The sequence below is a fragment of the Curtobacterium sp. GC_Cur_3 genome, from assembly GCF_026544205.1.
Lineage (GTDB): Bacteria > Actinomycetota > Actinomycetes > Actinomycetales > Microbacteriaceae > Curtobacterium.
The window spans coordinates 115,344-173,014 of the sequence record NZ_JALNUI010000001.1; the positions used below are offsets into that span (position 1 = coordinate 115,344).

Below are 57,671 nucleotides of genomic sequence, written 5' to 3' on the forward strand. Positions count from 1 at the left end.
GCGATGCCCGTGCGCTTGAGGTTCGGCGTCGGGGCACGACGGCCGTCGCGCACGCCGCCACCGCGGCGCTCGAGGAGCTCCTTGGTGTCCTCGTTCTCCCGGTTGAGCTGCTCGGTGATGTCGCCGATCTTCTTCCGGAGCGGCTGCGGGTCGATGCCGTGCTCGAGGTTGTAGGCCACCTGCTTCTCGCGGCGTCGGTCGGTCTCCTCGATCGCCTGGGTCATCGAGGCGGTCATCTTGTCGGCGTACATGAGCACCTGACCGGAGACGTTGCGCGCCGCACGGCCGATGGTCTGGATGAGCGACGTGGCCGAGCGCAGGAAGCCCTCCTTGTCGGCGTCGAGGATCGCCACGAGGGAGACCTCGGGCAGGTCGAGGCCTTCACGGAGCAGGTTGATGCCGACGAGCACGTCGTAGACGCCCTGCCGGAGCTCGGTCAGGAGCTCGACGCGCTTCAGCGTGTCGACGTCGGAGTGCAGGTACCGGACACGGACCCCGGCGTTGCCGAGGAAGTCGGTCAGCTCCTCGGCCATGCGCTTGGTCAGCGTCGTGACGAGGACGCGCTCGTCCTTGTCGACGCGCTGCTGGATCTCCTCGAGCAGGTCGTCGATCTGGCCGTCGGAGGGCTTCACGACGATCTCGGGGTCGATCAGGCCCGTCGGGCGGATGATCTGCTCGACGACGCTGTCGGTGATCCCGAGCTCGTACTTGCCGGGGGTCGCCGACAGGAAGACCTTCTGCCCGGCGCGCTCGAGGAACTCCTCCCACTTCAGCGGGCGGTTGTCCATCGCACTGGGGAGCCGGAAGCCGTGCTCGACCAGGGTGCGCTTGCGGGAGGCGTCACCCTCGTACATCGCGCCGATCTGCGGCACGGTGACGTGGGACTCGTCAATCACGATGAGGAAGTCGTCGGCGAAGTAGTCGAGGAGGCAGTGGGGGGCCTCTCCTGGCATCCGACCGTCGACGTGTCGGGAGTAGTTCTCGATGCCCGAGCAGAACCCGATCTGCTCCATCATCTCGATGTCGAACGTGGTGCGCATGCGGAGCCGCTGGGCCTCGAGCAGCTTCCCCTGGCCCTCGAGCTCGGCGAGGCGCTCGGCCAGCTCTTCCTTGATGGTGCCGATCGCCCGGTGCATGACGTCGGTGTCCGCCACGTAGTGCGACGCGGGGAAGATCGAGACCGCGGGGAGGTCGTCGATGACGGTGCCGGTCAGGGGGTGCAGCGAGCTGAGGGCTTCGATCTCGTCGCCGAACATCTCGATGCGGATCGCGTGCTCTTCGTACATCGGGATGATCTCGATGGTGTCGCCGCGCACGCGGAAGGTGCCGCGGGCGAAGTCGACGTCGTTGCGCTGGTACTGCATGGCGACGAAGCGGCGGACGAGCTGGTCGCGGGAGATCTCCTGCCCGACCGACAGCGCCACCGAGGCGTTCATGTACTGCTCGGGCGTCCCGAGACCGTAGATGCAGGACACGGTCGACACCACGACGACGTCGCGCCGGCTGAGCAGCGAGTTCGTCGTGGAGTGTCGGAGGCGCTCGACCTCGGCGTTGACCGAGGAGTCCTTCTCGATGAAGGTGTCCGTCTGCGGGACGTAGGCCTCTGGTTGGTAGTAGTCGTAGTACGAGACGAAGTACTCGATCGCGTTCTCCGGCAGCAGGCTGCGGAACTCCGTCGCGAGCTGGGCCGCGAGGGTCTTGTTGTGCGCGAGCACGAGGGTCGGACGCTGCACCTGCTCGATGAGCCAGGCGGTCGTCGCCGACTTGCCCGTACCGGTCGCGCCGAGGAGCACGACGTCGGTCTCACCCGCGTTGATGCGCCCCGCGAGCTCGGCGATCGCGGCGGGCTGGTCACCGCTCGGCGAGTACTCGCTGATCACCTCGAACGGACGGACCGAGCGCACCGGTTTGACTGCAACTGCCATGCGTCAATGCTAAGCGCGCCCACCGACAGCGATCCGGCTTCTCGCCCAGGGCGTACCCCCGCGTGCACCGCGTGCACCGCACAGGCCCGATCCCCGTCGGTCCGTCCGGCGTATCGTCCGCGGAGAGCACCCTCCAAGGACGCTGATAGGGACCGCTCCTACCGTTCCGTCTGTTCAGCAACGACCCGACCGCACCCCCCGGCGAAGAGGCACCCACCCATGACCACGGCGACCCCCGCCGCACCAGCCAAGGGCACACCGTTCCGCGGACGCATCCGCGGCCGAGTGCTCCTGCTGCTCTGCTTCATGTACGCGATCTCGTACATCGACCGCACCAACATCTCGACCGCGCTCCCCCACATCACCGAGGAGTTCGGCTTCAACGAGACCACCGCCGGTGTGATCGTGGCCGCGTTCTCGCTGCCCTACGCCCTGCTCCAGGTGTTCGGCGGGACGATCAGCGAGAAGTTCGGCCCCCGCAAGGCCCTCTTCGTCATCACCGTGATCTGGGGTGTGGCGACGCTCTGGACCGGGTTCGCCGTGGGCTTCTGGACGCTGTTCGCCGCCCGCGCCCTGCTCGGGCTGAGCGAGGCGGCCGCGTTCCCCACCGCCACGCAGGCGATGAGCCGCTGGATCCCCCGCGACCGGAACGGCTTCGCCCAGGGCGTCGTGCACTCGGCGGCGCGGCTCGGCAACGCCCTCGCGCCCCTCGTCGTCGCGTACTTCATCGCGATCAGCGGCTGGCGGTTGGCCTTCTTCGCCACCGCGGTGCTCTCCTTCGCGTGGGCCATCGCCTGGTGGTTCCTGTTCCGGGACAAGCCCGAGTCGGCGAAGGGCATCACCCAGGTCGAGCTCGACGAGCTCCCGCCGGTGGCGACCCGCGCGACGCGTCCGCCCGTGCCGTGGGGGCAGCTGGCGAAGCAGATCCTGCCCGTCACCTTCGTGGACTTCGGCTACGGCTGGACGCTCTGGGTGTTCCTCACCTGGCTGCCGACGTTCCTCAGCTCGACCTACGGCCTGGCGATCGGCGACTTCGCCCTGTTCACCACGCTCATCCTGCTCGCGGGCGTCGTCGGGGACACCGTCGGCGGCATGCTCAGCGACCGGATCATCCACCGCGGCGGCGACACCAGGAACGCCCGGCGAGCGATCCTCGTCGTCGGGCTCGGCGGGTCGCTCCTCTGCCTGGTGCCGCTCGTGATCGGGCAGGGGCTGCTCGTGGCGACGATCTCGCTCGCCCTCTCGTTCTTCTTCCTCGAGCTCTGCAACGCCAACCTCTGGGCGATCCCGATGGACGTCGCGCCGCAGTGGTCCGGGACGGCGTCCGGCTTCATGAACACGGGCTTCGGCGTCGCCGGAGTGCTCTCGCCCATCGTCTTCGGGGTGCTCGTCGACGCGTCCGGGTGGCAGTTGCCGTTCGCGCTGTCCTGCGTGCTGCTCGGCGCCGCGGCCGTCGTGGCGTGGTTCATGAAGCCGCAGCGACTCACCTCCACCGACGGGGTGCTGGAGGTCGGCGTCCCGAAGGCCGAGCAGCGCTCAGCCTGACCACAGGACGGACGGGAGGCTCGGGGCGGCGCCGCTCCGATCCTCCAGTCCGTCAGCGGGTCACCGCGCGCTTCGCGGCTCGGGCCTGCCGGGCCGCCCGCGCGGAGAGGGACGGCCGTCCCGTCAGCGGCACGCTGAGCGGTGTCCAGCGGAAGGCCTCGGTGACGGCGACGGCGAGCACCACGACGAGCAGGTACGTCACGAGGGTGAGCCAGGGCTTCGGCACGAGGGCCTCGAGCGGGCTGGAGCCGTACAGCAGGAGCCAGATCACCAGCGGGTGGCTCAGGAAGATGCCGAACGAGCGGTCCGAGGCGTAGTCGACGACCCGTGCCAGCCGGCTGCCGGCGACGCGACGGTCAGCCCAGGCGGCGCCGGCGGCGAGGAACCCGAGGAAGACGAGGGTGCTCCAGACCACCTCGACGGGCTGCAGGGGGGTGCCGGCCTTGTAGGGCGAGTCCCCGAGCGCCATCTGCACGACGTACACGACGAGCGTCAGCACCGCACCGCCGAGGAACGCCCACCCGATCGCCCGCCGGTGGGTGCGTACGAACCCGAGGAACCCCTCGGCGTGGTCGGCCGCGATCGCCCCGGAGACGATGAAGAAGACGTACGAGAAGAAGAACTGCTTCTGGTAGCCGTGCATCCACGCGTCGGTCGAGGGGAAGTACTTGTAGCCGGCGAAGACGACGAGCTGCACGAGCAGACTGACGACGAGCACCGCGACGTGGTGGCGGCGCGTGGTCCGCACGAGCCACATGATCGCCGGCAGCAGCAGGTACACCTGCATCGTCACGAGCAGGAAGTACAGGTGGTACTTCGCGGTCCCCGTGACGATGCCGGTGGCGTACGTCTCGACGAGCGCCGGCACGTCGCCGCGTTGGCCCGAGTCGAGCAGCCATGCGGAGGCGACGTAGACGAACGACCACGCCAGGTACGGCACCCCGACGAGCAGGAACCGCTTCGGCCAGAACACCGACATCGGCTTCGGACGGATCGACCAGCTGTAGACGAGCACGAACGCGGTGAGGGTGAAGAACACCAGCCGGGTGAAGTGCAGGAGCGCGAGGAGCCCGGCGAGCCCGAGGTCGTCCGACGCCATCGTGTGGCTCGTCGTGTGCACGCCGATCACGCACGCGAACGTCAGGATGCGGAGGACGTCGATCTCGTAGAGGTGCCGCGGACGGCCCTCGGCGGTGCGGGTCGGGGTCCTGACCCCCGTGCCCGGCGCCGTGGTCGTGCTCACGGTGTCTCCGCCATGCCGCGGACCCGGGCGCGCTGGATCTTGCCGGTGGGGGCGCGGGGCAGGTCGGGCACGACGATGATCTCCACCGGGCGGCGGAAGCGGGTCAGGGACCGTTCGGCGCGGGCGGTGAGGTCGGCGACGAGGGCGGCGGCGTCGGCTGCGTCGCGGTCGGCGTCGTCGGCTGCGTCGCGGTCGGCGTCGCTGTGCCGTTCGTCGGCGTCGTCGTCTGGGTCCTCGTCCCGCGGCTGCGGGATGACGTACGCCACCGGCACGCTGCCGAGGACGTCGTCGGGTCGGGCCACGACCACGGCTTCGAGCACCCGCGGGTCGCCGAGCAGGACGTCCTCGACCTCGGCGGGCCAGACCTTCTCGCCCCCGCGGTTGATGACGTCGTCGGACCGACCGGCGAGCGACACCCAGCCGTCCTCGGCGACGGAGCCGACGTCCCCCGTGGCGAGCCAGCCGTCCGCGTCGAAGCGCTCGGCGGCGCGCCCGTGCAGGTAGGAGCGCACGATGCCCGGTCCGCGGACCCACAGCGCCCCGGTCGCGCCGGCCGGCAGCACGGTGCCGTCCTCGTCGCGGACCTGCACGGCGCAACCGACGGGCACCCCCACCGAGCCGGCACGGGCTGGCGCACCGAGCGGGGTGGCGGTGATCTGGCTCGCGCCCTCGGTCATGCCCCAGCTCACGACGAGCGGGACGTCACCCAGGGCGGACCGGACGGGGTCGGGCAGCGGTGCCGAGGCGCTCCGGACGAACCGCAGGCCGTCGGGGAAGTCGAGCGGCCCGGTCTTCGCGAGCACCGCGAGGATGGCCGGCACCGCGTTCAACCACGTCACACGGCGTTCGGCGAGCAGCTCCCAGAACCCGGTCCGCCGGAAGCGCCGGTCGAGCACGAGCGTGGCGCCGGCGACGAGGGTCGAGAGCAGCCCGACGACCTCGGCGTTGACGTGGAACAGCGGCAACGAGTTGAACCCGCGGTCCTCCGGGGTCAGCCCGTTGTGCTCCGCCACGGCCCGCGCGACGAACAGCAGCTGTGACTCGGGCAGTTCGACGCCCTTCGGCGTGCCGGTCGAGCCGGAGGTGAAGAGCACCACGGACCCCTCACCGGGTGCGTCCGGCGTCGCGGTGGGCACGTCGCCGTCACGGACGTCGGACGGGAGGCCCGTGGCCGGGTCCACGCGGGCGGCCGGCGTCCCCGGGATGGTGGCGTCCTCGAGCCGGTCCGACACCACGATCGAGGCGCCACCGAGCAGGTCCGCGAGCCGTGCCGGCTCCGTCGTCGGCTGCCCGGTGTCGACAGGGACGGCTCGGCGCCCGCTCGCGACGGCGGCGAGGTGCACGACGGCGAACGCGAGCGGGTCCCCCACGTCGACGAGCACGGCGCCGGAGTCGGGTACGCCGATCACGTCGAAGGTCGAGGACCAGGCGGCGACGGCGGTCTCCAGGTCGCCGTGGCGGAGGACCCGGTCGGAGCGGGCGTCCTCGAGGAACACCCGGTCGGGGTCATCGGTGGCACGCTGACGGATCAGGGCGCGGAGGCTGCCGGGGGTCGGCGAGTGGGGGTCGCGGTCGTGCTGCACCCTGCCACGCTAATCCCGGATCCTATGACCGTCCGTCAGGGACCGGCTGTCACGGACCGCGTGTCAGGGACTGGTCTGCGTGGGCAGGGGGAAGCGTCGCAGCAGCCACTGCCAGAGCGCGATCAGGCGGGGCTGCCCGTCGGCGTCGAGTGGCGTCGTGTCCTTGATGATGCGGGAGTGCGACTGCGCCGGCGTCCCGATGCGGATGTCGGTGAGGATCGCGTGCGGGTACCAGCCCTGCGGTGGGGCCGCGGTGTCGGTGCGCCACGGTTCGGCCGGTCCGCCGGGGGTCGCCGGGACGTCGAGACCGAGTGCCGTCCACGACCCGCGGATCCGCGGTCCGAACTCGTCGCGGACGTCGTCCACGGCGTACATCCGCGACGCCGGGGTCTGCCCGGGGCGGTCCATCCAGGCGGCGTGCACCGGCCCGAGCGACTCCACCGGGGACGAGAACATGAGCGCGCCGAGGACCGGGCGGACGTGCGCGATGTAGGCGGCCTCGCCCCCGCCCTGCGAGTGTCCGGCCACGACGATGTCGTCCCAGGCGATGTCCTCGTTCGCGGCGACGAAACGGCCCCACCCGCCCTTCGGGTCCACGTCGTCGAGGTGCGCGATCGCGTCGCGGAAGCGCGAGACGATCGACCCCGCCGGGGACACCGCGCTGTACTCCGACTGCCGGGTGCCGTCGAACCGGTTCCGCTGGACCGTGCCGTAGCAGTGCGGGTCGGCCTCGCACGTGCCGGAGAGGGTCTTGCCGAGGTTCCAGTAGTCGAGCCCGAGCACGTGGTAGCCGTCGCCGAGCGCGGTCGTCAGGAACCGCTGGTAGTCGGCGGGCCGGGCGCGCGTCGCCGGCAGGAACAGCAGCAGCGGCCCGTCGGACGCGGTCCTGGCGGCGAAGTCGTCCCGGTTCGGTTCGAGCCGCTCGCCGTCGATCGCTCCGAGTCGGAAGCGGTGGAACTCGTCCTGGGGCCCACGTGCGTCGCTCCGGGGGCGGGCGTGCGCGGGTTCACGGCCGTGGTCCGCCACGCGCTGCCCGGCGAGCACGTTCGCCGCGACGAGGGTGCCGAGCCCGATCGCGACGAGGACCACCGCGGCGACGACGAGCAGCAGCCGGTGCTTCATCTGGGCTCGGGTGCGACCACGGCCCAGACCTCGTCCGCCGAGCGGATCGTGTCCTCGAGCGTGCCGGTGGCGTCGACGACGTGGTCGGCCAGGGCGAGGCGGTCGGCGTCGCTCGCCTGCGCGCCGACGCGACGCTCCGCCTCCTGACGGCTCATCCCGCGGTGCTGCACGAGGCGCTCGATCCGCAACGCCGCCGGGGCGTCGACGACCACGACCGCGTCGAACCGCAGCGGGCGGGTCCCGCGGGCCTCGGCCAGGAGCGGGACGTCGTACACCACCACCGCGTCCGGGTCGGCCTGCTCGGCGGCGTCGAACGCGGCCTGGGCGAGTCGCCAGACCTCGGGGTGGGTGATGGCCTCGAGGTCCCTGCGCGCCGCGGGGTCGGAGAACACTATGGTGCCGAGGGCCGGGCGGTCGAGCGATCCGTCCGCCGCGAGCACCGAGGGACCGAAGCGCTCCGCGACCTGCTGGAGCCCCGGGCTGCCGGGTGCGACGGCGTCCCGAGCCAGGCGATCCGCGTCGACGACGACGGCGCCGTGCTCCGCCCAACGAGCCGAGACGGTCGACTTCCCCGCGGCGATGCCGCCCGTGAGTCCGATGATGCGCACGGCGACCAGCCTAGGCGTCGGTCCCCCACGAACGCCGGAAGCCCGGCACCCCCTGAGGGATGCCGGGCTTCCGGTGCGTTCAGTTGCTGCTGAGCTCGATCAGTTGGTCGAGCTGAGCTTCTCGCGGAGCGCCGCGAGCGAGGCGTCGTCGGCCAGGGTGCCCTGGCCGGCCTGCTCGGTGGTGAACGACGAGGACGCGCTGGCCGGGAGGTCGAAGGTACCGGTGGCCTCGTCCGTGAGGGACTTGGCGACCTGTGCCTTGTGGGCCTCCCAACGGCCCTGGGCGGCCGCGTACTGGCCTTCCCAGACCTCGCGCTGTGCGTCGTAGCCCTCGAGCCACTCGTTGGTCTCCGGGTCGAAGCCCTCGGGGTACTTGTAGTCACCCTTGTCGTCGTACTCGGTCGGCATGCCGTAGAGAGCCGGGTCGAACTCGGCGCTCTCCGGGTCGACGCCCTCGTTGGCCTGCTTGAGGCTGAGCGAGATGCGACGACGGTCGAGGTCGATGTCGATGATCTTCACGAAGACCTCGTCACCGACGGAGACGACCTGCTCGGCGAGCTCGACGTGCTTGTTCGAGAGCTCCGAGATGTGGACCAGGCCCTCGATGCCGTCCGCGACGCGGACGAAGGCACCGAACGGCACGAGCTTCGTGACCTTGCCCGGCGCGATCTGACCGATCGCGTGGGTGCGGGCGAAGACCTGCCAGGGGTCCTCCTGCGTGGCCTTGAGCGAGAGCGACACGCGCTCGCGGTCCAGGTCCACCTCGAGGATCTCGACGGTGACTTCCTGACCGACCTCGACGACCTCGCTGGCGTGCTCGATGTGCTTCCAGCTGAGCTCGGAGACGTGGACGAGACCGTCGACGCCGCCGAGGTCGACGAACGCACCGAAGTTGACGATCGACGAGACGACGCCCTTGCGGACCTGGCCCTTGTGGAGGTTGTTCAGGAACGTGGTGCGCGACTCGGACTGCGTCTGCTCGAGCAGTGCACGACGCGAGAGCACGACGTTGTTGCGGTTCTTGTCGAGCTCGAGGATCTTGGCCTCGATCTCCTGGCCGAGGTACGGCGTGAGGTCGCGGACGCGGCGGAGCTCGATGAGCGATGCCGGGAGGAAGCCACGGAGACCGATGTCCACGATGAGGCCACCCTTGACGACCTCGATGACGGTGCCGGTGACGACCCCGTCGGACTCCTTGATCTTCTCGACGTCGCCCCACGCACGCTCGTACTGCGCGCGCTTCTTCGACAGGATGAGGCGGCCTTCCTTGTCCTCCTTCTGGAGGACCAGGGCCTCGACCTCGTCACCGACGTTGACGACCTCGTTGGGGTCGACGTCGTGCTTGATCGAGAGCTCGCGCGAGGGGATGACACCCTCGGTCTTGTACCCGACGTCGAGGAGGACCTCGTCGCGGTCGATCTTCACGACGGTGCCGGAGATGAGATCGCCGTCGTTGAAGAACTTCAGGGTCTTCTCGACCTCGGCCAGGAAGTCATCAGCCGAACCGATGTCGTTGATGGCGACCTGCTTAGGAGCCTTGGTCGTAGTGGTTGTCATGTAGAGATTGCTCCGAACGGACATGAGTCGGGCCAGGGCGACGCGGGGACAGTGCCCGCATGCTGCCGCCGTGGCGGTGGATTGTGGTGACGCGGATTGCGCCGCACAAGTCTAACCGGTGCGCTCGACCCCTCACAAGCGGGGCAGGGTGCGTGTCGCGGCCGTCCGTGCGGGGTGCCCGGGGTCAGTCGAGCAGCGCCGACCGGAGGGTGTCGAGGCCGACCCCGCCGAGTGCCAGCGCGCGGTGGTGGAACGCCTTGAGGTCGAAGTCGGCACCCTCACGAGCGGCGACCTCGTCGCGGACGGACTCCCACACGCGCTGCCCGACCTTGTAGGACGGCGCCTGCCCGGGCCACCCGAAGTACCGGGCGACCTCGAACCGCACGAACGCCGGGTCCATGTTGACGTTCTGCCCCATGAAGTCGAGGGCGTACTCCCACGTCCAGCCGCCGCCGTCCGGGTTCGTCTTCTGCAGGTGCACACCGATGTCGAGCACCACGCGGGCAGCACGCATCCGCTGACCGTCGAGCATCCCGAGGCGGTCGCCGTCGTCGTCGAGGAACCCGAGCTGCTCCATCAGGCGCTCGGCGTACAGCGCCCAGCCCTCCACGTGTCCGGAGGGGCCCGCGAGCTGCCGGCGCCAGGTGTTGAGCTCGCCCCGGTTGAAGACGGCCTGGCTGATCTGCAGGTGGTGTCCGGGGACGCCCTCGTGGTAGACCGTGGTCTTCTCCCGCCAGGTGCCGAACTCGGTGACGCCCTCCGGCACGGACCACCACATGCGGCCGGCGCGCGAGAAGTCGTCGGACGGGCCCGTGTAGTAGATGCCGCCCTCCTGCGTGGGGGCGATGCGGCACTCCAGGCGCTTGATCGGGTCCGCGATGTCGAAGTAGCGGCCGTCCATCGCCCGGATCGACTCGTCGCTGGTCTCCTGCATCCACTGGCGCAGGGCGTCGGTGCCGTGCAGGACCCGGGCGGGGTCGGCGTCGAGGACCTCGATCGCGCGGGCCACGGACGCGCCGGACTCGATCCGGTCGGCGATGCGCTCCTGCTCCTCGCGCATCCGGGCGAGCTCCTCGATGCCCCACGCGTAGGTCTCGTCGAGGTCGACCACCGCGCCGAGGAAGCGGCGGGAGTGCAGCTCGTAGTCGTCACGGCCCACGGCGTCGGTCGGCGTGGCGAGGGGCATCAGCTCGTGCTCGAGGAACCGGCCGAACGAGCGGTAGGCGGCCGCAGCGACCTCGCCACCGCGGACCAGCTCGGCACGGAGCGCCTCGGGCACCGGTGCCCCGTCGTCGAGCGCCGCGGTGGTCGCGAGCTGCCGGAAGAAGCCGTCGTCGGCACCGCTCCTGGCCATCTGCTCGGCGACGAGCTCGACCTGCCGACGGGCCGGGACGACCTGGTCCCGGGTGCCCTCGAGCAGGGTCTCGCGGAAGCCCTCGAGCGCGTCGGGCAGTGCCCGCACCCGGCTCGCGACGTCCTCCCAGTCGGAGGTGGTCGCCGTCGGCATCAGGTCGATGACCTCGCGCAGGGACTGCGCCGGGCTGGCGATGACGTTGAGGTCGCGCAGGTGCAGCTTCCGCTCGTACGACTCGACGACCAGGTCGAGTTCGGCCCCGAGGTCGGTCTTCGTGACGCGGTCGACCGCGTCGACGGGCTCGGCCGCGTCGAGGGCCCGCCGAGCCGCACGGGCCGCGTCAGCAGACGCCGCGGCGCCGGCGGGCGAGGTGTCGCCGTACTCCCCCGTGCGCCCGGGGACGCCGATGTACGTGGCGATGGTCGGGTCGAGGTCGACGAGGGTGGTCACCCAGTCCTCGGCGACCCGGTCGACGGCGGAGGGCTGGCGGACGGGACGCTCTGTGGTCATGCCCCGACCATACCGAGCCAGCGTCCACAGCCGACGCAGCGTCCACACCGGACCCTGCGTCAGTGTGCGGCGACCTCCCAGTTGGCGCCGGTGCCCACCTGCACGTCGAGCGGCACGGTCAGGTCCGCCGCCGACCCCATGCGGGCCCGCAGGATCTCCTCGACGCGCTCCTGCTCGCCGGGGGCGACCTCGAGGATCAGTTCGTCGTGCACCTGCAGCAGCAGTCGCGTGCCGAGGTCGCCGTCACGGAGGTCAGAGGCGACACCGAGCATCGCGATCTTCATGATGTCGGCGGCGGACCCCTGGATCGGCGCGTTGAGGGCGGCCCGCTCGGCGTTCTCACGCAGCACCCGGTTCGGGCTCTTGAGGTCCGGGAAGGGGCGTCGGCGGCCGAAGATCGTCTCCGTGTAGCCGTCCTCCCGCGCCTGCTCGACGACGTTCCGGAGGTAGTCCCGCACCGCACCGAAGCGGGCGAAGTACTCGGTCATCAGGGTCCGGGCTTCGCTCTGCTCGATGCGCAGCTGCTTCGACAGCCCGAAGGCGCTGAGGCCGTAGGCGAGCCCGTACGACATCGCCTTGACCTTCGTGCGCATCTCGGGGCTGACGTCCGCCGGCTCGACCCCGAACACCCGGGCGCCGACGAACCGGTGGAGGTCCTCGCCCTCGTTGAACGCCTGGACGAGCCCGGGGTCGCCGGAGAGGTGCGCCATGATCCGCATCTCGATCTGCGAGTAGTCCGCCGTCAGGAGGGTCGTGTACGGCTCGGCCACGGCGAACGCGGAGCGGATGCGGCGGCCGACGGCGGTCTTCACGGGGATGTTCTGCAGGTTCGGGTCGGTCGAGGACACCCGCCCCGTGCTCGTGCCCGTCTGCTCGTACCGGGTGTGGATGCGGCCGTCGACGACCGCGGCGTCGAGGGTGTCGACGATCTGCCGGAGCTTCGTGGCGTCACGGTGCTGCAGCAGCAGTCCGAGGAACGGGTGCGGGTGCTGCTCCTGCAGGTCCGTCAGGCTGGCGGCGTCGGTCGAGAAGCCCGTCTTGGTCTTGCGGGTCTTCGGCATCGCGAGCTCCGTGAACAGGACCTCCTGCAGCTGCTTCGGCGACCCGAGGTTGACCTCGTGGCCGATCTCCGCGAAGGCCTGCTGGGCGAGGTCGGCTGCGCGCTCCCCGAGCTCCTTCGACAGCCCGGTCAGCACCGGACGATCGATGCCGACGCCGGTGGTCTCCATCTGCGCGAGCACCGACACCAGCGGCAGCTCGATGTCGTCGAGCACGCCGAGCGACCCGGTGTCGATGCGCGCACGCAGTGCCGTCGTCACGCGGAGGACGTACCAGGCGTGCACGCCGACGTTCACCGGGGCGGTCTCGGGGACCAGCTGGTTCGGGTCGGCCGTCGGCAGTTCCTCGCCGAGCTCCTGGTAGACCAGGTCGGTCAGCGGCTGGCCCTGCTTGCCCGGGTTGGCGAGCCACCCCATGATGCGGGCGTCCCCGGCGACGCCGTTCACGGCGATGCCCGCGGTGCCGAGGGCCTTGATGGCGGCCTTGGCGTCGTGGAAGTGCTTCGGGGCGTCGGAGGCGAACCACGCCGTCAGCTGCTCGTAGTCCTTCGCGCCGCTGCCGCCGGGCACCAGCACGGCGTCGTCGTGGGTGGCGATGCCGATCGCGCTGAGGCGGCCGTCGATGACCTCCACCGCGACGCCGTAGCCGTTCTCGGCGTCGGCCGCGTTCTTGCGCTCGAGCCAGTAGCCGAGTTCCTCGTCGATGAGGGTCTTCACCGGCGGCGGGGTGATGCCCGCGTCCTCGACGCCGCCCTCCACCGCGGTCTGGTCGCTCGGCTCGCCGTTCCCCGCGACCTTGAACACGCGGTCGAGCAGCGTCCGGAACTGCAGCTTGGCGAAGAGCTCACGGACGGCGGCTTCGTCCAGAGGACGGAGCGCGACGTCGGCCGGCCCGACGGGCAGTTCGACGTCGGTGACCAGCCGGTTGAGGCGGCGGTTCCGGATGGCCCGGTCCCGCTGCTCGCGCAGGTTGTTGCCGACGACGCCCTTGATCTCGTCCGCGTGCTCGAGAACGCCCTCGAGCGAGCCGTACTGCGTGACCCACTTGACCGCGGTCTTCTCGCCGACCTTGTCGACGCCGATCAGGTTGTCGCTGGTCTCGCCGACGAGGGCGGCGACGTCCGGGTACTGGTGGGGCTCGATGCCGTACCGCTCGTAGACCTTGTCGCGGTCGTACCGCGTGAGTTCGGAAACCCCGCGGACCGACGGGTAGAGCAGCGTGACGTCGTCGTTGACGAGCTGGATCGAGTCGCGGTCACCGGAGACCACGTAGACCTGGAAGCCCTGTTCCGCCCCCTGCGAGGAGAGCGTCGCGAGGATGTCGTCGGCCTCGTAGTCCTCCTTCGTGACGGTGGTGATGCCCATGGCCTCGAGGGCCTGCTGCAGCAGCGGGATCTGCCCCTTGAACTCCGCCGGGGTCTCCGAGCGGGTGCCCTTGTACTCCGCGTACTCGCGGGTGCGGAACGAGAACCGGGAGATGTCGAACGCCACGGCGAGGTGGGTGGGCTTCTCACGCTGCAGCAGCATCAACAGCATCGAGATGAAGCCGTGGATGGCGTTCGTGTGCTGCCCGTCACGGTTGACGAAGCTGTCCACGGGCAGTGCGTAGAAGGCCCGGAAGGCGAGCGAATGGCCGTCGATGACCATGAGGGTAGGCTTTGTGGAGTCCGACACCCGGACAGCCTACCGACGCCCCCCGACACGGAAGTCAAGCGCTGTGACCGACGAACCGACCACCACCGGCACCGTCGACGAGCGTCTCCTCGCGCGGGGCATGGGCGAACTCGCCGACAAGATGGGCATGGTCATCACGGAGATGACCGCCGAGCGCGCGGTCGGCACCATCCCGGTGGAGGGCAACCGCCAGCCGGTCGGGCTCCTGCACGGCGGGGCGTACGTGGTGCTCGCCGAGAGCCTCGGCTCGATGGCCGCGAACGTGCACGCCGGACCGGGTCGCTACGCGGTCGGCATCGAGCTGAACGCGTCCCACTCCCGCAGTGCGACGAGCGGCACCGTCACGGGGACCTGCACGGCGATCCACCTCGGGAACACGCTCACCACCCACGAGATCGTGCTCACGGACGACCAGGGCCGACGCTGCTCGACCGTGCGCATCACGAACATGATCCGCGAGCGGCGCTGACCGCCTCAGTCCTCCGCGGGACGCTGCAGCAGCAGCCGGGCGTCGCCGAAGCCGAGCCGCCGGTACAGCCGCTCACCGTCGACGCTCGAGTGCACCGACACCCGCTCCACACCGAGGTCGTCCGCGACGTCGAGCAGTGCCGTCACCAGACGACCGGCCACGCCGAGCCCACGCACGTCCGGGTGCACGTAGACCGTCTGCACGTCGCCGGTCAACCGACCGTCGGGCCGGTCCGGCGTCGGCGGCCGGCCCACCAGGCCGAGCCACGCCATCCCGAGGACACGGCCGTCGCGTTCCGCCACGACGCACCGGTGGGTCTCCGGGTGCGCCGCGGAGAACGCCGTCATCGCGGCCCGGTACGCCTCCAATGTGTGGACCGGCGTCTGGCCGCCCTCCTCGACGCTCCACCGCCACCGCAGGTCGGCCACCGCCGGCATGTCGGTCGGACGGGAGGCTCGGATCACGACGTCGTTCACGGCTCCACCTTCGCAGATGGGCACCGCACGAGGAAGCGCCGCCACCCGGACCGGGTGACGGCGCTTCCGCAGACGTTCAGTGCGCGACTACTTCTTGGCGCTGAGCTGCTCGATGATCGCCTTGGCGACGTCGTGCATGGTCAGCCGGCGGTCCATGGAGGCCTTCTGGATCCAGCGGAAGGCCTCGGGCTCGGTCAGGCCCATCTTCTCGTTGAGCAGGCCCTTGGCGCGGTCGACGAGCTTCCGGGTCTCGAAGCGCTCGACCAGGTCGGCGACCTCGGCCTCGAGCGTGATGATCTGCTGGTACCGCGAGAGGGCGATCTCGATCGCGGGGAGCAGGTCGTTCGGGGTGAAGGGCTTCACGACGTAGGCGAGCGCGCCGGCCTCGGTCGCACGCTCGACGAGCTCTTTCTGGCTGAACGCCGTCAGGAGGACGACCGGCGCGATGTGGTTCTTGGAGAGCTTCTCGGCAGCGGAGATGCCGTCGAGCTGCGGCATCTTGACGTCCATGATGACGAGGTCGGGGCGCAGGTCGGTGGCCAGCTGGACCGCGGTCTCACCGTCACCCGCCTCACCGACGACGTCGAAGCCGTTGTCGCGGAGGATCTCGACGATGTCCAGGCGGATGAGCGACTCGTCCTCGGCGACGACGACGCGACGGGGTGCTGTTGCAGTTGCTTCTGTGTCACTCACGACCGAGAGCCTACTAGACGCGACGCCCCGAGCACGCATGTCGCACTGCAGTGCACGTTGTTCGGTACGAGTGGCGGGACTTGAACCCGCACGCCGTGAGGCAGAGCATTTTGAGTGCCCCGTGTCTGCCGATTCCACCACACTCGCGAGGGCACCCAGGCTACCAGCAGCGCGCACCGTGGTCGGCCGGCGCCCACGGACGGACCCGGAGGACGCCGGGTACCGTCGAGGTCCGAAGCAGTCCAGTCAGGAGGAGTGCCTGTGGATTCCCGTGCCGTCCGCACGTTCCGGGTCTTCGTGGTCGTCTCGGCCGTGGTGGCTGTCGTCCTCGGCGTCGTCGCCGTCGTGCTCCCGCGCCCGTCCCTCGTCGTCGTCGCCCTGGTGTTCGGTGTGTACCTCGTCGTGTCCGGGGTCCTGCGCGTCGTCGCGGCGGTGCGCGGGCACGGCACGCCGCCGCTCTGGCGCTGGACGTCCGGCGTCGTCGGCACGCTCGTGGCGCTCGCGGGGCTCGTGACCCTGCTCGACCCGGCGATCCCGCTGGTGGTCTACGCCCTGCTGGCCGGGGTGGCGTTCCTCGTCGAGGGCGTCGCGGCGATCGTCGGCGGCGCGGTCGGCCACCCGGGCTCGTCCCGCGTGCCGTCGGTCGTCAGCGGGGTGGTGTCGGTCCTCGGCGGCGTGGCCGTGCTCCTCGCGCCCGGCCTGGCGCTGACGGTCTTCACGGTGCTCGCCGGCATCGCGCTCATCGCGGTGGGGGCCGGAGCACTGCTGCTGCTGCCCCCGCGCGCGGCCCTCCGGCGCTGACGAGACCCCAGGGCCCGCCGACGGGTCAGGCCGCGCCGGTGCCGAAGAGCAGGCCGAGCAGGTAGGTCACGACCGCGGCGCCGAAGCCGATCGCGAGCTGCCGCAGTGCCCGGCGGAGGGGCGACGCACCGCTCAGGACGCCGACCACGGCGCCGGTCCCGAGCAGGGCGATGCCGACGAGGGCTGCTGCGACCCCGATGGCCACCCAGCCCTCGAGCCCGAACAGGTAGGGCAGGATCGGGATGACCGCGCCCGAGGCGAAGAAGCAGAAGCTCGAGATCGCGGCGCTCATGCCGTTGCCGACGGCCTCGTGGTCGTCGGGGATGCGCGTCGGTCGGGTCTCCGGAGCGCTGCCGAGTCCGGCCAGCACGTCGGCGGCGTGCGCGGCGGCGTCCGCTTCTGGCATGCCCCTGGCCCGGTAGACCAGGGCGAGTTCGTTGGCGTCGACGTCGAGGTCGGCCACCGCGCTGCCGGCCTCGGGGTGGGGTGCCGAGGCCTCGAGGAGCTCCCGCTGCGACCGGACGGAGACGTACTCCCCCGCCCCCATCGACAGCGCACCGGCCAGGAGCCCCGCGATGCCGCTGAGCAGGACGAAGTGCCGGTCGGCGCCGGAGGCGCTGATGCCGATGATGAGCGCCAGGTTCGACACGAGCCCGTCGTTCGCCCCGAAGACCGCGGCGCGGAAGGTGCCGGACAGGCGCATCCGCCCGCGGTTCGCGAGTCCGCGCACGACCTCGCCGTGGATGCGTTCGTCGGCCGCCATCCGTGCGGTCGCGTCGGCGTCGTCGGCGTACGGCGAGCGGTCCTCGGCGCGCTGCATGAGCGCGAGCACGAACACCGAGCCGAAGCGCTTCGCCAGGGTCGCGAGGACCCGGGTCCGCAGGCTCCCGCGCAGCGGACGGCCGACGTCGGCACCGAGCAGGTCCACCCAGTGCTGTTCGTGGCGCCCCTCGGCCTCGGCCAGGGCGTCGAGGATGTCGCGCTCCTCGCCCGATCGGCGGGACGCCAGGTTCCGGTACACGGCGGCCTCGGCGCGTTCGTCCGCCAGGTAGCGCCGCCATCGGCGCACGTCGCCGGGGCGACGCGCCTCGGTGCCGGACGGGAGGCTCGGTTCACGCATCGTGGTCGTCTCCTGTCGACGTGATGGGGGCGGTGGACGGACGACGGCGCGGACCGGAGGCCGACAGCTGAACGCTGTGGGGGCTTCCCGTCCGCGCCGTCGCGCGGTGTCCCTGAGCCGGGATCAGTCCCGGACGTAGGCCGGCGCGGCCTCCGCGTGCGCGTCACCGACGCGGTGCACCCGGAGGTCGTTCGTCGAGCCCTCGAGTCCGGGGGGCGACCCGGCCGTCACGATGACGCGGTCGCCGGGGGCGGCCAGGCCGTTCCCGAGGAGGACGTCGTCCACCTGCGAGAAGAGTTCGTCGGTGTGGGTCTTGCGCTCGACGAGGAACGAGCGGACGCCCCAGGTCAGGGCCATGCGGCGGCGGGTGGCCTCGTTCGGGGTGAAGGCGATGATCGGCAGGCCGTGGCGCAGGCGCGACATGCGGCGTGCGGAGTCGCCGGACTCGGTGAACACGCAGAGGTACGAGGCCTCGGTGAACTCCGCGATCTCGACGGCGGCCAGCGTGATGGCGCCACCGAGGGTGCGGGGCTTCGTGCCGAGCGGCGCGATGCGCTCGAGGCCGTGGTCCTCGGTCGACTCGACGATGCGGGCCATCGTGCGGACGGTCTGCACCGGGTACTCACCGACGCTGGTCTCACCGGAGAGCATCACGGCGTCGGCGCCGTCGAGCACGGCGTTCGCGACGTCGGAGGTCTCGGCGCGGGTCGGGATCGGCGAGGAGATCATCGACTCGAGCATCTGCGTCGCGACGATGACCGGCTTGGCCATGCGGCGGGCCAGCTCGACCGCGCGCTTCTGCACGATCGGGACGGCCTCGAGCGGGAGCTCGACGCCGAGGTCACCGCGGGCGACCATGATCGAGTCGAAGGCGTCGATGATCTCCTCGAGGGCGTCGACGGCCTGCGGCTTCTCGATCTTCGCGATCACCGGGAGGCGCTTGCCCTCCTCGTCCATGATCTCGTGCGCGCGGTCGACGTCGGAGGCGTTGCGGACGAAGGACAGCGCGATGAGGTCGGCACCCTGCCGGATGCCCCAACGGAGGTCGGCCTCGTCCTTCTCGCTGAGCGCGGGGACGTTCACGGCGACGCCGGGCAGGTTGATGCCCTTGTTGTTCGACACGGTGCCGCCGACGACGACCTCCGTGCGGACGCGGACGCCGTCGGTGTCGAGCACGCGCAGGCGGACCCGGCCGTCGTCGATGAGCAGCGGGTCACCCGGCTTGACGTCCTGCGGGAGGCCCTTGAAGGTCGTGCCGCAGATCTCCTTCGACCCGGGGACGTCCTCGGTCGTGATGGTGAAGACGTCGCCCACGGCGAGCTCGTGCGGGCCGTCGGCGAACTTGGCGAGGCGGATCTTCGGACCCTGCAGGTCGACGAGGATCGCGACCGGCTTGCCGAGTTCCTCGGCAGCACGGCGGACGTTGACGTAGTTGGCCTCGTGGACGCTGTAGTCACCGTGACTCAGGTTGAGTCGGGCGACGTCGACACCGGCCTGGATGATCTCCTTGACGGTCTCGTAGTCCGAGGTGGCCGGTCCGAGGGTCGAAACGATCTTTGCGCGTCGCAATGGATTCCTTCGTGTGGTGGACGGTCTCTCTCGCGAGAGAACGGTGGGGCGTGCGGCATGTCGTGCTCGTGGGGCTTCGCATGACGAGGAGGCCACCAGCACCCTATCGAGTGCTGGTGGCCTCCCGCTCACCCTGTGGTGTGCATCAGACGGAGATCGCCCGGTCGGTCGCCTTCACCGGCGCCGGCAGCATCGTCGTGCCCTCGAGGTACTCGTCGACCTTCGCCGCGGCAGCACGGCCCTCGGCGATGGCCCAGACGATGAGGGACTGTCCACGACCGGCGTCACCGGCGACGAAGACGCCCGGCTCGTTCGTCGTGTAGTCGGCCTGACGGGCCACCGCTCCTGAGGCGTCCACGGGCAAGCCGAGCTGCGGCTCGATCGTGTGGGTCTCCGGGCCGGTGAAGCCCATGGCGATGAGGACGAGGTCCGCGGGGATCTCGCGCTCGGTGCCGGCCTTCGGGATGCGGCGGCCGTCGACGTACTCGGTCTCGGCGACGCGCAGACCGCGGACCTCGCCGGCGTCGTTGGCCAGGAACTCGACCGTGGAGGCGAGGAAGGTGCGCTCACCGCCCTCCTCGTGGGCGCTCGCGACCTCGTACAGCGTCGGGAACATCGGCCAGGGCTGGTCCTGCGGACGCTCGACGGGCGGCTGCTTGCCGATCGCCAGGTTCGTCACGCTGAGGGCGCCCTGTCGGTGGGCGGTGCCGATGCAGTCAGCACCGGTGTCGCCACCGCCGATGACGACGACGTGCTTGCCCTCGGCGGTGACCTGGTTGTCGACGACGGTGCCGGCACCCGCGCGGTTCTGCTGCACGAGGTACTCCATCGCGAAGTGCACGCCCTCGAGGTCGCGCCCCGGGATCGCCAGCTCGCGCGGGACGGTGGCACCGGTGGCGACGACGACCGCGTCGTAGCGGGACTTCAGGTCGTCCCAGGTGATGTCGCGGCCGATCTCGACGCCCGCACGGAAGCGGGTGCCCTCGGCCTGCATCTGGGCGAGCCGCGCGTCGATCTGGCGCTTCTCCATCTTGAAGTCCGGGATGCCGTAGCGGAGCAGACCACCGATGCGGTCGTCGCGCTCGTAGACGGCGACGGTGTGCCCGGCGCGGGTGAGCTGCTGCGCGGCGGCCAGGCCGGCGGGCCCGGAGCCGACGACGGCGACGGTCTTGCCGGTCAGGCGCTCGGGCGGGTGCGGGGTGACCCAGCCCTTCTGGTAGGCCTCGTCGATGATCGAGACCTCGACCTGCTTGATGGTCACCGGCGGCTGGTTGATGCCGAGCACGCAGGAGGACTCGCAGGGCGCCGGGCAGAGGCGGCCGGTGAACTCCGGGAAGTTGTTCGTCGCGTGGAGCCGCTCGATCGCCTGGCGGCCCTCGCCGCGCCACGTGAGGTCGTTCCACTCCGGGATCAGGTTGCCGAGCGGGCAGCCCTGGTGACAGAACGGCACGCCGCAGTCCATGCAGCGGCCGGCCTGGCGCTTGAGCGCGCCGGACTCCTGCTGCTCGTAGACCTCTTTCCAGTCCATGAGCCGCACGGGCACGGGCCGCCGGGGCGGCAGTTCTCGTTCCTGGACCTTCAGGAACCCCTTGGGGTCAGCCACCTGCGGTCACCTCCATGATCCTGTTCCACACGATGTCGCCGTCGGGGTCGAGCCCCTCGTCGACGGCCTGTCTGCGGGTCTCGAGCACGGCCGCGTAGTCACGCGGGAGCACCTTGACGAACTCGCTGAGGTCACCGGACTCGAGGAGTCCGGCGGCCAGGGTCGACCCGGTCTCGTCGGCGTGCCGCCGGAGCAGGTCGGTGACGATCTCGACGTCGGCGCTGTCGAGCGGCTCGAGCCGGAGCTCGCCGCTCGCGAGCGCGTCGGTGTTGACGTGCTCCCGGCGCAGCCCGCGGACGTACGCGGTGCCGCCGGACATGCCGGCACCGAGGTTCCGCCCGGTCTCGCCGAGGATGACCGCGAGGCCGCCGGTCATGTACTCGAGGGCGTGGTCGCCGACGCCCTCGACCACGGCGCTGGCACCGGAGTTGCGGACCAGGAAGCGCTCCCCCACGATGCCGCGGATGAACATGCTGCCCTGGGTGGCGCCGTAGCCGATGACGTTGCCGGCGATGACGTTCTCCGACGGCTCGAAGCCGCTGGACTCAGCGGGACGCACGACGATGTCGCCGCCCGACAGGCCCTTGCCGACGTAGTCGTTGCTGTCGCCGATGAGCCGCAGGGTGATGCCGGCGGGCAGGAACGCGCCGAGCGACTGCCCCGCGGACCCGCGCAGCGTGATGTCGATCGAGCCGGCCGGCAGCCCGTTCTCGCCGTGACGCAGGGTGACCTCGTGGCCGAGCATCGTGCCGACCGCGCGCTCCGTGTTGCGGATCGGCAGGTCGAGCGTGAGCGAGCCACCGTGCTCGAGCACGTCGGACGCCCGGTGGATGAGCTGCACGTCGAAGTGCTGCTCGAGCTCGTGGTCCTGCTCGCGGTGGTGGCGACGGGGTTCGTCCGCTGCGAACTGCGGCCCGGCCAGGACGGGCGCCAGGTCGAGGCCGGACGCCTTCCAGTGGTGCACGGCACGGTCGACGTCGAGGGCGTCGGCCTGGCCGATGGCCTCGTCGAGGGTGCGGAAGCCGAGCTCGGCGAGGAGCTCGCGGACCTCCTGCGCGATGAACTCGAAGAAGTTGACGACGAACTCGGGCTTGCCGGAGAACCGCTTGCGCAGCTCCGGGTTCTGCGTCGCCACGCCGACGGGGCAGGTGTCGAGGTGGCAGACGCGCATCAGGATGCAGCCCTCGACGACGAGCGGTGCCGTCGCGAAGCCGTACTCCTCGGCGCCGAGCAGCGCGGCCACGACGACGTCGCGGCCCGTCTTCATCTGGCCGTCGACCTGCACGACCACGCGGTCGCGCATGCCGTTCAGCATGAGCGTCTGCTGCGTCTCGGCGAGCCCGATCTCCCACGGGGTGCCGGCGTGCTTCAGGGAGTTCAGCGGGGACGCCCCGGTGCCGCCGTCGTGGCCGGAGACGAGCACGACGTCGGCCAGGGCCTTCGTCACGCCGGCGGCGACCGCGCCGATGCCGGACTGGCTGACGAGCTTCACGTGCACCCGCGCCGAGGGGTTGGCTCGCTTGACGTCGAAGATCAGCTGCTTGAGGTCCTCGATCGAGTAGATGTCGTGGTGCGGCGGCGGCGAGATGAGGCCGACACCGGCGGTGGCGTGCCGGGTCCGCGCGACCCACGGGTAGACCTTCTGCGGGGGCAGCTGGCCGCCCTCGCCGGGCTTGGCGCCCTGGGCCATCTTCAGCTGGATGTCGGTCGCGTGGGTCAGGTACATGCTCGTCACGCCGAACCGTCCGGACGCGACCTGCTTGATCGCGCTCCGGCGCTCGGGGTCGAGCAGGCGGTCGACGTCCTCGCCGCCCTCACCCGTGTTCGACCGACCGCCGAGCCGGTTCATCGCGATCGCCAGGGTCTCGTGGGCCTCCTTGGAGATGGAGCCGTACGACATGGCGCCGGTGTTGAACCGCTTGACGATCGACTCGATCGGCTCGACGTCCTCGAGCGACACCGGGGTGCGCTCGCCCTGCTTGAAGCGGAACAGCCCGCGGAGCGTCATGAGCTCCTCGGCCTGCTCGTCCACGGCCTTGGAGTACTCGCGGAAGATGTCGTACCGGCGCGAGCGCGTGGCGTGCTGCAGCCGGAACACCGTGTCCGGGTTGAACAGGTGCGGCGGTCCCTGTCGGCGCCACTGGTACTCGCCGCCGGTCTGCAGGCGCTCGTGCGCAACGACCGAGCCGTCCAGCGGGTAGGCCTGCTGGTGCCGCTGGGCGTTCTCCTTCGCGATGACGTCGATGTCGACGCCACCGAGGATCGAGGAGGTGCCGGTGAAGTAGCGGTCGACGAACGCCTGGCTCAGCCCGACGGCCTCGAACGCCTGGGCGCCGGCGTAGCTGGACACCGTCGAGATGCCCATCTTCGACATGATCTTCAGCACGCCCTTGCCGAGCGCCTTGATCACGTTCTTGACGGCCTGCTCGGGGGTGATCCCGCTGATCATCCCGGAGCGGACCAGGTTCTCGCAGGTCTCCATCGCGAGGTACGGGTTGATCGCCGAGGCGCCGTACCCGATGAGCGTCGCCACGTGGTGGACCTCGCGGACGTCACCGGCCTCGACGATGAGCCCGGCCTTCATCCGCTGCTCGGTCCGGATCAGGTGGTGGTGCACGGCGGCGAGCAGCAGCAGGCTCGGGATCGGCGCGTTCTCGGCGTTGCCGTCGCGGTCGGACAGCACGATGAACTGCTTGCCGGACTCGATGGCCTCGTCGACCTCGTCGCACACGGCCTGGAGGCGCTGCTCCATGGCCTGCTCGCCGGCGTCGACGCGGTACAGGCCCTTGATCGTCACCGTGAGGTGGCGGCCGGAGTCGCTCTCGAAGTGCTGCACCTTGGCGAGCTGGTCGTTGTCGATGACCGGGAAGTCGAGCACGATCTGCTTCGCGTGCTCGGGGCCGGCGTCGAGCAGGTTGCGCTCGGGACCGAGCCCGAGGCCCATCGAGGTGATCACCTGCTCGCGGATCGAGTCGAGCGGCGGGTTCGTCACCTGCGCGAACTGCTGCGTGAAGTAGTCGAAGAGCAGCCGGGGACGCTCGGACAGCACCGCGATGGGCGTGTCCGACCCCATGGCGCCGAGGGGCTCGGCACCCGCCTGGGCCATCGGGCGCAGCAGGATGCGGACCTCTTCCTCGGTGTAGCCGAAGGCCCGCTGACGGCGGGTCACGGACGCCGGGGTGTGCACGATGTGCTCGCGCTCGGGGAGGTCACGGAGGTTGATGCGCCCGGCCTCGAGCCACTCGCTCCACGGACCCGACGAAGCCAGGCTCTGCTTGACCTCGTCGTCCTCGATGATGCGGCCGGCCTCGGTGTCGACGAGGAACAGCCGACCGGGGCGCAGCCGCCCCTTGCGGACGACCTTGGACGCGGGCACGTCGATGACGCCCGTCTCCGAGCCCATCACGATGAGCCCGTCGTCGGTCACCAGGAAGCGCCCCGGGCGCAGCCCATTGCGGTCGAGCGTGGCCCCGACGAGCGAGCCGTCGGTGAAGGTGATCGCCGCGGGGCCGTCCCACGGCTCCATGAGCATCGAGTGGTACTCGTAGAACGCCCGCAGGTCGGGGTCCATGTCGAGCTGGTTCTCCCACGCTTCCGGCACCATCATCGACACCGCGTGCGGGAGCGAGCGGCCGGACAGGGTCAGGAGCTCGAGGGTCTCGTCGAACGACGCGGAGTCGCTCGCGCCCGGGCTGACGATCGGCAGCAGCGGTGCCATGTCGCCGAGCAGGTCGCTCTCGAGCTGGGACTGCCGCGCGCGCATCCAGTTCCGGTTGCCGCGGACGGTGTTGATCTCGCCGTTGTGCGCCAGCGTGCGGAACGGCTGGGCGAGCGGCCACGACGGGAACGTGTTCGTCGAGTACCGGGAGTGCACGATCGCCAGCTTCGAGGCGAAGCGCTCGTCGCTGAGGTCGGGGTAGAAGGGCTCGAGCTGCAGCGTCGTGACCATGCCCTTGTAGACCATCGTCCGGGCCGACAGCGACATGAAGTAGACCTCGCGCTCGCGCTCGACGCGCTTGCGCATGCGGAACGCCTGGCGGTCCAGCGCGATGCCGTTCCACGCGGCGCCCTGGTCGTCGTGGCGGGTCGACGCGACGAAGAGCTGCTCGAACGCCGGCATCGCGGCGCGGGCCAGGGTGCCGAGGACCTCCGGGCGCACCGGGACCTCGCGCCACCCGAGGACGCGGAGGCCCTCGTCGTCGGCGGTGGCCTCGATCGCGGCCTTCACGGCGGCGCGGTCGTCCTCGTTCAGCGGCAGGTAGGCGGTGCCGACGGCGTACTCCCCCGCGGCGGGCAGGGCGAACGGCACGGCCTCACGCAGGAAGGCGTCCGGCACCTGGCAGAGGATGCCGGCGCCGTCACCGGTGCCGGCGTCCGACCCGACGGCACCGCGGTGCTCGAGGTTGCGCAGTGCGCCGAGTGCGGCGTCGACGATGTCGTGGCCCGGCGTCCCGCGGAGCGTCGCCACCATCGCGAGACCGCAGGCGTCCTTCTCGTTCGCCGGGTCGTACATCCCGGTGGCCTTCGGCACGGCCGAGAACCGCTGGTGCGCCGGCAGGAGCTCAGCCGGTGCCGTGGACTGGGGTGGCAGGAGCGCCATGGGGAACCGTCCTCACGAGGAAGTGGAACAGGGACAGCGGTGGCCCGGTGGTGCGTTCCGCCCGAGGAGGGCGGGCCCGAGGTGGGCGGAACTGGTGCCGGTGCGCGACGTCAGCGGGTGGTTGCCCGGACGCCGTGCGGAGGATGGGGGCCGCTTGTGGCAGACCCGTTGGGGGTGGTGCTGGTCGGGTGACGGCGTGGAGGCCGGACCCTCAGGAACGGTCGACTGCTGTGGCGACCGAACCGGACCCGGCGCCGACGGGGACGTCGTCGTCGTGCTCCGAGTAGGTGTCGTCCGAGTCTACGGACTTCGCCCGCGGCTCGCGACCGGGCAGGTAGGGGCTCGGCTCCTTGCCGGTGTGCCGGCGGGACTGCACCATGAAGATGACGATGCCGACCAGGATCGCGGCGAACGCGACCCAGACGTTCGTGCGGACGCCGAAGAAGGTCTCGCTCGTGTCGACGCGGATCGACTCGAGGACGGAGCGGCCGATGCCGTACCAGATGAGGTAGAGCGCGAGGACCCGGCCCCACTGCAGCTGGAACCGGCGGTCGATGAGCAGGATCACCGCGACGCCGACGACGTTCCAGATGATCTCGTAGAGGAACGTCGGGTGGAACAGGGTGCCCTCGGGCAGCCCGGTCGGGTACGCGGCGTTCGAGGACTCGATCTGCAGGCCCCACGGCAGGTTGGTCGGCATGCCGAACAGCTCGTGGTTGAAGTAGTTGCCGAGGCGGCCGAAGGCCTGCGCGAGCAGCATCGCCGGGGCGACGGCGTCGAGGAAGGCCGTGAAGCGCAGCCCCACCTGGCGGCACCCGAAGTACGCGCCGACGGAGCCGAGGATGAGCGCCCCGAAGATCGCCAGGCCGCCCTCCCAGATGTAGAGGAAGGACCACGGGTCGCGCCCGGGACCGAAGTAGTCGCTGAAGTGCGTCAGGACGTGGAACAGCCGGCCACCGACGATGCCGAACGGCACCGCCCAGATCGCGATGTCGATGATGATCCAGCGCTCGACGCCGCGGGCGTTCAGGCGGCGGTTCGTCAGGATCACGGCGGCGACGATCCCCAGGAGGATGCAGATCGCGTACGCGTGGATGCGGAAGTCGAGCGGCAGCGACCAGCCGAACACGTCGCGCAGCCAGGCCGTCAGGTCGAAGTACTGCCAGGCCGTGCTGGGACTCGGGATGCTCAGGAGGGGCATGGAGGTGCTCTCGCCTTTCGTTGCTGCGCAGCCGGTGCGGCCGGGCGGTGGGTCGACCCGCGTCGACCCCGGATCACTGTAGCGCGGCTGGTCCGGTGGTCAGGAACCGACGGCGGTGTCTGTGGGAACCGTGATGCGGGTGGAGAGGGGAGGCCCGGTGCGGGTGAGCGGGTCTGCTCACCCGCACCGGGCCTCCCGTTCGGGACTGCTGCTGCTCAGCGGCGCTGGGCGCCGACCGTCAGCTCGGCGGCCCGCTGACCGACGCCGGTGACGCCGAGGTCGGCGAGGGCGCGGACGAAGGCGGACCCGACGATGGCACCGTCGGCGTACTCGAGCACCTCGGCGACCTGGTCGGCGGTGGAGATGCCGAGACCGACGCAGGTGCGGGCGACGCCCGCGTCACGGAGTCGGGAGACGACCGTGCGGGCCGCGACGTCGACGCCGAGTCGTGCGCCGGTGACGCCCATGGTGGAGACGGCGTAGACGAAGCCGCGGCTGGACTCGACGGCCTGGTGCATGCGGACGTCCGAGGAGGACGGGGCGGCGAGGAACACGCGGTCGAGACCGGTGCGCTCGGAGGCGTCCATCCACGCACGACCCTCGTCGGGGATGAGGTCGGGCGTGATGAGCCCGGCGCCGCCGGCCTGCACGAGGTCGTCGGCGAAGCGCTCGACGCCGTACCGGAGCACCGGGTTCCAGTAGGTCATCACGAGCACGGGGACGTCGACGCGCTCGGTGATGGCGTGCACGGCGTCGAACACCTGCGCGACGCGGAAGCCGTTCGCCAGCGACTCCTCGGCGGCCCGCTGGATGACGGGGCCGTCCATCACGGGGTCGGAGTACGGCAGGCCGAGCTCGATGACGTCCACGCCGTTCTCGGCGAGGGCCACCGCGGCGTCGATGCTGGTCTCGAGCGTCGGGAAGCCGGCGGGCAGGTACCCGACCACCGCTCCCGCGCGGTCGGTGTTCGCCTGGTCGATCGTGGTGGCGACGGTCCGGTTCGTGCTCACAGCTGCTCCGCGTTCTCGTCGAGGATCCCGAAGTACCGGCTGGCCGAGGCCACGTCCTTGTCGCCGCGCCCGGAGAGGTTCACCAGGATGACGCCGTCGGGGCCGAGCTCCTTGCCGAGCTTCATCACCCCGGCGAGGGCGTGGGACGACTCGATCGCCGGGATGATGCCCTCGGTCTGGCTGAGCAGACGGAAGGCCTCCATCGCCTCGGTGTCGGTGATGGGTTCGTACTGCGCACGGCCGATGGAGGCCAGGTAGGCGTGCTCCGGGCCGACGCTCGGGTAATCGAGGCCGGCGGAGATGCTGTGGCTCTCGATGGTCTGGCCGTCCTCGTCCTGCATGAGGTACGACTTGGCACCCTGCAGCACGCCCTCGCGGCCCAGGGTGATGCTGGCCGCGTGCCGGCCGGTCTCGACGCCGTCGCCGCCGGCCTCGTACCCGAGGAGGCGAACGGACTCGTCATCGAGGAAGGCCTCGAAGATGCCCATCGCGTTCGACCCGCCGCCGACGCACGCCGCGACGGCGTCGGGCAGGCGACCGACGAGGTCGAGGACCTGCTGGCGGGCCTCGACGCCGATCACCTTGTGGAACTCGCGGACCATCTCCGGGAACGGGTGCGGACCGGCGACCGTGCCGAGCAGGTAGTGCGTCGAGTCGACGTTGGCGACCCAGTCGCGGAGGGCGTCGTTGATGGCGTCCTTGAGGGTGCGCGAACCCGTCTCGACGGGGATCACCTCGGCCCCGAGCAGCCGCATCCTGGCGACGTTGAGTGCCTGGCGGTCGGTGTCGACGGCGCCCATGTACACGACGCAGTCCATGCCGAAGAGCGCTGCGGCGGTCGCGGTGGCCACGCCGTGCTGGCCGGCGCCGGTCTCCGCGATCAGGCGGGTCTTGCCGAGGCGCTTGGCCACGAGCGCCTGGCCGAGCACGTTGTTGATCTTGTGCGAACCGGTGTGGTTGAGGTCCTCGCGCTTGAGGATCACCCGGGCACCACCGGCGTGCTTGGCGAAGCGCGGCACCTCGGTGATGATCGACGGGCGGCCGGTGTAGTCGCGCTGCAGGGTGTCGAGCTCCTCGTGGAAGGCCGGGTCTGCCCAGGCCTCGCGGAAGGCGGCTTCGAGTTCATCGAGGGCCAGCACGAGGGACTCGGGGACGAAGCGTCCGCCGAAGTCGCCGAAGTACGGGCCGTGGAGGTCACGGAGTGAGGTCACGATGGTGCTCCAGGGGTGCCCGGCACGGACGCCGGGCGGACGGGGTGGTCAGGCGTCGAGGAACGACGCGAGCGTTGCGGCCGGGTCGGCGCCGGTGACCAGCGCCTCCCCGACGAGGACGACGTCGGCACCGGCTGCCCGGTAGTGCGCGACGTCGGCGGGGCTCGACACGGCGGATTCGGCGACCCGGACGACACCGGTGGGGATGCGGTCGGCCAGGGAGCCGAAGAGGTCGCGGTCGAGCGAGAAGTCGGTGAGGTCCCGGGCGTTCACGCCGAGGATCCGGGCGCCGGCGTCGATCCCGCGGGACAGTTCGTCCGCGGAGTGGGCCTCGACCAGGACGCGCATGCCGAGCTCCTCGGCCAGGCCGTGCAGCTCGACGAGCTGGGCCTGGTCGAGTGCGGCGACGATGAGCAGGACGATGTCGGCCCCTGCCGCCCGGGCCTCGATCACCTGGTACGGGTCGGCGATGAAGTCCTTGCGGAGCACCGGCACCGACACGCGGGCCTTGACGGCCTCGAGGTCGGCGAGGGAGCCGAGGAACTTCCGGCCCTCGGTCAGCACGCTGATCGCCGAGGCACCACCGCGCTCGTAGTCGGCGGCGAGTGCGGCCGGGTCCTCGATCGGGGCCATGGACCCGCGGGAGGGGCTGGCGCGCTTGACCTCGGCGAGGACCTTCACGCGCTCCCCCGCTGACAGGAAGTCGAGGGCGTCGAGCGGGGAGGTCACACGGTCGAGGTCGCGTTCGACGTCGGAGTACGGACGGTCGAGGCGACGGGCGGCGGCGTCCTCGAGCGCGCCCGCGACGAGGGTCTCGAGCACGTTCGGCATGCTCGCCCTACTCGTTGTGGTGCTTGCCGACGTACTTCGGACCGTTGACGCCGTAGCCGGCACGCCCCATGACCCAGCCGACGATGAGGCCGATCACGACGATCCCGGCGGACGCCCAGACGCCCCAAGCGATGTCGAACCAGAAGCACAGCGTCCCGATCGCGAAGCCAGCCAGCATGATGATGACGGACGTCCAGGCTGCCGGCGAGTGGCCTTCGCCGAGATCTGCGGGCTCAGTGGTGCTCACGGTGCTCCTCGTGGTCGTGGGCGTCGTCGGTCGTACGACGCGAGTCTGATCCTACCGTGCCGCGGCTGTCCGTCTCGGTCACGGCGACCGGGTCCGTCTCGGCCACGGTGACCGGGTCCGTCTCGGCCACGGTGACCGGGTCGGCGGGGTCCGTCGGGTCGAGCCCGGCGCTGAGGTCGTCCCAGTCGACGATGGCGTCACGCTGGACCGGAGCTGACTTCGGCGCGGTCGCGGTGGTGGTCGGGGTGGCGGCGTACTTGCGGCTCGGGCCCGGCCAGGACCGCTGCACGACGAGCACGACGATCCCGAGCAGCACGGCGAGGACGCCCCCGGCGATGCCGACGGCGGGCCACGCGGTCACGTGGACGCTCGTGACGATGCGCCGCACCGCTGCGAGGTCACTGACCCCGGCGACCTCGCCGACGGCACCGCGCGCGGCCGACACCGGGTCGCTGAGGGCGGACACCCCGGACACGACGATGCCGAGGCCGAGCAGGATCTCGATGCCGGCGAGGACGACCCGGACGACCCGCCCGGCGATGGTCATGGCGAGGAACAGCGCGAGCAGGGCGATCGCCAGTGCGGTGAACTGCGGGACCGCGGCGGCACCGTCGGCCACGACCGTCGGGGTGACGGCGGCGTCGGCGTCCAGGCGGAGCGTGAACCACGTCTGCGTCCACGAGAGCATCACGATGCCCGCGACCGCCAGGCCGAGGACGACGACGAGCGGACGGGAGCGCTTCATGACCGGACCTCGCGCATGCGGTTCGCGGTGGCGACGGCCCGGAGCGGCGCCGCGGCCTTGTTGACGGCCTCGGCGTGCTCGGTCGCGGGGTCGGAGTCGGCGACGAGCCCCGCTCCGGCCTGCACCCGTGCGACGCCGTCCTTGATGAGCGCCGTCCGGATCGCGATCGCCAGGTCGGCGTCCCCGGCGAAGTCGAAGTAGCCGACGACCCCGGCGTACGCGCCGCGCTTGGCCGGCTCGAGCTCGTCGATGATCTCCAGCGCGCGCGGCTTCGGGGCCCCGGAGAGCGTGCCGGCCGGGAACGTCGCCCGGAAGACGTCGATCGCCGACTGCTCGGGGCGTACCACGCCCTCGACGCTCGACACCAGGTGCATGATGTGGCTGAAGCGCTCGACCGTCATGAACTCGGTCACCGCGACGGTGCCGGGCTCGCACACCTTCTGCAGGTCGTTGCGGGACAGGTCCACGAGCATCAGGTGCTCGGCCCGCTCCTTGGGGTCGTCGAGCAGGTCCTCGCCCAGGCGCACGTCCTCTTCCGGGGTTGCCCCACGCGGACGGGACCCGGCGATCGGGTGCGTGATCACGCGGCCGTCCTGCACCTTGACCAGTGCCTCCGGGGAGGCGCCGACGATCCAGAACGGGTCACCGGCGGTGTCCGCCATGGACAGGAAGTACATGTACGGGCTCGGGTTCAGCGTGCGGAGCACCCGGTAGACGTCGAGCGGGTCGGCCGTGACGTCGTGGTCGAACCGCTGCGAGATGACGACCTGGAAGACGTCGCCGTCCCGGATGAAGTCCTTCGACCGCACGACGGCCGCCATGTAGTCGTCCGGCGTCGTGCGGTGCCTGGCGGCGGGCTCGGCGATGTCGAAGGCCTCGGCGACGGTGGCGGGGCTCGGCTGCACGAGGTCGGCTTGCATCCGGTCGAGGCGCTCCTGCGCACCGGTCCAGAGCGCGTCGGCGTCGTCGGTGCCGTCGTTCAGGGCACTCGCCACGAGCAGGACCAGTCCGGTGCGGTGGTCGAGCGCGGCGAGCTCGGCGACGAAGGCGAGGGACTGCCCCGGCACCTCGAAGTCGGCGGGCGGCACGTTCGGCAGGTGCTCGAGCTGCCGGACGGCTTCCCACCCGATGAACCCGACCGTCCCGCCGACGAGCGGCGGGGTGCCCGGGACGCGCGGGGTGGCCCAGCGCTCGTGGAGCCGGGCGAGGACCTCGAGCGGTGCGCCGTCGAGCGAGCCGACGGCGCGGTCGGCGCTCATGCCGGTGTCGATCCACGCGGCCTGGTCGCCGTCCTGCGTCAGGACGCCGTAGCTCCGCACGCCGACGAAGGACCAGCGCGACCACAGGCCGCCCTGGCCGGCGGACTCGAGCAGGAAGGACCCGGGGCGGCCGTCGGCGAGCTTCCGGTAGACGCCGACCGGGGTCTCGCTGTCGGCGTAGAGGGCGCGCACCACCGGGACGACGCGGTGGCCGTCCGCCACCAGGGCGTCGAACTCCGGACGGGAGGTCGTGTGCGGCTTGTCGGGGATCGTCGCGGCCGACGGGGTGGTCGTCGTCATCGGGTCGTCTCCGTCAGGTCGCCGACCGTGGCGTCGGCGGACGGCGCCGTGGCCGTCACCGGGTCGAGCGGGTCGACGTCGAAGCAGCGGTGCGCACCCGTGTGGCACGCGGCACCGACCTGCTGGACGGTCACCAGGAGGGTGTCGTCGTCGCAGTCCAGTGCGGCCGCCCGCACGTACTGGGCGTGCCCGGAGGTGTCGCCCTTCCGCCAGTACTCCTGCCGCGACCGGGACCAGAAGGTCACGCGCCCCTCGGTCAGGGTGCGGCGGAGGGCTTCGCGGTCCATCCAGCCGAGCATGAGGACGTCCTTCGACGATTCTTCTTGCACGACTGCCGGGAGCAGGCCGTCCGCACCGAAGCGCGCGCGGTCGAGGACCGCCTCGGTGCTGGTGCTGGTGCTGTCGGTCATGAGGCTCCTAGCGTACGGCGTGCCCGGACTCCCGCAGGGCGTCCTTGACGTCGCCGATGGTCATCTCCGCACGGTGGAACACGCTGGCGGCGAGCACGGCGTCGGCACCGGCGTCGACGGCCGGCGCGAAGTGCTCGACCCGCCCGGCGCCGCCCGAGGCGATCACCGGCACGGACGACACGGCGCGGACGGCACGGACGAGGTCGAGGTCGAAGCCGTTCTTCGTGCCGTCGGCGTCGATCGAGTTCACGAGCAGCTCACCGGCGCCCCGCTCGACGGCCTCGCGGGCCCAGGCGACGGCGTCGATGTCGGTCTCGGTGCGGCCGCCGTGGGTCGTCACGACGAAGCCGGAGTCGGTGCGGTCCGAGCGCTTGACGTCGAGCGAGAGCACGACGGCCTGTGCGCCGAAGCGGTCGGCGATCTCCCCGACCAGGTCCGGGCGGGCGATCGCCGCGCTGTTCACGCCGATCTTGTCCGCGCCGCACTGCTGCAACCGGGACACGTCGTCGACGCTGCGCACGCCACCGCCGACGGTGAGCGGGATGAAGACCTGCTCGGCCGTCCTGGTCACCGTGTCGTACATCGTCGACCGGTTCTCCACCGTGGCCCCGACGTCGAGGAAGGTCAGCTCGTCGGCACCCTGCTCGTAGTAGCGCGCCGCGAGCTCGACCGGGTCGCCGGCGTCCTGCAGGTCGAGGAAGTTGACGCCCTTGACGACCCGACCGCCGGAGACGTCGAGGCACGGGACGACGCGGACCGCGACGCCGCCACGGGCGCCGCCCACGGCGGTGCTCACAGGCGTGCGGCGTGGATGGGGCTCACGAGGATGGCGCGGGCGCCGAGGTCGTAGAGCGCGTCCATGATCAGGTTGGCGTCGTCGCGCGGGATCATCACGCGCACGGCGGACCAGTCGCGCCCGTGCAGCGGCGAGACCGTCGGGGACTCGATGCCCGAGGCGATCGCGGTCGCCTGCTCGAGCAGGTCGGTCGGGATGTCGTAGTCGAGCATCACGTAGCCCCGGGCGACGAGCACGCCCTGCAGCCGGCGGCGGAGCACGTCGATGCCGGGGATGGTCTCGTCGGTCGAGATCAGCAGCGCGGTGGACTCGAGGATGACCGGCCCGAAGATCTCCAGGCCCGCCTGGCGCAGGGTGCTGCCGGTCGAGACGACGTCGGCGACCGCGTCAGCGACCCCGAGCCGGACCGCGCTCTCCACCGCACCGTCGAGCTGCACGAGCGTGGCGGTCACCCCGTGACGACCGAGGAACTCCCCCACGAGACCGGGGTAGCTCGTCGCGACGCGGACCCCGTCGAGGTCCTGCAGCGAACCGAAGCGTCCGGGGGTGCCCGCGAAGCGGAAGGTCGAGTCGGCGAACCCGAGGGCGTCGACCTCGTGCGCCTGGGACCCCGAGTCGAGGAGCAGGTCGCGGCCGGTGATGCCGACGTCGAGCGCGCCCGAACCGACGTAGGTCGCGATGTCGCGCGGACGGAGGAAGAAGAACTCCACGCCGTTGCGCTCGTCGATGAGGTGGAGGGCCTTCGGGTCACGACGACCGGCGTAGCCGGCCTCCCGCAGCATCTCGGAGGCGGTCTCGGAGAGCGAGCCCTTGTTGGGCACGGCGATGCGCAGCATCAGTGGTCTGCTTTCTGGTGGAGGTCGGCGACTGGTCAGCGAGTCACAGATGTCGCCAGACGTCCGCCGGGGTGAGGCCCTTCGCGACCATGAGCACCTGCAGGTGGTACACGAGCTGCGAGATCTCCTCGGCCGTGCGGACGTCGCCCTCGTACTCGGCGGCCATCCAGACCTCGGCGGCCTCTTCCACGATCTTCTTGCCGATCTGGTGCACACCGGCGTCCAGTTCGGCGACGGTGCCGGAGCCCTCGGGGCGCGATGCGGCCTTCTCGGTCAGCTCCGCGAACAGCTCGTCGAACGTCTTCACGGCACCAGGCTACCGTCCCGCGAGCGCACGCTGCGCCGCGTCGCGGAGGTCACGGATGCGGGACTCGGGGTCGCCGCCGTAGACCGCCGAGCCGGCGACCAGGGTGTCGGCCCCGCTCCGGACGGCCTGGGGCACGGTGTCGACCGCGATGCCGCCGTCGACCTCGAGCCAGACGTCGAGCCCGGAGGCGTCGACGGCCGCACGGGCGTCGGCGAGCTTCGGCATCACCTCGGGCATGAACGACTGGCCGCCGAACCCGGGCTCGACCGTCATGAGCAGGATCATGTCGTAGGCGTCGAGGTGCGCGAGCACGGGGGTGATCGGCGTGCCGGGCTTCACCGCGACCGCGGCCCGGGCGCCGTTCGACCGGATCGCCGCGGCCGTCGCCACCGGGTCGGTCGCGGCTTCCAGGTGGAACGTCACGCTGGACACCCCGAGCTCGGCGTACTTCGGGGCCTCGGTGTCGGCGTCCGTGATCATCAGGTGGACGTCGAGCGGCACGGGCGAGACCTGCTGCAGGCGCTCGACGATCGGCAGCCCGAGCGTCAGGTTCGGGACGAAGTGGTTGTCCATCACGTCCACGTGGACCAGGTCGGCGGTGGCGATGCGCCCGAGCTCGCGCTCGAGGTTCGCGAAGTCGGCGGACAGGATGCTCGGCGAGATGCGGATCGTCACACGACGAGCCTACCGGCGGCCGACGGGTCCACTTAGGCTGCTGGCATGACCGATGTCGATCCGGAGTCCATCCTGGTGCGGGTCGTGTTCGCCCCCGACGCCGGTGCCCCGTTGCCCGACGTGATCCGGGGGCTCGAGGACGTCCTCGAGGTCATGGACTTCGCGCTCTTCCTGTCGCACGGCGACGTGGTGCGCTGGGAGAACGGCGGCGGCCGCGGACAGGTCCGGCTCACCCGGCTCGACCACGGCACGCCGGTGACCGTGGACATCGAGCTGGTGATGTCCGGCGGACTCGGACTGACCCACGCCGACGCCCTCACGGGCGTGGCGGCCGTCGGCACGGTGCTGCTGACCGCTGCGCGGAGCGGCGGGCCCACCGAGGACCGAGCAGACCAGGCACCCGCCGACGAACCGGTGCCCACGGCACGGCAGGTCGACGCCGTCGCCGAGCGCCGCGTGGTCGAGGCGATGGAGCGGGTCGCCTACGACGCCCGCGGCACGGACCTCGCCTGGCGCATCCGCGAGGCCGAGGAGCAGAACGTCACGGCCACCGACGGGACGGTGGGCAAGGGGCTGCGCTTCGTCCGCGCCGCTGGTCGGCTGTCCCGCAACGACGGCTTCGACTTCCGGATGGAGTGACCGGACGCGTCACCGGCGACGGAACAGCGCGATGAACATCGCGTCCGTCCCCACCCGGTGCGGCCAGAGCTGCGCCGTCATGCCGTCGGCGACCTGCGGGTCCCGTGCGGCGACCGAGCGGACCACCGACGCCGTGTCCACCTGCTCGAGCAGGTCCCCGTGCCGGCGCATCAGGGCGTCGACCTGCCCGCGGGTCTCGGCGAGGTGCGGCGAGCACGTGACGTAGGCCAGCGTGCCGCCGGGCGCCAGGACGCGCACCGCGGCGTCGAGGAGCTCCGTCTGCAGCACCGCGAGCTCCTGCACGTCCTCGGGCACCTTGCGCCAGCGGGCCTCCGGGCGACGACGGAGTGCGCCGAGCCCGGTGCACGGTGCGTCGAGGAGCACGCGGTCGTACCGCACGCCGGAACCGTCCTGGCCGTACCGGCGGGCGTCGCCCTCGACGACGCTGACGGTGTCGCCGAACGCCGCGAGGGCCTTCCGGACCAGTCCGACCCGCGCCGGCACGAGTTCGTTCGCGACGAGGGTCGCGCCGGCCTGTGCGGCCTCGGCCGCGAGCAGGGCGGCCTTGCCACCGGGTCCGGCGCAGAGGTCGAGCCACCGCTCCCCGGGCTGGATCGCGGAGGACCGGCTGAGCGCCAGGGCGGCGAGCTGCGAGCCCTCGTCCTGCACGCGGAGTCGTCCGGCGGCGATGCCCGGCACCCGGGCAGGGTCACCGGTCACGCCACGGATCCCGACGGGCGACACGGGCAGCGCGTCGGCGTCCGCCACGACGTCGGCCACCTCGGTCGGGACGGGAGGCTCGGCACCGGTCGCGTCGTCGCCCTGCGGCTCGGTGTCGGCGGGCTCCACGGCCGTGGTCGCGGTGCGCAGGTCGTCGTCCGTCGCGAGTCCAGGCAGCGCGGCGAGCTGGACACGGGGTGCGACGTCGTCCGCCGCGAGCAGCGCCACGAGCTCGTCGCGGGAGCGCTCTGCAGCGAGGGCGTCCCGGAGCGAGGCGATGACCCACGCCGGGTGCGACCACCGGGTGGCGAGGAGCTCGTCGCCCGACAGGCCGCGGGTGATCTCGGTGTCCCACTCCTCGGGCGTCCTCGCCGCGACCTTGCGCATCACGGCGTTGACGAACCCGGTGGCGCGGTGGGCACCGACCTCGCGTGTGAGCTCGACGGTGGCTGAGACGGCAGCGTGGGTGGGCGTGCGCATGGCGAGCAGCTGGTGGACCCCGAGGCGCAGGACGTCGAGCACGTCGGCCTCGACGTTGCCGACCTTCCGGCCGGAGGCGGCCTCGACGACGGCGTCGTACCGACCGATCATCCGGATGGTGCCGTAGGTGAGCTCCGTCGCGAAGCCGGCGTCGCGCGCGGAGAGCGCAGCGCGGCGGATGCGCGTCGGGAGCAGGAGGTTGGCGTAGGCGTCGTCGACCTGCACGGCCCGGATCACGTCGAAAGCGACCCGGCGGGCGCTCGGGCCGCGGACCGTCCGGGTCTCGGGACGGTGCTGCTGGTGCGGGCTCATGCGAGGACCTTCCCGTCGAGGGTACCGAGGCCACGGGCCCAGGCAGCGGCGTCCATCGCCGTCTTGCCGGCCGGCTGCACCCGGGCGAGCACGAGCGGCTCGTCGGCGGTCCCGACGAGGAGCGCGCCGCCCTGGAGCGTCAACGCACCGGGGGCGAGGGACGGGGCGGGGTCTGCCGGGCCTCCTGTCCGGGGCATCCGGTGGGACCGCAGCAGCTTGACGCGCGTCTCCCCCAGGTGCGCGAAGGCACCGGGCTCCGGCGTCACGCCGCGGATGTGGGCGTGGACGGCGGCAGCCGACGCGGCGAAGTCGACGCGACCGTCCTCGATGGTGGTCTTCGGGGCGGTGGTCGGCTCACCGACCTGCTCCGTGGCGGTGGCGCTGCCGTCCGCGATGGCGTCGACGACCCGGGCGACGACCTCGGCGCCGGTCTCGGCCATGGCGGCCAGGACCTCGCCGGCGGTCGCCTCGGGGTCGATCTCGAAGGGTTCGCTGGCGAACACGGGGCCGGCGTCGAGCGCCTCCACGAGCTGGAACACCGTGGCGGCGGTCCTGGTGTCGCCCGCCATCACGGCACGCTGCACGGGCGCGGCGCCGCGGTACGCCGGCAGGTCGGAGAAGTGCAGGTTGACCCAGCCGTGGCGCGGGGTGTCGAGCGCCGCGCGGCGGAGCAGGGCGCCGTAGGCGACGATGACGCCGAGGTCGACGTCCAGCTCCGCGATGCGGCGGGTGACCTCGTCGTCGACGCGGGCGGCTTCGAGCACGGGCAGCCCGAGCTCCTCGGCGGCCTGGGCGACCGGCGTCGGGGTCAGGACGCGCTTGCGGCCCTGCGGTGTCGGCGGGCGGGTGAGCACCGCGGCGATCTCGTGGTCGGACGCCGCGAGCCGACGGAGGGTGGGGACGGCCGCAGCGGGGCTGCCGGCGACGACGAGACGCATGGGTTCGATCCTCCCATGGCCGGCGTGTCCGGGGTGCGCAGCAGCCCGCTCGACTGGAGAGCGGAGCAGCGGCGGCTGCGTAGCGTCGCCGCCACACGACCGGAAGGACGACGATGCCCGACGAACTCCCCCTGGCGGACTTCGACCACATCCCGCTCGGCAACCTCGCGGAACACCTCCGCCCGCTCGACCAGGCGCAGGTCCAGGCTCTGCTCGACCACGAGCGCGCCCACGGCGACCGGCTCCCGGTGACCCAGCTCCTCGAGCGGCGGATCACGGACCTCGCGCACGGCGCCGAACCCGCCGGGTCCGTGCCGGACCGGCTGCCCGAGGTCCAGGATGGGCCGAGCGGCGGTTCCCCTGCGAGCCCCGCGACGAGCGGTCCGCCGGTCAACCCGCCGTCCCACGGCGTCCCCACCAACCCGGCGCAGCCGCGCCGCTGACCACCAGGAGCAACGACATGGCAGACATCACCACGTCCACCAACCGCTACGCCGGTTCCACCATCCAGAAGGCCACGCTCGTCGTCGGCATCGTGTTCCTGGTCGTCGGGATCGCCGGGTTCGTCCCCGGGATCACGACCGGCGACCTCGGCGGCGCGGGGCACGGCTCGATGGCGATGCTGCTCGGGCTGTTCCAGGTCTCGGTCCTGCACAACATCGTGCACCTGCTCTTCGGGATCGTCGGGCTGGCCGCCGCCCGGAGTGCCGTCGGCTCTCGCAGCTACCTGGTCATCGGCGGCATCGTCTACCTCGTGCTGTTCGTCTACGGGCTCTTCACGGCCGACCACGCCTCCGCTGCGAACTTCGTCCCGCTGAACACCGCCGACAACTGGCTGCACCTGCTGCTCGCCGGCGGCATGGTCGCCCTCGGTGTGTTCCTGCCGCGGCCGGACGGACGCCAGCGCCGCGACCGCACCACCACGGCCTGAGGCCCTCTCAGACCTCGGCGAACGGCTCCGCGTCGTCGAGCCGCGCCCGCAGTGTCGGGGCGGCTCGACGGCGGTTGCCGCCCGGGAGCACCCGCCGCGTCGACGACCGACGGATGACCTCGGCCTTGAGCGTCGCGGCGACCTCGGTGCCGTGGGCGTAGGGGAACCGCACGATCGCCCGGACGGTGCCGGGAACGGGGTCGTCGACGGGGACCGGCCCGAGCACCGGCCCGACGGGGGCCTCCCCGAGGGCCTCGACCGCCGCGGTCACCGCTTCCTCCGTGCCGGTGAGCGTCGCGACCCGGACGGCCGGCGGGAACATGAGCTCGCGGCGGTCGACGAGCTCGTCGTGAGCGGGCGTGTCGAGTCGCCAGAGCGCCATCGCCGTCGCCAGTGACCCGCCGATGCCGACGAGGTAGACCTCGGCTCCGGGAGCGCCCTTGGCGGCCGCGTTCGTCCAGAACCGAAGCACTTCCTCCTGCACCCGGAGGCCTTCGCGCCCGAGCATCTTCTCGCCGTCGAGGAGCAGCACGCAGGCGTAGCCGCCGGGCGTCGACGGCTCGGCTCCACGCGTGGCGACGACGACCGCCGGGCGCGCCGGGACCTCGTCGATCGGGCGGGAGCCGTCCGCGACGATGATGCGGGTGCCCGGGAACGCCCGGCCGAGTTCGTCCGCGGTGCGCTGCGCCCCCTGACCGACGGCCTTGAGCTTCCCGCCGCCGCACGTCGGGCAGCGGTACCCGGCCGCGAGGGCCCCGCAGAACCGGCACTGGGGAACGGCGCCGTGCGTCGGGCTGCCGAGGGGTCCCCCGCACACCCGGCAGTGGGCGCGCTCCCCGCAGTCGGCGCACACGAGCCCGGTGCCGAAGCCCGGGTTGGCGACCTGCACGAGCACGGGCCCCGTCCGGCTGGCCTCCCGTGCGGCGCGCCAGGCGCTGCTCGGGATCCGGGCCTGTGCGGCGAAGCCCTCGGCGCTGACCTGCTGCGCCGTCGGGATGACCTTCGGCACCGCGGCCCGGAGCGGCGTCACGTCGTCGAGCCAGTGCAGCTCGACCAGGCGCTGCACGTCGGTGCTCCGCGCGTGGGAGAGGAACAGCAGCGCCGCACCCGACTGTGCCGCGCGGACCAGGGCCACGTCGCGGGTGTGCACGTACGGGGCCCGGGGCTCGATGAAGGACGCGTCGCCGTCGTCCCACATCGCGATGAGGCCGAGGTCGCTGGCCGGTGCGTACATCGCCGTGCGGTTGCCGATGGCGACGACGGGGTGGGTGCGGGCCTGCAGCAGGGCCTTGGCGCGCTGGCCGTTGGTCTGCTTGGCGTCGAAGCGGACCACGCGCTCGGCGGGGACCAGGGCGTGCAGGGCGCGCTCGAGGTCGGTGAGGTCGCGGAAGTCCGGCACGGCGATGACCGCCGACCGCTCGGTGGCCAGGGTGCTGGCGGCAGCCTGCGCCAGGGTGAGCGCCCAGCCGGGGACCCAGGCGGGGTCGTCGGGTGCGGCATCGTCTGCCGCTGCCGCTGCCGCCGCCGCCGCCGCCGCCGCCGCCGGCAGCTGCACGGGGTGTGGGATCGCGGCCACCGCGGCACGCTGGTTCGCCGCGAGGATGCCCTCGACGACGCCGTCGGCGTACCCGGTCACCGCGGGGGCCGCGACCGAAGGTGGCACGTGCTCGGGGTCCCGCGCGAGCCACGCCTTCTCGACACGGACCTGCCGCGTCGGCACCGCGAGCCGGAGCACGTCACTCGCCACACCGGCGGCCCGGTCGGCGACGGCCCGCGCGAGCGTCCAGATCTCCGGCGCGAGCACCGGCACCGGGCTGACGAGCGTCTCGATCGCGCTCAGCTCACCCGGGAACGCCCCGCCCGGCGCCCCGGGGCCGTCCTCGACGACCTCGATGACGTACGCGTCCGAGATCCGGGCGCCGGTGCGGAGCGGGACCTTCACGCGGACCCCGGGCACGCAGGCGTCCTCGTGCTCGGACGGCACCCGGTAGTCGAACAGACGGTCGAGCTGCGGGAGCGGCGAGTCGAGGACGACGCGCGCGACGGTGGTCACGCGGTCACTCAGACGGTGGCGGCGACGAGTCCTGCGGCCTGGCGGAGGGCGTCGACACGGTCGAGCTGCTCCCAGGTGAACCCGGGGAGCTCACGACCGAAGTGGCCGTACGTCGCCGTCTGCGCGTACCGCGGCTTGAGCAGGTCGAGGTCACGGATGATCGCCGCCGGACGCAGGTCGAACACCTGACGGATCGCGGCCTCGATGACCGCGTCGTCGACGTGACCCGTGCCGAACGTCTCCACGTAGAGCCCCACCGGCTTCGCACGGCCGATCGCGTACGCGACCTGGACCTCGAGCCGGTCAGCGAGCCCCGCCGCGACCGCGTTCTTCGCCACCCAGCGCAGCGCGTACGCCGCCGACCGGTCGACCTTGGACGGGTCCTTGCCGCTGAACGCCCCGCCACCGTGCCGGGACGCCCCACCGTAGGTGTCGACGATGATCTTCCGCCCGGTGAGCCCGGCGTCGCCCTGCGGCCCACCGATCTCGAACCGGCCGGTCGGGTTCACGATGACCTCGACGTCCGCGGAGTCCAACTCCACCTGGTCCAGGACCGGGCGGATCACGTGCTCCGTGATCGCCGCGGTCAGCTCGTCCAGCGTCACGCTCGGCGAGTGCTGCGTCGACACGACGACGGTCTCCACGCTCTTCGGCACGACGCCGTCGTACCCGACCGTGACCTGGGTCTTGCCGTCGGGCCGCAGGAACGTCAGCTCCCCGGACTTCCGGACCGCAGCCAGGCGCTCGGCGAGCCGGTGCGCGAGCCAGATGGCGACGGGCATGTACTCCGGCGTCTCGTTCGTCGCGAAGCCGAACATGATGCCCTGGTCACCGGCACCCTGACGATCCAGCGGGTCCACACCGGCACCGGAACGGGAGTCCAACGACTCGTCCACGCCCTGCGCGATGTCCGGCGACTGCGCACCGATCGAGACCTCGACACCACACGTGGCGCCGTCGAAGGAGACCTCGGACGAGTTGTAGCCGATGCCCGTGATCACGTCACGGACAAGCTTCGGGATCTCGACGTACCCCGACGTGGTGACCTCACCAGCGACGTGCACGAGACCCGTCGTCACCATCGTCTCGACCGCGACCCGCGCATGCGGGTCGACGGCGAGCAGGGCATCGAGGATGGTGTCCGAGATCTGGTCACAGATCTTGTCGGGGTGCCCCTCCGTCACCGACTCGGACGTGAACAGGCGCAGCGTGCTGGACGTCACCGGGCTCAGACGGTGGGCTGGGGCTGCTGCTTGGTGACGGTGAGCTTGTCCTCGTTGATCTCGTGGAGGGCCACCGACAGCGGCTTGTCGTCGATCGTGGAGTCGACGAGCGGACCGACGTTGTCGAAGAGCGAGCCCTCGTGCAGGTCGGCGTAGTAGTCGTTGATCTGTCGTGCACGCTTCGAGGCGAAGATGACGAGCGCGTACTTCGACTCCACCTTGGACAGCAGGTCGTCGATGGGCGGGTCGATGATGCCCTGGGGGTTGGCCATGGTGTCTCCAGACAACGAGCGGATGCGCTCCCGGCTAGGGCGCAGTGAACAAGTCTACGACCTCGCGTGCCGCCGTGCCGACATCCGAGTTCACGATCCGCACGTCGAACTCGTCCTGCGCGGCCAGCTCGACCTTCGCGGTCTCGAGTCGGCGGGCCTGTTCCTCGGACGACTCGGTCCCGCGGCCGATGAGCCGGCGGACCAGTTCGTCCCACGTCGGGGGCAGCAGGAACACCAGGACCGCCTCGGGCATGGCGTCACGCACCTGCCGGGCGCCCTGCAGGTCGATCTCGAGCATCACCTTGTCGCCGGCGTCCAGCGCGCGGTCGATCGGCGGGCGCGGCGTGCCGTACCGGTAGGAGTTGTGCACGGTCGCCCACTCGAGCAGTTCGCGCTCGCGGATCATCCGGTCGAACTCGGCGTCGTCGACGAAGTAGTAGTGCACGCCGTCGACCTCGCCGGGCCGCGGCTTCCTGGTGGTCGCGGAGACGCTGAGGTTCACCTCGGGGTACTGCTCGCGGATGTACGCGCTGACGGTCCCCTTGCCGACGGCGGTGGGTCCGGCGAGCACGACGAGCTTCGACACACCGCGCTTCCGCCCGCGCGCGGCGAGCCAGTCGGAGAGCGCCGTCCGCTGCCGGGTGCCGAGGCCGCCGAGCCGCTTCGAGGGTGCGATCCGGAGCGAGCCCATGATGGTCTCGGCGCGGGCCGGTCCGATGCCGTTCAGGCTGGTCAGGAGGTCACGGACCCGGAGGGACTTCTCGGCGGGGGCGTCGGCGTCGCTCCAGGCGGTGCGGGCGACGTCGAGCGCCGACCGCTCCCCCGTGGCGACGGCGGACTTCACCGCGGCGCGGGCACGGCGGGCGGCCACGGCGGCACGGGCAGCCGCGGCGCGGTCCACCTCGGGCGGCGTGCGGTGCGCGGGCAGGGAACCGGAGTCGTGGGTGATGCCGTCGTCGGTCATGCCAGGGCCGCCTGGATCCGCTCGGCACGGTCGGTCACGAGAGCGGCGACGCCGTCGGGGCCGTCGGTCAGCAGCCCGCGGGACTCGCTCACGAGCACCTGCCCGGCACGCGAGCCGTACAGCGCGCGGAGGTCCTCGATCCGGGCACCCTGGGCACCGAAGCCGGGCGCGAGCACCGGGGACGACCCGATGTCGTTCGCGCCGATGCCGAAGTCCGCGAGGTCGAGGGTCGCGCCGAGCACCAGCCCGACGTCGCCGATGGCCTGGTCGTCCTCAGCCGGGTTGTCGTCTGCCACGTCGAGAACGATACCGGCAGCGACGCTCCGCCCAGCACGCGGGCCCTCGGCGAGCACCGCGGTCTGCAGCACCCGTGCCTCGGGGTTGCTCGTCGCGGCCAGCACGAACACGCCGGCGCCGTTCCGACGCGCGACGTCGATCGTCCCGCGCAGCGAGCCGTACCCGAGGTACGGCGACACCGTCATCGCGTCGGCCGCGAACGGCCCGTCTTCGTCGATCCACGCGGTCGCGTAGTCGTCCCCCGTCGTCCCGATGTCGCCGCGCTTGACGTCGGCGACGACCAGGAGGCCCGCGTCACGTGCCCGACGGATCGTCGCGTCGAGCGCGCGGTAGCCGGCCACCCCCGCGGCCTCGAAGAACGCGACCTGCGGCTTGACGACGGCGGCCCGACCGGCGGCCGCGTCCACCAGGACGCGGCCGAACGCGGTCAGCCCGGCCTCGTCACGGCCGAGCCCCCACGCCGCCAGGGTGGCGGCGTGGGGGTCGATGCCGACGCACAGCGCGGACCGCGACCCGATGGCGGCCGCGAGCCGGACGCCGAAGGAGGCCGAGCCTCCGTCCCGGACAGCCGTCACCAGCCCGCCCGCTCGAGCGCGTAGTCCTGCAGGCTGCGCACGCTGTGCGGGGTGCCGATCGTCTCGATGGCCGCGACGGCGGCACCGAGCTGGGCGATCGTCGTGAACAGGGGCTTGTCCGCGGCGACCGTGGCCGCGCGGATCTCGTAGCCGTCGGCGCGACCGGCGGCACCCGACGGGGTGTTGATCACGATGTCGACCTCGTTGCGGGCGAGCAGGTCGACGACGCTCTCGCCGCCCTGGCTGTACTTGCCGACCACGTCGACCAGGATCCCGTTGCGGCGGAGCACCTCGGCGGTGCCCTCCGTCGCGGTGATCGTGAAGCCGAGCTGCTGCAGGCGGTGCACCGGCAGGACGATCGCGCGCTTGTCGGTGTCCGCGACGCTCACGAACACGGTGCCGCTCGTCGGGAGCCCACCGTAGGCGGCCTCCTGGCTCTTCAGGAACGCCCGCGGGAAGTCGCGGTCGATGCCCATGACCTCGCCGGTGGAGCGCATCTCGGGGCTGAGGACCGAGTCGACGACCTGGCCCTCGGTGGTGCGGAAGCGGCGGAAGGGCAGCACGGCCTCCTTCACGGCGACCGGTGCCTGCGCCGGCACGAAGGCGCCGTCGCGGGCGGGCAGCATGCCCTCGTCGACGAGCGCGGCGATCGAGGTGCCCGTCATGATCCGCGCGGCGGCCTTGGCCAGTGCGATGCCGAGGGCCTTCGAGACGAACGGGACGGTGCGGCTGGCACGCGGGTTCGCCTCGAGGACGTAGAGCACGCCGGCGGCGATGGCGAACTGCACGTTGAGCATGCCGCGCACACCGACGCCGCGCGCGATCTTCTCGGTCGCGTCGACCACGGCCTGGATCTCGCTGCGGCCGAGGCCCACCGGCGGGAGGGTGCAGGACGAGTCGCCGGAGTGGATGCCGGCCTCCTCGATGTGCTCCATCACGCCGCCGATGTAGAGGCGCTCACCGTCGAAGAGCGCGTCGACGTCGATCTCCACCGCGTCGTCGAGGAACCGGTCCACCAGGAGCGGCAGCTCCGGGCCGATGATCGCCTGGTCGGCCATCCGGCCGAAGTAGTCGGCCATCGCGGTGGAGTCGTAGACGATCTCCATCCCGCGGCCGCCGAGCACGTAGGACGGGCGGACGAGCACCGGGTAGCCGATCTCCTCGGCGATGCCGGTGGCGCTGGCCAGGTCGTGCGCGGTGCCGTTGCGGGGTGCGAGCAGGCCGGCCTGGTCGAGGATCGCGGAGAACTGGCCGCGCTCCTCGGCGGAGTCGATCGCGGTCGGGGTGGTGCCGAGGATCGGGATGCCCGCCGCCTCGAGGGGCTTCGCGAGCCCGAGGGCCGTCTGGCCGCCGAGCTGCACGACGACGCCGACGAGCTCACCCGAGGCGGCTTCGGCCTCGATGACCTCGAGGACGTCCTCGGTGGTGAGGGGCTCGAAGTACAGCCGGTCCGAGGTGTCGTAGTCCGTCGACACCGTCTCCGGGTTGCAGTTGATCATGATCGTCTCGAACCCGGCGTCGCTCAGCGCGAAGGACGCGTGCACGCAGGAGTAGTCGAACTCGACGCCCTGGCCGATGCGGTTCGGGCCGGAGCCGAGGATGACGACCTTCTTCCGGTCGCTCGGCGCCACCTCGGTCTCGACGTCGTAGGACGAGTAGTGGTACGGCGTCAGGGCCGGGAACTCGCCGGCGCAGGTGTCGACCGTCTTGAAGACCGGCCGGATGCCGAGCTCGTGGCGCGTGTCGCGGACCTGCTGCTCGGTGACCTGCTGGTCGGCCGTGCTCCGCAGCGAGGCGATCTGGATGTCGCTGAAGCCGTGCTCCTTGGCCCAGCGGATCGTGTCCTCGTCGAGGGTGTCGGCGGCGCGGATCTCCTCGGCGACCTCGTTGATGAGCACGATCTGGTCGAGGAACCACGGGTCGATCTTCGTGGCGTCGAAGACCTCGGCTGCCGTGGCGCCGGCGACGAGCGCCTGCTGCACCGTGACGATGCGGCCGTCGGTGGGGATCGCGGACTTCGCCAGGAGCGCGTCCTTGTCGAGCTCGGCGGCCGGGGTGTCCCAGTGGAAGCTCGACCCCCGCTTCTCGAGCGAGCGCAGCGACTTCTGCATGGCGGTGGCGAAGTTCCGGCCGATGGCCATCGCCTCGCCGACGCTCTTCATCGTCGTCGTCAGGGTGGCGTCGGCGGCCGGGAACTTCTCGAACGCGAAGCGCGGGGTCTTCACGACGACGTAGTCGAGCGTCGGCTCGAAGCTCGCCGGGGTGACCCGCGTGATGTCGTTCTGGATCTCGTCGAGGCGGTACCCGATGGCGAGCTTCGCGGCGATCTTGGCGATCGGGAAGCCCGTCGCCTTCGATGCCAGGGCGCTCGACCGGGACACGCGCGGGTTCATCTCGATGACGATCACGCGGCCGTTCGCCGGGTCGATGGCGAACTGGATGTTGCACCCACCGGTGTCGACCCCGACGCGGCGGATGATGTCGATGCCGATGTCACGCAGGTTCTGGTACTCGCGGTCGGTCAGCGTCAGCGCGGGGGCGACGGTGATCGAGTCGCCGGTGTGCACGCCCACCGGGTCGACGTTCTCGATCGAGCAGACGACCACCGTGTTGTCGGCGTTGTCGCGCATCAGCTCGAGCTCGTACTCCTTCCAGCCCAGGATCGACTCCTCGAGCAGGACCTCGGTCGTGGGGCTGGACTGCAGCCCGTCGCCGACGAAGCGGATGAGCTCGGTCTCGTTGTACGCGAAGCCGGAGCCGAGGCCGCCCATGGTGAAGGACGGGCGGACGACGAGCGGGTAGCCCAGGTCCTTCGCGAACTCCTTTGCTTCTTCGAGGGTGTGGGCGATGTGGCTGCGGGCGACGTCCGCGCCGGACTCGAGGACGAGCTCCTTGAAGAGCTGGCGGTCCTCACCACGCTGGATCGCGTCGACCTTGGCGCCGATGAGCTCGACGCCGTGCTTGTCGAGGATCCCGGCCTCGTCGAGGGCGATCGCCGCGTTCAGGGCGGTCTGGCCGCCGAGCGTCGGCAGGACGGCGTCCGGCTGCTCGATGCGGATGATCTCCTCGAGCGACGCGTTCGTGATCGGCTCGATGTAGGTCGCGTCGGCGAAGTCCGGGTCGGTCATGATCGTCGCCGGGTTCGGGTTGACCAGGATCACGCGGATGCCCTCGGCGCGGAGCACGCGGCAGGCCTGGGTGCCGGAGTAGTCGAACTCGGCGGCCTGCCCGATGACGATCGGGCCGGAGCCGATGACGAGGACGGAGGTGATGTCGGGGCGCTTGGGCATCAGTTGCCCTCCTTCGTGATGTCGCCGGCGGGCGTCGTGGCGTCGGCGGTCGCCGCGTCGAGCGGCTCGCCGGCACGACGGGCCACGACCATGTCGCGGAACCGGTCGAACAGGTACATGCTGTCGTGCGGTCCGGCGGCGGCCTCGGGGTGGTACTGCACGCTGAACGCGGGGATGTCGAGCGCGCGGAGGCCCTCGACGACGTTGTCGTTGAGCGAGTAGTGCGAGACCTCGACCCGGCCGAAGCCGACCGGGGACTCGAGGACCTCGCCGACGGGGGCGTCGACCGCGAAGCCGTGGTTCTGGCTCGTGATCTCGACCTTGCCGGTCGTGGTGTCGAGCACCGGCTGGTTGATGCCGCGGTGCCCGAACGGCAGCTTGTAGGTGCCGAAGCCGAGCGCGCGGCCGAGCAGCTGGTTGCCGAAGCAGATGCCGAAGAACGGGCGGCCGTCGCGCAGGCTCTCCTGCAGCAGGGTGACCTGCGCGTCGGAGGCCGCCGGGTCGCCGGGGCCGTTCGAGTAGAACAGGGCGTCGGGGTCGAGCTCGCGGAGCCGCTCGACGGTGACGTCCTGCGGCAGCACGTGCACCTCGAAGCCGCGCTGGGCGAGGTAGCGGGTGGTCGAGGTCTTCACGCCGAGGTCGAGCACGGCCAGCGTGCCGATCTGCTCGCCGACCGCGTCAACCACGTACTCGGCGTCGGTCGACACCGCGGCGGAGAGGCTCTGCCCGGCCATGTCGGCCTGCTCGCGGACCAGCGCGAGCTGGTCGTCCGACGACAGCGCGGCGTCGGGGCCGCTGAAGACGCCGCCCTTCATCGCCCCGGCGTCGCGGATGCGGCGGGTCACGGCGCGGGTGTCGATCCCGGAGATCCCGACGATGCCGTCGCGCTCCAGGTGGTCGTCGAGCGACGCGGTGGCACGGTGGTTCGACACCACGCGGCTGGGGTCGCGGACGACGTACCCGGCGACCCAGATGCGACGGGACTCGGGGTCCTCGTCGTTGACGCCGGTGTTGCCGATGTGCGGCGCGGTCTGCACCACGATCTGCCCGGCGTACGACGGGTCGGTCAGCGTCTCCTGGTAGCCGGTCATCCCGGTCGCGAACACCACCTCGCCGAGGCTGCGTCCGCGGGCGCCGTACGCCCATCCGTCGTGTCGGGTGCCGTCCTCGAGGACCAGCACGGCCCGTTCGCGTGTCATGAGTTCGTCCCTTCGCCCGCGGTCTGCGGGTGGTTGTGCTTCGTCGCCAGCTCCTGGAGTGCGTGCAGCGCGGCTGCGTCGCCCTCCGGGAACCGGAAGTAGGTGTCGAGGTCCGTCGCACCAGCGGCGCCGGTCGCCGTCCATCGCAGACGCACCAGCCCCCCTGGCTCGACGACGCGGTCGATGGCCGCGGTCGCCCGGTCGGCGCCGCGCACCAGGTCGGCGGCGATCCAGCGGTCGGCCTCCCCCGCCAGGTGCAGGACGACGCCGGTCTCGTGGACGGTCACGCCGCCACGGCCCCGGAAGCCGAGTCCGCCCGCCGTGATGCGCTCCAGCGGCTGATCGGCACGGGTCGTCGCGACGGTGAAGCCGTCCCAGGACCCGACCGCCTGGGGCAGGCCGGTCGGCACACCGACGGGAGGCACGGCGTCGGTCTGCTTCCTGACCCGCGTCCGCCAGGTGCGCGCCATCGCCACGAACAGCGCGGCCACCGCGAGCAGGATCAGTCCGCCGAGGAGCCACCGCGCGGCGTCGCCGCTCATGCCCGGGCCCCCTCGGTGGCACGGGCTGCCGTGCGCGCTGCGGCCGCGACGGTGTCGGGGTCGACGAGCGCGCCCTCGAGGAGCGTCGGGTAGCCCTGGTGGAAGGTCGCGACGACCCGGCCCGGCAGGCGCATGCCGAGGTACGGCGAGTTCTGCGACTGCCCCGCCAGGTCGGCCACGGCGAACTCGCGGACCGCGCTCGGGTCGTACAGGGTGACCTCGGCCGGGGCACCCTCGGCGATGGCGTGTCCGTGGCCCTCGACCTGGCCGATGCGGGCCGGTGCGCTCGAGAGCACGCGGGCGACGTCCGACCAGTCGAGGAGTCCCTGCTCGACGACGGCGGCGTGCACCACGCTCAGCGCGGACTCGAGCCCCACCATGCCGTTCGCGGCGGCCGGCCACTCGCAGCACTTCGCCTCGGCGGTGTGCGGTGCGTGGTCGGTGGCGACGATGTCGATCGTGCCGTCAGCGAGGGCGGCGCGCAGGGCGTCGACGTCCTCGCGGGAGCGCAGCGGCGGGTTCACCTTGTAGCGGGCGTCGTAGCCGGGGGCGCCGTCGACCCCGGCGATGAGGTCCTCGGTCAGCACCAGGTGGTGCGGCGTGACCTCGGCCGTGACGTCGATCCCGCGGGACTTGGCCCAGCGGATGACCTCGACGCTGCCGGCGGTCGAGACGTGGCAGACATGCAGTCGCGCTCCGACGTGGTCGGCGAGCAGGACGTCACGGGCGATGATGGCCTCCTCCGCCACGGCCGGCCACCCGGCGAGACCGAGTTCGGAGGACAGGCGGCCCTCGTTCATCTGCGCGCCGATGGTCAGGCGAGGCTCCTGCGCGTGCTGCGCCAGGACCCCGCCGAAGCCCTTGATGTACTCCAGTGCGCGGCGCATCAGCAGCGGGTCGGCCACGCACGAGCCGTCGTCGGAGAACACCCGGACCTTCGCGCGGGAGGTCGCCATCGCGCCGATCTCCGACAGGTGTGTGCCCTGCAGGCCCTGGGACACGGCGCCGATCGGGCGGACCGTGACGTAGCCGGCGTCGTCGCCGAGGGCCTGGACCTGCTCGACCACGCCCGCGGTGTCGGCGACCGGGCTGGAGTTGGCCATCGCGTTGACGGCGGTGAAGCCACCGGCGGCCGCGGCACGCGAGCCGGAAAGGACCGTCTCGGACTCCTCGTGGCCGGGCTCGCGGAGGTGGGTGTGCAGGTCCACGAGACCGGGCATGGCGATCAGGCCGTCCGCGTCCACGGTCGTGGCGCCGGCCGTGTCGAGACCGGACCCGACCGCGGTGATGCGCCCGGCCTCCAGGCGGATGTCGGCTCGCGAGCCGTCGACCAGCTGGGCGCCGCGGATGAGGTGAGCGGTCATGCGACGGACTCCTTCTGGTCGGTGCCGGACGGGGTGCCTGCGCCAGTCAGGGCCAGGTACAGGACGGCCATGCGGACGGAGACGCCGTGCTCGACCTGTTCGACGATCGTCGAGGCCGGCGAGTCGGCGGCCACGCCGGCGATCTCCAGCCCGCGGTTCATCGGCCCCGGGTGCATCACGAGCGTGCGCTCCGACAACCGGGCGAAGCGGGCGGCCGTCAGGCCCCAGTGGCGCGTGTACTCGCGGGGGTTCGGGAAGAAGGCGTCGTTCATGCGCTCCTGCTGGATGCGGAGCGTCATCACGACGTCCGGGTCCTCGGCGAGGGCGGTGTCGAGGTCGTGGTGCACGGCGGCACCGAACGGCCGCGCGGTCGCCGGGAGCAGGGTCGGCGGCGCAGCGAAGGTGACGCTCGCACCGAGCGTGCGGAGCAGCCAGGCGTTGCTCCTGGCGACGCGGCTGTGCAGGACGTCACCGACGATGAGGACGCGGACGCCGTCGAGGCCCTGGCCGCGGGACGCGCTGCCGTGGAGCCGGCGGCGCATCGTGAAGGCGTCGAGGAGCGCCTGGGTCGGGTGCTCGTGGGTGCCGTCGCCCGCGTTCACCACGGGGACGTCGATCCAGTCGGCGTCGGCCAGCACCCGCGGGGCGCCGGACGCGCCGTGGCGCATGACGATGCCGTCGATGCCCATCGCGCCGAGGGTCTGGACGGTGTCCTTGAGGGACTCGCCCTTGGAGACGCTGGAGCCCTTCGCGGCGAAGTTGATGACGTCGGCGGAGAGGCGTTTGGCGGCGGCCTCGAAGGAGATGCGGGTGCGCGTGGAGTCCTCGAAGAAGAGGTTCACGACGGTCTTGCCGCGGAGGGCCGGCAGCCGCTTGACCTCGCGCGTGTTCACCTCGGCCATCTCCTCGGCGACGTCGAGGATCGCGAGGGCGTCCGTGCGGGAGAGGTCGGCGGTGGAGAGCAGGTGCCTCATGCGTCCGCTCCCTGCTCCGGCGGCGTCTGCTCGAGCTGCGTCTGCTCGGGCTGCTCGATGACGACCTCGTCGACGCCGTCCGTCTCGGTCAGGCGGAGCGTGACGCGCTCGTCGGACGCGGTCGGCAGGTTCTTGCCGACGTGGTCTGCCCGGATGGGGAGCTCGCGGTGGCCCCGGTCGACCAGGACCGCGAGCCGGACTGCACGCGGGCGGCCGATGTTCTGCAGGGCGTCGAGCGCTGCCCGGACGGTGCGGCCGGAGTACAGGACGTCGTCGACGAGCACGACGACCTTGCCGTCGATGCCGCTCGCCGGGATCACCGTGCGGTGCGGGGCCCGGCCGATGCCGTGGCCGAGGTCGTCGCGGTGCAGCGTGACGTCGAGGGTGCCGACGCGCTGCTGGCCGCCGGACCATTCGGGCTCGATGCCGGCGAGGACCTCGCCGAGCCGGTCGGCCAGGACGGCTCCCCTGGTCGGGATGCCGAGGAGCACCAGGTCCGAGGCGCCGTGGTTGGCCTCGAGGATCTCGTGCGCGATGCGTGTCAGAGCACGCGTGATGTCGGACTGCTGCAGGACCGTGCGGGTACCCACGCCGACCTCCTTCCCCGCCTCTCAGGACGGCATTTAAAGGATGCGGACGTGGTCAACCCTAGCGGGACTCCTGGTCTCCGGCGACCGTCCGACCGGACGGTGCACGACCACCGGCGACGGCTCCGAGGACGCCGTTCACGAAGCCGGCGGAGTCGTCCGTCGACAGCGACTGGGCGAGCTCGACGGCCTCCGAGATGGCGACGGCGTCGGGGACCTCGGGGTTGAAGCGGATCTCCCAGACGCCCATGCGCAGGATGCAGCGGTCGAGGACCGGCATCCGGGCGATGGACCAGCCCTGGGCGTGGTCGATGATCACGTCGTCGATCTCACGACGGGCCTCGTCGACCCCGGTGACGACCTGGCGGGCGTAGTCCCAGCTCGACGCCCGCTCGGGGTTGTCGAGGTGGCGGACCGTCTCCGTCGCGAGGACGTCGGCGATCGGGAGCTCCCGGACCTCCGCCACGTAGAGCATGTCGAGCGCGCGCTTGCGGGCCTTCGAACGAGCACTCATCCGGCGGCCCTAGTTGACGCGGCCGAGGAAGTTGCCGTCGCGCGTGTCGATCTTCACCTTGGTGTCGGTCTCGAGGTACAGCGGCACCTGGATCTGGTAGCCGGTGGCCTTGATCGTCGCGGGCTTGGTGCCACCGGACGAGCGGTCGCCCTGCAGGCCGGGCTCGGTCTCGATCTCGGTGACGATCGACGTCGGGAGCTCGATGTAGAGCGGGTTGCCCTCGTTCATCGCGAGGGTGACCATCGCGGACTCGAGGAGGAAGTTCTTCGCGTCGCCGACGACGGTCGCGGGGACCGGGACCTGGTCGTAGGTGTCGGTGTCCATGAACACGTAGGAGTCGCCGTCCTCGTAGAGGAACTGGTAGTCGCGGCGGTCGACCGTCGCGGTCTCGATCTTCGCGCCCGCGTTGAAGGTGCGGTCGACGACCTTGCCGGAGACGACGTTCTTCAGCTTGGTGCGGACGAACGCACCACCCTTGCCGGGCTTGACGTGCTGGAACTCGACGACCGACCAGAGCTGCCCGTCGATGATGAGAACGGCGCCGTTCTTGATGTCAGTGGTACTGGCCATGAGTGTCGATGTCCCGTTCGTGTTGAGGAGTGAAGATCTGCGGGCGCTGGGGCCCCGGACGAGTGTAGCCGACGGCCTCACGCGCGCGGTCGCGGGCGGCCGCGCCGTCACGAGCGGCCGCGCCGTCACGAGCGGCCGCGCCGTCGTCGGCGCTCACTCGCGCCGTCGTGCCTGCCAGGCGTCGATCGCCGCCCAGACGAGCAGCACCACGGCCGTCCCACCGAGGAGCCCGCCGGCCACGCCGGTGCTCAGCACCGCGGTCGGCCGTGCCGGCGCCGCCAGGTACACGATCGCCAGCACGCCCGCCCCGGCACCCAGCAGCACGAGCAGGATCCGTCGGATCATGCCGGAGACGGTGCGTCGGTCGCGCTGGTCGGCGAGCAGGCGGATGTTCACCGACAGCTTGTTGCCCTCGATCGCCTCGCTGATCCGGTCGATCCGCCGGGGCAGGCGTCGGACGGTGGAGAACAGGCCGAAGAGCTCGCGCGCGGCGACGTCCCGCAGCACGCTCGGGCGGAGCTGGTCACGGATCTGCTCGCGGGCCAGGTTGCGGGACTCGTCGAGCAGGTCGAACGAGGGCAGCAGGGTGCGCAGGGTCCCCTCGAAGATCGCCAGTGCCCGGGCAGCTGCGATGAAGTCCGGCGGCGGCTTGAGCCGGTAGCGCCCGAAGACCTCGACCGCGTCGTCGACCGTCTCGACGCCGATGCGGGCGCCGGGGCCGAGCTCGTCGGCCACGAACCGGGCGATGTCCCGGCGGAAGTCGGCCTCGTCCTGCGCTCGACGCACCGGCGCCATCCGCAGCACGGCGTCCGCGATCCGCGAGGTGTCGTCCTGGATGTACGCCGCGACGAGCTCCTGCACCGTGTCGCGCAGGGTCGGGTCGAGGCGGCCCACCGACCCGAAGTCGATGAGGGCGGGGCGACCGTCGGGCAGCAGCAGGACGTTCCCCGGGTGCAGGTCTCCGTGGTAGATGCCGTCGAAGACGACCTGCCGCAGGAACGCGCGGAGGATCGCGCGCATCGGCTCGTCGAGGTCCCGGTCGACGCGGGAGGCGCGGATCGCGCTGAGCGTGTCGCCCTCGAGGAACTCCATCACGAGCACCCGCCGACCCGAGAGCTCGGGGTACGGCGTCGGGTAGCGGACCTCGTCCGGTCGTGCGCTCCTGGCCTGGGCCGCGCGGAGCGCCTCGAGGTTCCGGAGCTCTGAGGCGAAGTCGACCTGGCGGATCAGGTCGTCGCCGTACTGCGTCGCCACGTCGATCACCCCGACCTGACGGGCCTCGGTCGACGTCCTGGCGAGGAACCGCACCACGCGGAGCGCGATGTCGACGTCCTGCCGCACGGCCGCGTCGATGCCGGGTCGCTGGACCTTCACGGCGACCGCGGTGCCGTCGTGCAGCCGCGCGCGGTGCACCTGCGCGATCGACGCAGCCGCCACGGGCCTCGGGTCGAACGACTGGAAGACCTCGGCGACCGGGGCCCCGAGGTCGGCCGTGAGCAGGTCCGCGACCTCCTGCGGGTCCGCTGGCGTGACGTCCCGCTGCAGGTGCGCGAGTCCCTCGGTCCACTCGTCCGGCAGCAGGTCGTCCCGGGTCGAGAGCAGCTGTCCCATCTTCACGAAGCCGCCGCCGGCCTCCTCGAGCGCGCGACGCAGGTGTTCGGCCTGGTCACGCCGCTTGTCGGAGGTCTCCGGTTCACGCGAGAAGTCGAGGCGACGGAACGGCACGAGACCGTGTCGACGGGCGATGGACAGCAGTTCGGCGAAGCGGCGCGCGCGGGAGCGGATGGTTCCCGCGTCGGCGTCCGGCCGCGCGCCGAGGTCGCTCAGACGGGGTGGGGTGGGCACCTGTTCAGCATGCTCCCCCGGGCTGGGCGCCCCCGCCCGACTCCTCCACAGCCGGGAGGCTCGGCTCCCCGTCCACAGGTCGGCCGACCCTGGCCCCGTGGCCCGTCCCGCCTCAGGACACTCGGCGTATGGAGACAGCACTCATCGCCTCGATCGCCGCGGCCGCGTCAGCGCTCGCCGCGGTCCTGAGTTGGATCGCCGCCACGCGAGCCCGCCGGTCGTTCGACCGCAACCACGCTTGGGAGCGACTCACCTGGGCGGTGCGCTCGCACTCCACCAGTGCAGAACACGACATTTCCAGGACTGTGCTCGAACGGTTGCGGAACGTACGGTGGGCGCCCAAGGAGGACCGGAACCTCGCGGTTCGTGCCCTCCGCAGACACGACTCCCCCGCCACGGACGATGCACCGAGAAAGGACGACCGATGAGTCTCTTCCGCCCCTTGCCCGACCAGCCGTGCATCGAGCTCGACGGAACGGACGACCCGGTCGCTGACGCGTTCGAGGCCTGGCTCGAAGGCGCCACGCTCCCCGAACTGCACGAGTACCGGCGGACCGGCGTCCTCACCCTGTCGATGCGGGCGCGCTGGTGGTGGCGTCGCACCCGCCGCGTGCTGCGGTAGCGACGAGGGCTAGGCGCCGACCTCCTGGTAGGCGGTGAAGAGCAGGTGGTCCTCGGGGCCCTCGAGCGTGACGGGCTTGCCGATGCCGTCGAGCACGATGAACCGGAGCATGCCGGCGCGGGCCTTCTTGTCCCGACGCATCGTCGCCAGGAGCGACTGCCAGCGGCCGAGCGGGTAGCTCGTCGGCAGCGACAGCGACTCCAGGATCGACCGGTGCCGGTCGACGGTCGCGTCGTCGAGGTGCCCGGTCAGTCGCGCGAGCTCGGCCGCGAAGACCATGCCGACAGACACCGCCGCCCCGTGCCGCCACTGGTAGCGCTCGGCGTGCTCGATCGCGTGCCCGAGCGTGTGCCCGTAGTTCAGGATCTCCCGACGCCCCTGCTCGGTGAAGTCCTCCGACACCACCTGCGCCTTGAGCTGGATCGCGAGCTCGACCACCCGGCGGAACTCCGGCGTCGACGGGTCGGTGGCGCGGTCGACGTCGGCTTCGACGACGTCGAGGATCTCGGGCACGGCGATGAACCCGGCCTTCACGATCTCGGCGAACCCGGTGAGCACGTCGTTGCGCGGCAGGGTGTGCACCAGGTCGAGGTCCACGACGACCGCCCGGGGTGCGGAGAACACCCCGACCAGGTTCTTGCCCTCGTTCGTGTTGATGCCGGTCTTGCCGCCGACGCTCGCGTCGACCATGCCGAGCACGCTGGTCGGCACGGCGAAGTACGGCACCCCGCGCAGCCACGTCGCGGCGACGAACCCGGCGAGGTCGGTGACCGCTCCCCCGCCCAGGCCGATCACGGCATCGGTCCTGGTGAAGTCCGACTGCCCGAGGATCTGCCAGCAGAACGCGGCGACCTCGACGCGCTTGGCGGCCTCGGCGTCGGGCACCTCGGCGATCAGGGCCTCGAACCCGGCCTCGACGAGTCCGGCGCGGAGCTCCTCGGCGCGGGCACCGAGCGTGGGCGCGTGCACGATCAGGACCTTCGCGACCCGCGGTCCGAGGAGCGCGGGCAGTGACCCGAGCAGGCCGGTGCCGACTGCGACGACGTAGCCGTCCGCGCCGCCGACGCGGATCTCGGTGGTGCCTTCTGGCAGGGTCGTCTCGGTCACGGTGCTCCTTCGGTGTGGTCGCTCCGCAGCCAGGTGACGACGTCGTCGACGACGTGGGCCATGGGGCGACGAGAGGTCTCGACGACCACGTGCGCGAGCTCGGCGTAGGTGGCCGCACGGTCGTCGAGGATGGTCTGCCAGGCGTCGATGCCACCGGACGCCAGCAGCGGACGGTCGGACCCGGCGATGCGTTCGGCGACGGCTTCTGGCGACACGGTCAGCAGCACCACGCGTGCGCCGTGCATCGCCCGGCGGGTCTCCGCGTGCGTGACGGCGCCGCCGCCCACGGCGATGACGCCACCGGTCCGCATGGCA

The 57,671-nt window shown here is 71.6% G+C and carries 51 protein-coding genes and 1 tRNA gene (2 of these 52 cut by a window edge); 7 read left to right on the forward strand and 45 right to left on the reverse strand.

From position 1 onward, the window contains the following. Positions 1-1,925 carry the 5' portion of an excinuclease ABC subunit UvrB gene (gene uvrB / locus OXR63_RS00530; RefSeq protein ID WP_267419310.1) on the reverse strand. The gene continues 166 nt to the left of window position 1, outside the view, so 1,925 of the gene's 2,091 nt are visible here — the first part of the coding sequence; it begins with the start codon at positions 1,923-1,925; the stop codon falls past the left edge of the window. A 219-nt stretch (positions 1,926-2,144) separates the two neighbouring features. Here uvrB and OXR63_RS00535 point away from each other — a divergent pair, with 219 nt between their 5' ends. Further along, on the forward strand, positions 2,145-3,470 hold the full coding sequence (locus OXR63_RS00535) for an MFS transporter (RefSeq protein ID WP_267419312.1): 1,326 nt from the start codon (positions 2,145-2,147) through the stop codon (positions 3,468-3,470). A gap of 52 nt (positions 3,471-3,522) precedes the next feature. Here the strand turns inward: OXR63_RS00535 and OXR63_RS00540 are convergent, their stop codons facing one another. From OXR63_RS00540 to polA, 7 genes are all read right to left on the reverse strand, one after another. After that, entirely contained in the window at positions 3,523-4,713 is a 1,191-nt protein-coding gene (locus OXR63_RS00540; RefSeq protein ID WP_267419313.1) for an acyltransferase, read from the reverse strand. Beyond that, on the reverse strand, positions 4,710-6,296 hold the full coding sequence (locus OXR63_RS00545) for a class I adenylate-forming enzyme family protein (protein WP_267419314.1): 1,587 nt from the start codon (positions 6,294-6,296) through the stop codon (positions 4,710-4,712). Before OXR63_RS00545 ends, OXR63_RS00540 begins: the two co-directional genes overlap by 4 nt. A gap of 63 nt (positions 6,297-6,359) precedes the next feature. Beyond that, positions 6,360-7,418, reverse strand: a complete 1,059-nt coding sequence (locus tag OXR63_RS00550; protein ID WP_267419315.1) for a BPSS1187 family protein — start codon at positions 7,416-7,418, stop codon at positions 6,360-6,362. Further along, positions 7,415-8,026 (reverse strand): dephospho-CoA kinase, encoded by a 612-nt coding sequence (gene coaE, locus OXR63_RS00555; RefSeq protein WP_267419316.1) that lies wholly within the window; start codon positions 8,024-8,026, stop codon positions 7,415-7,417. Before coaE ends, OXR63_RS00550 begins: the two co-directional genes overlap by 4 nt. A gap of 99 nt (positions 8,027-8,125) precedes the next feature. After that, the gene (gene rpsA / locus OXR63_RS00560) at positions 8,126-9,583 is read right to left on the reverse strand and encodes a 30S ribosomal protein S1 (RefSeq protein ID WP_194625559.1); all 1,458 of its coding nucleotides are present in this window, start codon (positions 9,581-9,583) and stop codon (positions 8,126-8,128) included. A 184-nt stretch (positions 9,584-9,767) separates the two neighbouring features. Further along, entirely contained in the window at positions 9,768-11,447 is a 1,680-nt protein-coding gene (locus OXR63_RS00565; RefSeq protein ID WP_267419317.1) for a DUF885 domain-containing protein, read from the reverse strand. A gap of 59 nt (positions 11,448-11,506) precedes the next feature. Next, the gene (gene polA, locus OXR63_RS00570; protein WP_267419318.1) at positions 11,507-14,179 is read right to left on the reverse strand and encodes a DNA polymerase I; all 2,673 of its coding nucleotides are present in this window, start codon (positions 14,177-14,179) and stop codon (positions 11,507-11,509) included. A gap of 100 nt (positions 14,180-14,279) precedes the next feature. On the opposite strand from polA, the gene OXR63_RS00575 reads away from it, so the two are divergent. After that, positions 14,280-14,648 (forward strand): PaaI family thioesterase, encoded by a 369-nt coding sequence (locus tag OXR63_RS00575; protein ID WP_267419420.1) that lies wholly within the window; start codon positions 14,280-14,282, stop codon positions 14,646-14,648. 5 nt (positions 14,649-14,653) lie between these two features. On the opposite strand, the gene OXR63_RS00580 is transcribed toward OXR63_RS00575, so the two are convergent. The 3 genes from OXR63_RS00580 to OXR63_RS00590 all read right to left on the reverse strand — a co-directional run bounded on the left by OXR63_RS00580 (position 14,654) and on the right by OXR63_RS00590 (position 15,964). Then, positions 14,654-15,124, reverse strand: a complete 471-nt coding sequence (locus OXR63_RS00580) for a GNAT family N-acetyltransferase (RefSeq protein WP_267419319.1) — start codon at positions 15,122-15,124, stop codon at positions 14,654-14,656. 87 nt (positions 15,125-15,211) lie between these two features. After that, positions 15,212-15,817: an ANTAR domain-containing response regulator gene (locus OXR63_RS00585; RefSeq protein WP_071275157.1), complete on the reverse strand. Its 606-nt coding sequence runs from the start codon at positions 15,815-15,817 to the stop codon at positions 15,212-15,214. A 65-nt stretch (positions 15,818-15,882) separates the two neighbouring features. Next, positions 15,883-15,964: transfer RNA gene (locus OXR63_RS00590), tRNA-Leu, on the reverse strand. A 114-nt stretch (positions 15,965-16,078) separates the two neighbouring features. Between OXR63_RS00590 and OXR63_RS00595 the strand changes: the two genes are divergently transcribed. Then, a complete protein-coding gene (locus OXR63_RS00595) occupies positions 16,079-16,618 on the forward strand; it encodes a DUF308 domain-containing protein (RefSeq protein WP_267419323.1) in 540 nt (179 codons plus the stop codon). Positions 16,619-16,643: 25 nt separating this feature from the next. Here OXR63_RS00595 and OXR63_RS00600 read toward each other — a convergent pair whose 3' ends face one another. From OXR63_RS00600 to rpe, 16 genes are all read right to left on the reverse strand, one after another. Further along, positions 16,644-17,738, reverse strand: a complete 1,095-nt coding sequence (locus OXR63_RS00600) for a VIT1/CCC1 transporter family protein (RefSeq protein ID WP_267419324.1) — start codon at positions 17,736-17,738, stop codon at positions 16,644-16,646. Between the two features lie 123 nt (positions 17,739-17,861). Further along, complete coding sequence (pyk, locus tag OXR63_RS00605; protein WP_267419325.1) at positions 17,862-19,307, reverse strand: pyruvate kinase; 1,446 nt, start codon at positions 19,305-19,307, stop codon at positions 17,862-17,864. A 145-nt stretch (positions 19,308-19,452) separates the two neighbouring features. Further along, positions 19,453-20,910 carry a glutamate synthase subunit beta gene (locus OXR63_RS00610; protein WP_267419326.1) on the reverse strand — a complete coding sequence of 486 codons (1,458 nt, stop codon included), beginning with the start codon at positions 20,908-20,910 and terminating at the stop codon, positions 19,453-19,455. Continuing rightward, positions 20,903-25,423: a glutamate synthase large subunit gene (gene gltB / locus OXR63_RS00615; protein WP_267419422.1), complete on the reverse strand. Its 4,521-nt coding sequence runs from the start codon at positions 25,421-25,423 to the stop codon at positions 20,903-20,905. The genes OXR63_RS00610 and gltB overlap by 8 nt, the downstream gene beginning before the upstream one ends. Before the next feature lie 298 nt (positions 25,424-25,721). Continuing rightward, a complete protein-coding gene (gene lgt / locus OXR63_RS00620) occupies positions 25,722-26,711 on the reverse strand; it encodes a prolipoprotein diacylglyceryl transferase (RefSeq protein ID WP_267419327.1) in 990 nt (329 codons plus the stop codon). Positions 26,712-26,926: 215 nt separating this feature from the next. Further along, the gene (gene trpA / locus OXR63_RS00625; RefSeq protein WP_267419328.1) at positions 26,927-27,721 is read right to left on the reverse strand and encodes a tryptophan synthase subunit alpha; all 795 of its coding nucleotides are present in this window, start codon (positions 27,719-27,721) and stop codon (positions 26,927-26,929) included. Continuing rightward, on the reverse strand, positions 27,718-28,932 hold the full coding sequence (gene trpB, locus OXR63_RS00630) for a tryptophan synthase subunit beta (protein ID WP_267419329.1): 1,215 nt from the start codon (positions 28,930-28,932) through the stop codon (positions 27,718-27,720). The genes trpA and trpB overlap by 4 nt, the downstream gene beginning before the upstream one ends. A 48-nt stretch (positions 28,933-28,980) precedes the next feature. Then, positions 28,981-29,754 (reverse strand): indole-3-glycerol phosphate synthase TrpC, encoded by a 774-nt coding sequence (gene trpC / locus OXR63_RS00635; protein ID WP_267419423.1) that lies wholly within the window; start codon positions 29,752-29,754, stop codon positions 28,981-28,983. Positions 29,755-29,770: 16 nt separating this feature from the next. Beyond that, complete coding sequence (locus OXR63_RS00640) at positions 29,771-30,010, reverse strand: DUF6704 family protein (RefSeq protein ID WP_194660437.1); 240 nt, start codon at positions 30,008-30,010, stop codon at positions 29,771-29,773. Beyond that, entirely contained in the window at positions 29,997-30,755 is a 759-nt protein-coding gene (locus OXR63_RS00645) for a Trp biosynthesis-associated membrane protein (protein WP_267419330.1), read from the reverse strand. Before OXR63_RS00645 ends, OXR63_RS00640 begins: the two co-directional genes overlap by 14 nt. After that, positions 30,752-32,314, reverse strand: a complete 1,563-nt coding sequence (locus OXR63_RS00650; protein ID WP_267419331.1) for an anthranilate synthase component I — start codon at positions 32,312-32,314, stop codon at positions 30,752-30,754. Before OXR63_RS00650 ends, OXR63_RS00645 begins: the two co-directional genes overlap by 4 nt. Further along, positions 32,311-32,724, reverse strand: a complete 414-nt coding sequence (hisI, locus tag OXR63_RS00655; RefSeq protein WP_267419332.1) for a phosphoribosyl-AMP cyclohydrolase — start codon at positions 32,722-32,724, stop codon at positions 32,311-32,313. Before hisI ends, OXR63_RS00650 begins: the two co-directional genes overlap by 4 nt. Before the next feature lie 7 nt (positions 32,725-32,731). Continuing rightward, the gene (gene hisF, locus OXR63_RS00660; protein WP_267419333.1) at positions 32,732-33,520 is read right to left on the reverse strand and encodes an imidazole glycerol phosphate synthase subunit HisF; all 789 of its coding nucleotides are present in this window, start codon (positions 33,518-33,520) and stop codon (positions 32,732-32,734) included. Then, on the reverse strand, positions 33,517-34,356 hold the full coding sequence (gene hisG, locus OXR63_RS00665; protein ID WP_194660433.1) for an ATP phosphoribosyltransferase: 840 nt from the start codon (positions 34,354-34,356) through the stop codon (positions 33,517-33,519). The genes hisF and hisG overlap by 4 nt, the downstream gene beginning before the upstream one ends. Positions 34,357-34,399: 43 nt before the next feature. After that, positions 34,400-34,663 carry a phosphoribosyl-ATP diphosphatase gene (locus tag OXR63_RS00670; protein ID WP_071275117.1) on the reverse strand — a complete coding sequence of 88 codons (264 nt, stop codon included), beginning with the start codon at positions 34,661-34,663 and terminating at the stop codon, positions 34,400-34,402. Between the two features lie 9 nt (positions 34,664-34,672). Continuing rightward, on the reverse strand, positions 34,673-35,338 hold the full coding sequence (gene rpe, locus OXR63_RS00675; protein WP_071275113.1) for a ribulose-phosphate 3-epimerase: 666 nt from the start codon (positions 35,336-35,338) through the stop codon (positions 34,673-34,675). Positions 35,339-35,383: 45 nt separating this feature from the next. On the opposite strand from rpe, the gene OXR63_RS00680 reads away from it, so the two are divergent. Next, the gene (locus tag OXR63_RS00680; protein ID WP_267419341.1) at positions 35,384-35,977 is read left to right on the forward strand and encodes a hypothetical protein; all 594 of its coding nucleotides are present in this window, start codon (positions 35,384-35,386) and stop codon (positions 35,975-35,977) included. 9 nt (positions 35,978-35,986) lie between these two features. Here the strand turns inward: OXR63_RS00680 and OXR63_RS00685 are convergent, their stop codons facing one another. Together OXR63_RS00685 and fmt are read right to left on the reverse strand one after the other, a co-directional pair. Then, positions 35,987-37,489, reverse strand: a complete 1,503-nt coding sequence (locus OXR63_RS00685; RefSeq protein WP_267419343.1) for an RsmB/NOP family class I SAM-dependent RNA methyltransferase — start codon at positions 37,487-37,489, stop codon at positions 35,987-35,989. Beyond that, positions 37,486-38,427: a methionyl-tRNA formyltransferase gene (gene fmt, locus OXR63_RS00690; RefSeq protein ID WP_267419345.1), complete on the reverse strand. Its 942-nt coding sequence runs from the start codon at positions 38,425-38,427 to the stop codon at positions 37,486-37,488. Before fmt ends, OXR63_RS00685 begins: the two co-directional genes overlap by 4 nt. Before the next feature lie 113 nt (positions 38,428-38,540). Here fmt and OXR63_RS00695 point away from each other — a divergent pair, with 113 nt between their 5' ends. Both OXR63_RS00695 and OXR63_RS00700 read left to right on the forward strand, forming a co-directional pair. Then, positions 38,541-38,870 (forward strand): hypothetical protein, encoded by a 330-nt coding sequence (locus OXR63_RS00695; RefSeq protein WP_267419347.1) that lies wholly within the window; start codon positions 38,541-38,543, stop codon positions 38,868-38,870. A 17-nt stretch (positions 38,871-38,887) separates the two neighbouring features. Further along, positions 38,888-39,358 carry a DUF4383 domain-containing protein gene (locus OXR63_RS00700; protein WP_194660429.1) on the forward strand — a complete coding sequence of 157 codons (471 nt, stop codon included), beginning with the start codon at positions 38,888-38,890 and terminating at the stop codon, positions 39,356-39,358. 7 nt (positions 39,359-39,365) lie between these two features. On the opposite strand, the gene OXR63_RS00705 is transcribed toward OXR63_RS00700, so the two are convergent. The 14 genes from OXR63_RS00705 to OXR63_RS00770 form a co-directional block, all read right to left on the reverse strand. After that, positions 39,366-41,411: a primosomal protein N' gene (locus tag OXR63_RS00705; RefSeq protein WP_267419349.1), complete on the reverse strand. Its 2,046-nt coding sequence runs from the start codon at positions 41,409-41,411 to the stop codon at positions 39,366-39,368. Between the two features lie 8 nt (positions 41,412-41,419). Beyond that, complete coding sequence (gene metK, locus OXR63_RS00710; protein ID WP_194660427.1) at positions 41,420-42,634, reverse strand: methionine adenosyltransferase; 1,215 nt, start codon at positions 42,632-42,634, stop codon at positions 41,420-41,422. A 5-nt stretch (positions 42,635-42,639) separates the two neighbouring features. Next, positions 42,640-42,906 (reverse strand): DNA-directed RNA polymerase subunit omega, encoded by a 267-nt coding sequence (rpoZ, locus tag OXR63_RS00715; RefSeq protein ID WP_056124209.1) that lies wholly within the window; start codon positions 42,904-42,906, stop codon positions 42,640-42,642. A gap of 34 nt (positions 42,907-42,940) precedes the next feature. Then, on the reverse strand, positions 42,941-43,870 hold the full coding sequence (gene gmk, locus OXR63_RS00720; protein WP_267419362.1) for a guanylate kinase: 930 nt from the start codon (positions 43,868-43,870) through the stop codon (positions 42,941-42,943). Beyond that, the gene (gene pyrF / locus OXR63_RS00725; protein WP_267419363.1) at positions 43,867-44,742 is read right to left on the reverse strand and encodes an orotidine-5'-phosphate decarboxylase; all 876 of its coding nucleotides are present in this window, start codon (positions 44,740-44,742) and stop codon (positions 43,867-43,869) included. Before pyrF ends, gmk begins: the two co-directional genes overlap by 4 nt. Beyond that, on the reverse strand, positions 44,739-48,032 hold the full coding sequence (carB, locus tag OXR63_RS00730) for a carbamoyl-phosphate synthase large subunit (protein WP_267419364.1): 3,294 nt from the start codon (positions 48,030-48,032) through the stop codon (positions 44,739-44,741). Before carB ends, pyrF begins: the two co-directional genes overlap by 4 nt. Continuing rightward, the gene (gene carA / locus OXR63_RS00735) at positions 48,032-49,231 is read right to left on the reverse strand and encodes a glutamine-hydrolyzing carbamoyl-phosphate synthase small subunit (protein WP_267419366.1); all 1,200 of its coding nucleotides are present in this window, start codon (positions 49,229-49,231) and stop codon (positions 48,032-48,034) included. Before carA ends, carB begins: the two co-directional genes overlap by 1 nt. Next, the gene (locus OXR63_RS00740; RefSeq protein WP_267419367.1) at positions 49,228-49,773 is read right to left on the reverse strand and encodes a PH-like domain-containing protein; all 546 of its coding nucleotides are present in this window, start codon (positions 49,771-49,773) and stop codon (positions 49,228-49,230) included. The genes carA and OXR63_RS00740 overlap by 4 nt, the downstream gene beginning before the upstream one ends. Further along, complete coding sequence (locus tag OXR63_RS00745) at positions 49,770-51,137, reverse strand: dihydroorotase (protein WP_267419368.1); 1,368 nt, start codon at positions 51,135-51,137, stop codon at positions 49,770-49,772. Before OXR63_RS00745 ends, OXR63_RS00740 begins: the two co-directional genes overlap by 4 nt. Beyond that, on the reverse strand, positions 51,134-52,111 hold the full coding sequence (locus OXR63_RS00750) for an aspartate carbamoyltransferase catalytic subunit (RefSeq protein WP_267419370.1): 978 nt from the start codon (positions 52,109-52,111) through the stop codon (positions 51,134-51,136). Before OXR63_RS00750 ends, OXR63_RS00745 begins: the two co-directional genes overlap by 4 nt. Further along, positions 52,108-52,701, reverse strand: a complete 594-nt coding sequence (pyrR, locus tag OXR63_RS00755) for a bifunctional pyr operon transcriptional regulator/uracil phosphoribosyltransferase PyrR (RefSeq protein WP_267419371.1) — start codon at positions 52,699-52,701, stop codon at positions 52,108-52,110. Before pyrR ends, OXR63_RS00750 begins: the two co-directional genes overlap by 4 nt. Before the next feature lie 58 nt (positions 52,702-52,759). After that, entirely contained in the window at positions 52,760-53,212 is a 453-nt protein-coding gene (nusB, locus tag OXR63_RS00760) for a transcription antitermination factor NusB (protein ID WP_267419372.1), read from the reverse strand. Between the two features lie 9 nt (positions 53,213-53,221). Then, on the reverse strand, positions 53,222-53,782 hold the full coding sequence (efp, locus tag OXR63_RS00765; protein WP_071275071.1) for an elongation factor P: 561 nt from the start codon (positions 53,780-53,782) through the stop codon (positions 53,222-53,224). A gap of 153 nt (positions 53,783-53,935) precedes the next feature. Next, positions 53,936-55,627: an ABC1 kinase family protein gene (locus OXR63_RS00770; protein WP_267419374.1), complete on the reverse strand. Its 1,692-nt coding sequence runs from the start codon at positions 55,625-55,627 to the stop codon at positions 53,936-53,938. 424 nt (positions 55,628-56,051) lie between these two features. Between OXR63_RS00770 and OXR63_RS00775 the strand changes: the two genes are divergently transcribed. Next, complete coding sequence (locus OXR63_RS00775) at positions 56,052-56,249, forward strand: hypothetical protein (protein WP_267419375.1); 198 nt, start codon at positions 56,052-56,054, stop codon at positions 56,247-56,249. A 9-nt stretch (positions 56,250-56,258) separates the two neighbouring features. Here the strand turns inward: OXR63_RS00775 and aroB are convergent, their stop codons facing one another. Both aroB and OXR63_RS00785 read right to left on the reverse strand, forming a co-directional pair. Next, complete coding sequence (aroB, locus tag OXR63_RS00780; protein ID WP_374116040.1) at positions 56,259-57,356, reverse strand: 3-dehydroquinate synthase; 1,098 nt, start codon at positions 57,354-57,356, stop codon at positions 56,259-56,261. Then, positions 57,353-57,671: the 3' portion of a shikimate kinase gene (locus OXR63_RS00785; RefSeq protein ID WP_441315712.1), read on the reverse strand. The gene runs 221 nt beyond the window's last position; only the last 319 of its 540 coding nucleotides appear in the window; the start codon falls outside the window, past its right edge — the gene reads right to left on this strand; its stop codon occupies positions 57,353-57,355. The genes aroB and OXR63_RS00785 overlap by 4 nt, the downstream gene beginning before the upstream one ends.

Bases quoted from the DNA above. Each gene is read 5' to 3' on its own strand.
- OXR63_RS00745 (WP_267419368.1), bottom strand. From the start codon at position 51,137: ATGACCGCTCACCTCATCCGCGGCGCCCAGCTGGTCGACGGCTCGCGA.
- OXR63_RS00695 (WP_267419347.1), top strand. From the start codon at position 38,541: ATGCCCGACGAACTCCCCCTGGCGGACTTCGACCACATCCCGCTCGGC.
- OXR63_RS00680 (WP_267419341.1), top strand. From the start codon at position 35,384: ATGACCGATGTCGATCCGGAGTCCATCCTGGTGCGGGTCGTGTTCGCC.
- OXR63_RS00650 (WP_267419331.1), bottom strand. From the start codon at position 32,314: ATGACGACGACCACCCCGTCGGCCGCGACGATCCCCGACAAGCCGCAC.
- efp (WP_071275071.1), bottom strand. From the start codon at position 53,782: ATGGCCAGTACCACTGACATCAAGAACGGCGCCGTTCTCATCATCGAC.
- OXR63_RS00535 (WP_267419312.1), top strand. From the start codon at position 2,145: ATGACCACGGCGACCCCCGCCGCACCAGCCAAGGGCACACCGTTCCGC.
- OXR63_RS00685 (WP_267419343.1), bottom strand. From the start codon at position 37,489: ATGAGCCCGCACCAGCAGCACCGTCCCGAGACCCGGACGGTCCGCGGC.
- OXR63_RS00550 (WP_267419315.1), bottom strand. From the start codon at position 7,418: ATGAAGCACCGGCTGCTGCTCGTCGTCGCCGCGGTGGTCCTCGTCGCG.
- OXR63_RS00575 (WP_267419420.1), top strand. From the start codon at position 14,280: ATGGGCGAACTCGCCGACAAGATGGGCATGGTCATCACGGAGATGACC.
- gltB (WP_267419422.1), bottom strand. From the start codon at position 25,423: ATGTACGACCCGGCGAACGAGAAGGACGCCTGCGGTCTCGCGATGGTG.
- OXR63_RS00700 (WP_194660429.1), top strand. From the start codon at position 38,888: ATGGCAGACATCACCACGTCCACCAACCGCTACGCCGGTTCCACCATC.
- carA (WP_267419366.1), bottom strand. From the start codon at position 49,231: ATGACACGCGAACGGGCCGTGCTGGTCCTCGAGGACGGCACCCGACAC.
- carB (WP_267419364.1), bottom strand. From the start codon at position 48,032: ATGCCCAAGCGCCCCGACATCACCTCCGTCCTCGTCATCGGCTCCGGC.
- nusB (WP_267419372.1), bottom strand. From the start codon at position 53,212: ATGAGTGCTCGTTCGAAGGCCCGCAAGCGCGCGCTCGACATGCTCTAC.
- gmk (WP_267419362.1), bottom strand. From the start codon at position 43,870: ATGACCGACGACGGCATCACCCACGACTCCGGTTCCCTGCCCGCGCAC.
- fmt (WP_267419345.1), bottom strand. From the start codon at position 38,427: ATGCGTCTCGTCGTCGCCGGCAGCCCCGCTGCGGCCGTCCCCACCCTC.
- rpsA (WP_194625559.1), bottom strand. From the start codon at position 9,583: ATGACAACCACTACGACCAAGGCTCCTAAGCAGGTCGCCATCAACGAC.
- OXR63_RS00740 (WP_267419367.1), bottom strand. From the start codon at position 49,773: ATGAGCGGCGACGCCGCGCGGTGGCTCCTCGGCGGACTGATCCTGCTC.
- rpoZ (WP_056124209.1), bottom strand. From the start codon at position 42,906: ATGGCCAACCCCCAGGGCATCATCGACCCGCCCATCGACGACCTGCTG.
- hisI (WP_267419332.1), bottom strand. From the start codon at position 32,724: ATGACCGACAGCACCAGCACCAGCACCGAGGCGGTCCTCGACCGCGCG.
- OXR63_RS00600 (WP_267419324.1), bottom strand. From the start codon at position 17,738: ATGCGTGAACCGAGCCTCCCGTCCGGCACCGAGGCGCGTCGCCCCGGC.
- hisG (WP_194660433.1), bottom strand. From the start codon at position 34,356: ATGCTGCGCATCGCCGTGCCCAACAAGGGCTCGCTCTCCGAGACCGCC.
- lgt (WP_267419327.1), bottom strand. From the start codon at position 26,711: ATGCCCCTCCTGAGCATCCCGAGTCCCAGCACGGCCTGGCAGTACTTC.
- OXR63_RS00775 (WP_267419375.1), top strand. From the start codon at position 56,052: ATGAGTCTCTTCCGCCCCTTGCCCGACCAGCCGTGCATCGAGCTCGAC.
- OXR63_RS00750 (WP_267419370.1), bottom strand. From the start codon at position 52,111: ATGAGGCACCTGCTCTCCACCGCCGACCTCTCCCGCACGGACGCCCTC.
- OXR63_RS00645 (WP_267419330.1), bottom strand. From the start codon at position 30,755: ATGAAGCGCTCCCGTCCGCTCGTCGTCGTCCTCGGCCTGGCGGTCGCG.
- OXR63_RS00565 (WP_267419317.1), bottom strand. From the start codon at position 11,447: ATGACCACAGAGCGTCCCGTCCGCCAGCCCTCCGCCGTCGACCGGGTC.